Here is a 55083-nt window from a genome sequence, read left to right as displayed (position 1 = left end):
ATTTCGTTGCCGAGCGTGGCGGCCAGCCCCGAGCCGCGGCCCGCGCGGACGGTCTGGCGCAGGATGATGGCCGTACTGACCCCGGGCGCCATGGCCACCAGGACGCACGCGCCGACGAAAGCGAGAAGGTACATGCCGGGATGCTGACAGACCGGCGTCCAGAAATCGCCCGATTTACCGGCGCCCCCACCGGCCTGCGGCCGGGGGCTCAGCCGTAGAGCTTGCCCAGCTCCGTGACCGCCTCGCTCATCAGGGCCCGCAGCTCCGGCGGGTCGAGCACCTCGACGTCCGCGCCCATGCGCAGCAGCAGCCAGCGCGCGTGCGTGATCGACTCGACCGGCACGGTGAGCGTGAGCCAGCCCTCCGGGTCGGGCTCCCCGGCGGCGGCCAGCGCGGCGCCGACCACGTCCGCGCCCATGGTGTAGGCCAGCAGGTCGCCCCGCCCGGGGGCGAGCTTGATGACGGCCTCGGCGGTGTACATCCGCTCGCGGAACTCCTTGGCGTACGCCCGCCAGAACTCCCCCAGGTCGAACCCCTCCGGCGGCGTGAACCGCCCCGGCAGCGTCTCCAGCGTCAGGATGCGCGCCACCCGGTACGTACGCGGCGAGCCGTCGGGCGGCGCCGCCACCAGGTACCAGGAGCCGCCCTTGAGCACCAGCCCGTACGGGTGGACCACCCGGTCCACCTCCTTGCGGCCCCAGCGCCGGTAGGTCATGTGCAACGGCCGCTGGTCCCACACCGCCTCGGCCACCTCGGTCAGGTGCGGCACGTCGTCGGCCGAGCGGTACCAGCCGGGCACGTCCAGCAGGAAGCGCTCGCGCATCCGGGCGGCGTGGGAGCGCGGCTCGGGCGGCAGCGCGGCGAGCAGCTTCAGCTCCGCGTTGGCCGCCACCTCGGCCAGGCCCAGCTCGGCCGCCGGGCCCGGCAGCCCGGCCAGGAACAGCGAGGACGCCTCCTCGGCCGTCAGCCCGTTGAGCCGGGTGCGGTAGCCGTCGAGCAGCCGGTAGCCGCCCGCGGGGCCGCGGTCGGCGTAGACGGGGACCCCGGCCGCCGACAGCGCCTCGACGTCGCGGTAGACGGTGCGTACCGACACCTCCAGCTCGGCCGCCAACTCGGGCGCGGTCATGTGGCCGCGCGTCTGCAGGAGCAGGAGCAGCGAGAGCAGGCGGCTGGCACGCATGACTCTCATTGTATTCCGCACATATCTCGTGTTTGTATGAACACATGGATCGTGTGCGAGCCATCATGAACACCTTGCGTACGCATGACAGCGTGTCCGTGGCCGAGCTGGCCGTCGAGCACGGCGTCTCGGAGATGACGATCAGGCGCGACCTCGACGAGCTGGCCCAGCAGGGGGTGGTGCGCCGGGTCAGGGGCGGCGCGCTGTCGCTGCTGCTGCGCGGCGAGGAGCCGCCGTTCGGCGTGCGCGAGCAGGAGGCCGTCGAGGCCAAGCGGCGCATCGGCGCGGAGGTGGCCGCGTTGATCGCCGACGGCGAGGCGGTGGTGCTCGACGGCGGCACCACCGTGCTGGAGGTCGCCCGCGCCCTGGTCGACCGGCGCGTGACCGTGCTGCCGCTGGCGCTGCAGGCCGTACGGGTGCTGGCCACCGCGCCACGCGTCCGGCTGGTGCTGCCCGGCGGCGAGGTGCGCAAGGGCGAGCTGAACGTGATGGGCCCGCTCGCCGAGAGCTCGATCAGGGCGCTGCGCTTCGACACGGCGGTGATCGGCTGTTGCGGCCTGTCCGCCGAGCACGGCCTGACCGCGCACGACCTGCCCGAGGTGGCGGTCAAGCAGGCGGCCATCGGCGCGGCGCGGCGCGTGGTCGTGGCGTGCGACTCGGGCAAGTTCACCCGTACGGCGTTCGGCGCGGTGTGCCCGATCGACCGGCTCGACGTGGTGGTGACCGATCCCGGCATCCCCCCGGAGGAGCGCGACGCGCTGGTGGCGGCCGGAGCGCTGGTCAGGGAGGCCGGGTGAGACGCGAGCGCGTCGCCGTCAGCCTGCTGTTCTTCCTGTCCGGCGCGGCCGTGGGCACGTGGACGGCGCGCATCCCGGCCGTCAAGGAGCGCCTGGGGCTCGGCGACGGCGAGTTGAGCCTGGCGCTGCTGGCCATCGCGGCCGGGGCGATGGCGGGGATGACGGCGGTGGGCCGGCTGGTCGACCGCTACGGCAGCAACCGCGTCCTGGTCCCGGCGGCCCTGCTGCAGGGCGTGGTCCTGGTGCCGCCCGCCTACGCCAGGGACCTCGGGACGCTGGCGGTGGCGCTGCTGCTGTTCGGGGTCGTGCACGGCGTCCTCGACGTGGCCATGAACGCCAACGCCGTGGAGGTGGAGCGGGCCCACGGACGGCCGATCATGTCGTCCTTCCACGCCGTCTTCAGCGTCGGCGGGTTCGCCGGGGCGACGGCGGGCGGGCTGTTCGCGCACCACGAGCTGACTCCGGCGGTCACGTTCTGGTCGGCGGGCGCGGTGATCGTGGTGCTGGCGGTGTGGGCGGCGCGCTGGGCTCTGCGTTCCTCCCCCGCTCCGGCGCCCACGGCCGGTGAGCGGGCCCGGCTTCCGAAGGGGACGCTGTTCCTGGGCGTGCTGGCGTTCTCGTGCATGGTGGGCGAGGGGGCCTCGGCCGACTGGAGCTCGGTCTACCTGCGGGAGGACCTGGCGGCCTCGCCGGGCTTCGCCGCCGCCGGTTACGCGGCGTTCTCGATCATGATGACCGCGGGGCGGCTGGCGGGCGATCGTCTGGCCGCCCGGTTCGGGCCGGTGGCGCTGGTGCGCTGCTGCGGGCTGCTCGCGGCGGCCGGGCTGGGGCTGGCGCTGCTGGGCGGGCATCCGGTGGCGGGCGTGCTCGGGTTCGCCTGCTTCGGGGCGGGGCTGTCGTGCATCGTGCCGCAGGTGTTCTCGGCGGCCGGGCACCGTGATCCGGCCTTCGCCGGGCGTGCGTTAGCCCGGGTGGCCTCGATCGGCTACCTGGGCTTTCTGAGCGGGCCGGTGTTCATCGGGGGCGTCGCCGAGTTGGCGGGGCTGCCGCGGGCGCTGGCCATCCCGGCGCTGCTGGCCGCGTTCGTCGCCCTGACGGCGACGGCGCTGCGGGTGCGGGGCGGCTCGGGCTCGCCCACAGCTTCGGCGCCAGGCTCGGGTTCAGGCTCAGGCTCGGGTTCAGGCGAACTGCTGCCAGCCGAGCCTGACCACCATCGCCACCACCACGCATAGCAGCACGATCCGTACGAACGAGGCGCCCCTGCTTGAGCGCCATCCGCGCGCCGAGCTGGGCCCCGGCCACGTTGCACACCGCCATGCCGAGCCCGAGCGCCCACTGCACGTGCCCCTGCGCCCCGAACACCACCAGCGCCCCGACATTGGTCCCGACATTGATGATCTTCGCGGAGGCCGACGCCGAGACGAAGTCCAGCCCGAGGATGGTGGTGAAGGCGATGATGAGGAACGTCCCGGTGCCCGGCCCCATGATGCCGTCGTAGAAGGCGATGCCCACGCCCGCCGTCGCCACCGCCACCCCCACCCTGGGCCCGGTACGCAGGTGCGGGACGGGCACGGCGCCCATCGCCGGGCGTAATGTCACGAACGCGGCCACCGCCAGCAGCACCACCATGACGGCGGGCCGCAGCACGTCGGCCGAGATCGCCGCCGCCGCCCACGCGCCCAGCCCGGCGCTCACCACGGCCAGCGCCGCGCCCGGGATCACCACCTGGCGGTCCACCTTGGTCGAGCGCGTGTACGTCACGGCGGCCGAGGCGGTGCCGAACACCGACGACAGTTTGTTGGTGGCCATCGCCTCGACCGTCGGCATGCCGGTCATCAGGATGGCGGGGAGCTGCAACAGGCCGCCGCCGCCCACGACGGCGTCGACCCACCCCGCTCCGGCCGCCGCGGTCAGCAACACCAGGACCTGCTCCAGCGGCACGCGCCACTCCCCCGAAATCCCCCGAGAAACGTCAAGAGTGTACAAGCCGTGATTTCAGCCGCCCGGCCGCCCCTGCCCCCGTCGAGGGCCCGGCCTGTCCGCACAGGACGCCGACCTACCGGCACAGGACGGAGGTCAGCAACGTCAGAGCGGCCGGCTCGGGGTCCCCGTGGTACGGGGTGAAGGACAGGGCCAGTTGCCGCCTGCCGTCCGCCGAGCTGAACGCCACCGTCGAGTAGCCCCGGGTGCCCCCGCCGTGTCCCCAGGCCAGGCCGCACGGCAGGCTCCCCGCCTCCAGCCCGAGCCCGTACCCCTCGGCCGCCGTCAGGTCCGTCATCTCCTTCAGCAGGGACGGGCGCAGCAGCCTGCCCTGGAACAGGGCGCGGTAGAACCGGTTGAGGTCGGCGGTGGTGGAGATGATCTCGCCCGCCGCCCCGGCCATGGTGGGGTCGAAGCGCGTGACGTCCACGGGGACGCGCGTGCCGTCCCTGGTGACGGGCGCGTACGCGTGCGCGTGCCGGCGCGGCACCTCCGGCGAGGCGCCCGGCAGGGTGGTGTTCCGCAGGCCGAGCGGGCGCAGGATCCGCTCCTTGACCTCCGTCGCGTACGGTCTGCCGGTGACGCGCTCGATCAGCAGGCCGAGCACGATGTAGTTCGTGTTCGAGTAGCCGAACCTGGTCCCCGGCCGGAACTCGGCAGGCTGGCCCTTGACCCGTTCCACCAACTCGCGGGCCGACCAGGTGCGGAAGCGCTCCTTGGGGACACCCCATTCGTCGAACAGGTCCTCGGCGTAGTCGGGGATCCCGCTGGTGTGCTGGAGCAGGTTCCTGACCGTGATGCCCGCGCCCCCGTCCACCAGGCCGGGCAGCCACCGCTCCACTCTGTCGGACAGGCGAAGTTTCCCCTCGCCCACGAGGTCGAGCACGGTGGCCGCCGTGAACGACTTGGTCACGCTCCCGATCCGGAACTTCCCGTCCACCGCCGCCGGACGGGAGCCGCCCATCGTGGCCTTGCCCGCGGTGCCGCGCCAGGTGGTGTTCCCGTCCCTGATCTCGGCGATCGCGGACACCGCGCCGGCGGCGACGATCCCGTCCAGCAGCCCCTGCCAGTCTTCGCGCCCGACCGCCGCCCCGGCCCCGGCCGCGACGGCGGGACCGGCCGCCGTGGCCGCCATGGCCGCCATGGCCACGGCCAGGCAGGCCGCGACGGTCGCTCTGGTGCTGGTCGCCTTCATGTCGTTCCTCCGATCCTGCGGAGCCCGGCCCTCGGGCTCCGACCGCATCAAGATCGGACATGACAGAACGGTCAGGCATCGGAGACCGCACCCACGGCGACCCTGATTTCCGGCCCCTGATCTCCGCCCCCGGGAGGAGACCATGAATGACCGAATGACCGATTCCACCTCCTCCAGCCGGTGGAGCCGGACGTTGGAGTCGATGCTTGCCCGCCGTCTTCAGGAAAGGGAACGCAGGAAGTCTTCGAGGAGGTCGTTGAAGCGGTCCGGACGTTCCATGTTGGGGTAGTGGGCGGTGCCGTCGATCGAGACCGTGCGGCCGTCGGCGACGGTTCGGGCGAGCCGTTCGGCCATGGTGAGGTGGTCGGGTGAGTCGAGGGCGCCGTTGACGGCCAGCACCGGGACGTCGATCTTGGCGATGCGCTCCCAGGTGTCGAGCACCGGGACGAGGTGTTGGGGCTCGCCGACGGTGTGCTTGGACATGGTGTCCCTGGCCAACCGGCGCAGGCGTCCGGCGAACTCCGGGTCGAGGTCGTCCAGGGTCCGGTACGGCCCCGCGGCGAAGAGCATGAACCCCTCGACCGAGGCGTCCAGGTCACCGGCGGCCATCGCCGCGTGCCAGGTGGCCAGGGCCTGGGTGGTCCAGGGGTCGGAGAAGGAGGGCTGGCTGGTCCCCGCGCCGCTGACGACCACGGCGGCCACCAGCTCCGGGTGCTCCAGCGCGGTGTCGACCGCGACGCCCGCCCCCATGGACACCCCGGCCAGGACCGCGGGCCCGGTGTCCAGATGGCGCAGCAGCGCGGCGAGATCGTCGGTGAGCCGGTACGGCCCGGTGGGGTTGGCGGAGCGGCCGTGGCCGCGGGCGTCGGGGGCGATGACGCGGTATCGCGAGGCGAGGATCGGAATCTGGGCGTCCCACATGCGGTGGTCCACGAAGCCGCCGTGCAGGAGGACGAGGGGCCGGCCGGTGCCGGTGTCGAGCCAGAAGAGGTCCTTCATGACAACCAGGGTGTCATTTTTGCGCAAAGATGACAACCTGGGTGTCATCATGGTGAGGTGAACGAGAAGGACTCCGAGCCGGCCGACCGGCTCTCCGAGGTGTTCGACCTGGTGGGCCCGCTGTATCGGCGGGCTTATCGCCAGGTGGAGCAGGACGCGCCCATCGAAGGGCTGTCGGTGGGAGTGCGGGCGGTGCTCAACCTCCTCCTCCGGCACGGGCCCATGACGGTCCCGCAGATGGGCCGGGCGCAGGCGTTGAGCCGCCAGTTCGTCCAGCGCATGATCAACGACGCGGCCGCGCGAGGGCTGGTCGAGTTCGCGCCCAATCCGGCCCACAAGAGGTCCTCGCTCATCCGGCTGACCGAGGAGGGCCGGGCCGCCATCACCACCGTGATCGACCGCGAGCGCGCGGTGCTGCGCCAGGTCGGCGAGGGCCTCACGGACACCGAGGTCGACGCCTGCGTGCGCGTCCTCTCCCGCCTGCTCCGGCACCTCGACGCCATCGACATGGACTGAGCCGGGCTTCCCGCCGTCCGGCGGGCGGGCGGGCCGCGATGCGGTGGCCGGGCAGGAGGGCTTAATCGCCTTGTCCGCCGCGATGCCCGACGGTTAGGCTCCGCACAGCGAACGATCCTTGGAGGAGCGGAGATGCCCGGCCAACCGAGCACGCGCTGACGTCCCCAGGTAACTCCTGACCTGTCACCGCGTGCCGTATCCGACCTGCGGCACAGCGAGCCTTCCCCTGCCCGCGCTCCCCTCGGCGGGCATCGTTCTCAGCGACTTCGAGGAACCTCTGTGCCGTTCGCTCCCCCTGACGTGCCCGCGCGTCCACCCGTGCGAGGCCGTCGATGAACGACCCGCGTCCGCCGAGCCTGTGGCGCGATGACGACTTCCGCCGGCTCTGGGCCGGCCAGACCGCCTCCCAACTGGGGGCTCATGCCTGCCAGGTCATCCTGCCGCTCGTCGCCGTGGTCGCGCTCAATGCCGACCCCCACCAGACCGGCGCCCTGCGCGCCGTCCAGCAGGCGCCGATCCTGCTGCTCTCGCTCCTCGTCGGCGCCTGGGTGGACCGCCGGCGCTCCCGCACCGTGATGGTGCTGGCCGACTCCGGCCGGGCCGTGGTGCTCGCGGTCGTCCCCGCCGCGTACCTCCTCGGCCTGCTGGACATCCCGCTGCTGCTCCTGGTCGCGTTCCTCGTCGGCGTCCTCACCGTGTACTTCGACGTGGCCTACCACGCCTGCCTCGTACGTCTGGTCAGACGCGGGCAGCTCGCCCAGGGCAACAGCGCGCTCGAAGGCAGCGGCTCCGCGGCCCGGATCGCGGCGCCCGCGCTCGGCGGCGCGCTGGTGTCGCTTCTCAGCGCGCCGATCGCCCTCGCGGCGAGCGCGTTCTTCTTCACCCTGTCGTTCCTGTCGATCCAGCGGATCCGCCGTCCCGAGCCGATGCCCGAACCGCCCTCTGCGCGGGAGGCGGGTGTGTGGCGGCAGATCCACGAGGGGCTGCGCCTCGTCGCCGGCAACGCCTCGTTGCGCGCGGTGGGGATCTCCTCGGCGCTCTTCCAGTTCTCCTTCGCCGCGTTCATGACCGTCTACCTGCTGTTCCTGCCGCGTACGCTGCACCTGTCCGGCGTCGCCATCGGGCTGGTGCTGGCGGCGATGGGGCCGGGCGCGCTGGTGGGCTCCGTGCTGGCGGCCACACTGCCCGCGCGGTACGGCTACGGCGTCGTGATGGTGTCCGCCGCGGTGCTCGCCGACGGCGTGATGCTGTGCGTCCCCGCGCTGCACGGCTCGTCCGCGCTCACGGTCGCCGCGCTCATGGCCGTGAACTTCCTGTTCGGCGTCTTCAGCCAGGTGGTGGACGTCACCGTCGTGACGGTACGCCAGGCCATCACCCCCATCCCCCTCCAGGGCCGGGTCGTCGCGACGGTCAACTTCCTCGGCATGGGCCTGACCCCGCTCGGCTCCCTTCTGGGTGGCCATCTCGCCGGCGTGGCCGGGCCGCGGACGAGCCTGCTGCTGGCCGCCGTCGCGCTGGCGCTGTCTCCGCTCTTCATGGCCACGTCCCCGCTCGCCCGCCTGGGCCGGAACCTGCCCGGTACGGCGGACGGCCTCGCCCGGCCGCACTGAGCCCGCGGGTTTTCGGCAGACCGGTCACCTGACAGGTGTCATGACAGGAGAAGTGGTGCACATTGATCATATGAAGATCGGTTTATCGCGAGGCGCCTCGCGACGGCTGTGGACGGTGATCGCGATGGCGGTCACGATCGCCGTGACGACGACTGCACCGTCCCACGCCCGCATGAGCACGGCCACGACGTACCAGATCTGGCACTGGAACATCGGCGGCCACGGCACCCATCTCGGCTCCACGACCAACGGCATCATCCAGGCGATCGGCGGCTCGATCAGCGCCCGCAAGCCCGACTTCGTGTCGGTCAACGAGATGTGCCACAACCAGTACGGCGCGGTGATCGACCACCTGCAGCGGATCGGCTGGCCGCAGAACCCGCTCAACTTCGCCCGCTACGAACGAATGACCCCCGCCGACGACCCGAAATACTGCGCGGGAACGGGCTACGGTGTCGCGATCTTCAGCCGCTTCGCCCTCGGCCCCACCGACCGGTTCACACTTCCGCAGGCCGCCGAGGACAAACAGCGCAAGCTGCTGTGCGCGCCCGTCGCCGCCCTGCCGCACCTGCGGTTCTGCACCACCCACCTCACGTACGTCAAGGACTCCCAGGCGGCGCAGCTCGCCTACGTGCACGACGTCATCGAGCGCTACCGCGCCCAGGGCGACACGGTGCTGATCGCCGGGGACTTCAACCTCCAGCCGCACAGCCCGCTGCTCGACGGCTGGTACTCCCCCACGGTCGACACCGTGAACAACACCGGCAACCGCGGCCGCTATCACGAACTCGACGACCAGGACCCGATCTGCCCCGGCTGGGGAGAGCAGACCACGGAGGGCGGAACCCCGGGCTCGTGCGGCCAGCCGGGCAAGGTGGACCTCGTGTTCGCCGAGGCCGGCAAGCTCACCGGCTACCGGGAGGACTCCCAGCCGATCGGGCACATCTGCGGCGCCAACCGCGACAGGGCCTGCTCCGACCACCGCATCGTCAACGCCTTCGCCTCGGTGACGGTGACAGGCCAGTAGCCCGCGGGCTCCCGCCTCCACCAGGGGGAGCCCGTGCAACGCCACGCCACGGCCCGCACCGCCGCCGTGTGTTCGCGACCCTCCGCGCCCCGGTGCCACTGACCCCCCCGGAATCGGTTCGGATCATTTGACGCGGCCACCTATGGACACGGAGTGCGACTGACCGGATACTCAGCGTGTCAGGTTCATACTCCCTGAGCTCACGTCACCCCCAGCACACGCACCCTCCCACGTGCCGCCTGCTGCCCGGAAGCCGTGCCCAACAGGGAACAGGACAGAAGGAGAAACCATGCAGTCCAAGAAGTCCCTGATCCTGTCCATCACCGCTCTCGCGACGGCGGCGTGCGTGACGGGCGCCGTCGTCGCCGCCCAGGCGTCCACCCCGGTCGCGGCAGCCGCTCACCAAGCGGCGGCCCTGCCTCCCGGCTACCAGCTCGTCACCCTGCCCAACGCCAACGTCCCCAACTTCCAACGCCGCACGCTCCACTGCCCCGGCTCCAAGCGCGTCCTCGGCGGCGGCGCAGAGGCGCGCGGCAACGGGGCCATCCTGGTGGGGTCGTTCCCCACCGACGACGGACGCGGCTGGATCGGCATCGGCCGCCAGATCGGCTACAACGACGTCGGCATCAGCGTCTTCGCCATCTGCGCCGACTGACGACCGCCTGACCGGCCCCCGCCGCTCGACCGTGCGGGGGCCGCGTCGCCCGCCTGACCGCCCGAGCCCCGCCGCGGGACGCGATCCGATACGGTCGGCTTTGACCGCGCGGAGAAGCCTCGGGAACCACACCGAGGCGGGAGCACCCTGAGAAATTTCGTCGAGTGTCCTGGACGGTGTCGAGAATGCGGCGCCGGCTCCGTCCCAGGGACACGAGTGGCCACGACGGGCCGCGCGACGAAAGGGAGAACGACCATGAAATACCTGCTGCTGAAGCACTACCGAGGTGCCCCGGCCCCGGCTTCCGACTGGGCGCCGATGGACCGGTGGACGCCGGAGGAGGTCGACGCGCACATGCAGTACATGCGTGACTTCGCGGCCCGGCTGGAGGAGACGGGCGAGTTCGTCGACAGCCAGGCGCTGGCGCCCGGGGGCGCGTTCGTCCGCTATGACGGCGAGGGGCGGCCGCCGGTGACCGACGGTCCGTTCGCCGAGACGAAAGACCTGATCGCCGGTTGGATGATCATCGACGTGGAGTCCTGGGATCGCGCGGTCCAACTGGCCGGGGAGCTGTCCGCGGCTCCGGGGGCCGGTGGCGAGCCGATCCACGAGTGGCTCGAGGTCCGGCCGTTTCTCACCGAGTCGCACACGGTGACCGATTGAACGACTCGCTGCTGCGGGAGCTCGTACCCGCGGTGATCGGTGTCCTCGTCCGGCGCGGCGCCGATTTCGCGTCGGCCGAGGACGCCGTGCAGGAGGCGCTGATCCGGGCGGTGGACACCTGGCCCGACGACCCACCGCGCGATCCGAAGGGCTGGCTCGTCGCGGTCGCGTGGCGCAAGTTCCTCGACGCCGCCCGTGCCGAGGCGTCGCGGCGGGGCCGGGAACTCGCCGTGGAGGCCGAGCCTCCCGCCGGTCCTGCGCCCGCCACGGATGACACGCTGCGGCTGTACTTCCTGTGCGCGCACCCCACCCTGCCGCAGGCGGCGGCCGTCGCCCTGACGCTGCGCGCGGTGGGCGGCCTGACGACGCGGCAGATCGCGACGGCGTACCTCGTCCCCGAGGCGACCATGGCGCAGCGGATCAGCCGGGCCAAGCGGCGGATCGCTGGGCTGCCGCTCGACCAGCCCGGCGATCTCGGGACGGTGCTGCGCGTGCTCTACCTCGTCTTCAACGAGGGGTACGGCGGAAACGTCGACCTGGCGGCCGAGGCGATCCGCCTGACCCGCCAGCTCGTCGCCCTGACCGGCGAGCCCGAGGTCGCGGGGCTGCTCGCGCTCATGCTGCTGCACCATGCGCGCCGCGTGTCCCGTACCGGCCCGGGTGGCCGCCTGGTGCCGCTCGCCGAGCAGGACCGGTCGCTCTGGGACACCGGCCTGATCGCCGAGGGGGTGGCGATTCTGCAGGGCGCGCTGGCCCGTGACCGGCTGGGCGAATACCAGGCGCAGGCCGCGATCGCCGCCCTGCACGCGGACGCCCGTACGACCTGCGAGACGGACTGGGTGCAGATCGTGGAGTGGTACGACGAACTGCTGCGCCTCACCGGCAGCCCGGTGGTACGGCTCAACCGCGCGGTGGCGGTCGGCGAGGCCGACGGACCGCAGGCCGGTCTGGCGGCGCTGGCCGACGTGCCCCCCGACGTGCCCCGGCACACCGCGGTGACGGCGTACCTGCGCGAACGCGCCGGCGACCTCGAACGCGCCGCCGAGCTGTACGCCGCGGCCGCCCGCGCCGCCACCAGCGTTCCGGAACGCGACCACCTCACCCGAGAGGCCGCCCGCGTACGGCAACCGCCGCGCCCTTGAGCGGACCCCTGCTCATCTCCTTGTCCAGGCGAACGCCGCTTTCCAGCTCGATCACCGCAAGGCACGTGCCCACCACCGACACCTCGGGGTTGTCCGTCCAGGTCTCGGGCTCGCCGGACCAGGTGTCGTAGACGGCGGCGAACATCTCCGCATAGGGCGCCAGCGGCCCGATCTGTTCGGTCCAGGGGATGAAGGGCATCCACTCAGGTTCGGGGAATTGAAGCTGTCCGTCGTTGTCTCCGTAGCGGGCGTACAGGGTGGTGTTGCCCTCGATGTCGACGGCCAGATACCAGTGCCGGAATCCTGCACCACCGAGTCGATCCGTCAGCTCCTTGCCATCGGGGTAAGGGTTGTTCGACCACGTGACGACGCCGACGCCGACCTGCTGGAGGCCGAGATCCTCCGGCTCCCCCTCTCCCGAGGCATGCGGGACGGCGGCGTCGAGCCCAAGCCGGCGCACCGCGTCTCCGACCGTCAGTACGCCATGGTCAGGGAGTGTCACCGTGCACGCCATGTGCTCCCACGGCATCCGGCGAACCAACTCGGCGTAACGCTTCGCGACCTCACTGAACACGGGACGACCAGCTTTCTCGAATGGATCGACTTTGAACTGAGTGATCTCCGCAGCATCAGCGGCGAACACACGTGAAGCCTTCGGGCCGTCTCGGCAAACGAAGCGCTGGCGGTGCGGCTCGTGTCAGGATGCTCGGCATGTCCAGTCGCGCGCTGAGCTTCGGAGAGATCGCGGAAGCCTACGAACGGTTCCGGCCAGGCTATCCCGACGAGCTGTTCGACGTGGTGATGGCCTACGCGGCCCAGCCCGTACGGACCGCTCTGGAAATCGGCGCCGGGACGGGAAAGGCGACCCGGCTGTTCGCTCGACGAGGGGTCGTGGTCACCGCGACCGAGCCCGATGGGGCCATGCTCGCCAAGCTGCGCAAGCACGTCCCGGCGGACGTCAGGACCGTGCGGGCCGCGTTCGAGGACCTGCGACCCGGCGAGCGGTACGGGCTGGTCTACGCGGCCGCGGCGTTGCACTGGACGAGCCCGGAGGATCGGTGGTCCCGCATGGCCACGCTGCTGGAGCCGGGCGGGGTGTTCGCCTCGTTCGGCGGGCCGTTCCATCTGGCCGACCCGGCCGTGGCGGAGGCTGTTCGGGCGGCGCGGTCGCCGTTCTTGGCCGGCGACGAGATCCCGTCCCCGGACGGGACGCCCCCGGAGCAGGCCATGCAGTGGCCGGGTACGGAGCTCCAGCGAGCGGAGTGGTTCGCCGACGTTCGGCAGTGCGTGGTCGAGCGGCGCCTGACGATGAGCGCCCACGACTACCTCGGCTATCTCTCGACCGTCTCGGCCTATCTCATGTTGCCGCCCGTGGCGCGGGAGCAGGTGTTCGGCCGGATCAGGCGGGTGCTGCCCGCGACGGTCGAGATCTCCGCCGACGTCATCGTCCATGTCGCGCGTCGGCGCCGGGAACGGTAACGCCCGGCCGGACCTGGCCCGACTGCTCTCCCCGGCTCGGGGCGTGTGACGTCGGCGGCGATCAGTGTGGGATGGCGTCGATGAGGTCCCGCGCGCCCTGGCGCAGCAGGGCGACGGCCACCGACGTGCCCAGAGTCGCCGGGTCGAGCGGGCCCGCCCATTCGTGGGCGTCCAGGACCGTCTTGCCGTCCGGCGTGAAGACGCGGGCCCGCAGCGACAGACGGCCGTCGCGCTCCGCGCGGGCGTATCCGGCGATCGGGCTGTTGCAGTGCCCCTGGAGGACGTGCAGCAGCATCCTCTCGGACGTGACCTCGCGCCAGGTGTCGGCGTGCCCCAGCCCGGCGACGGCGTCGATGGTCGCCGCGTCGTCCTGCCTGCACTGCAGGGCGAGCACGCCGGCGCCGATGGGCGGGCACATCGTCTCCAGCGACAGCGCCTCGCTGATCCGGCTCCGCATGCCGATCCGCTCCAGCCCGGACACGGCCAGCAGGAGCGCGTCGGCCTGGCCGTCGTCGAGCTTGTCCAGGCGGCGATTGGCGTTGCCGCGCATCGGCACGCACCGCAGGTGCGGGTGGGAGGAGGCGAGCTGGGCGATGCGCCGGACCGACGAGGTGCCGACCCGGGTCCCTTCCGGCAGCTCGTCCAGCGTGAGCCCGCCGGGGTGGACCAGGGCGTCGCGCAGGTCGTCCCGCTTGAGGTAGGCGGCGAACACCGTCCCGGCGGGCAGCGGCCGGTCGGCCGGCACGTCCTTCATGCAGTGCACGGCCACGTCGGCCTGCCCCGCGAGCAGCGCCTCGTCGACCTCCTTGGTGAAGGCGCCCTTCCCGCCGAGCGCCGACAGGGCGCCCTGCCACCTGTCGCCCGAGGTGGTGACCGGGACGACTTCCGTCCGGATGCCGGGGTGCAGCTCGGCTAGCTCGTGGCGGACTCGCTCGACCTGGGCGAGCGCCATGGGGGAGGAACGGGTGACGATGCGGATCAGCTCGGGGACGGCCATGCCTGGCATCGTAGACCGTCACCGCTCCGCCTCGATGAGTAATCCCGATGCCTGCCTCGGAGATGCCGTCGGGCTGTGCGCGTCGGTGCGCTTCGGTGCGCTTCGGTCAGGAAGTGGACAGCGAATGGCCTGGGAACCGGTCAGCCGGAGAGCCGACACTCGGCAGGCTCATCCTGCGACGGCGAACGCCGTGCCGCTGCCGGTGCCGTCGCCGTGCCACCGAGGAAGGCTCATTGATCGTGACTGAACGCGTACGCGTGGCTGTGCTGGCGGGTGGGCCGTCCGCCGAGCACGAGGTCTCGCTGCAGTCGGCGCAGGCCGTGCTCGATGCCCTGCCGAGGGACCTGTACGAGCCCGTCGCCGTCATCATCGACCGGCAGGGCAGGTGGCCGGTGGAGCTGCGACGCGGTCTGGCGGACGTGGTCTTCCCCGTGCTGCACGGCCCGTTCGGCGAGGACGGCGTCGTCCAGGGTCACCTGGAGACGCTGGGCATCCCGTACGTGGGCTGCGGCGTCATGGCCTCCGCCGTGGCCATGAACAAGGTCGCGATGCGCCGCGCCTTCCTGGCGGAGGACATTCCGGTCACCCCACATGTGTGGTTCACCGAGCACGAATGGCGCACCACCACCGACCACTGGGGTCTGGTGAAGTCGCTCGACTGGCCGATGTACGTCAAACCGGCGAGCATGGGCTCCTCCATCGGCATCTCACGGGTCACCTCCATGGAGGAGCTGCGCGCAGGCGTGGATCTGGCGCTGGCCCACGACCGGGTGGTCATCGTCGAGCAGGGCGTGACCGCGCGCGAGATCATCTGCGGCGTGCTCGGCGGCTATGACGCTCCGGACGCCTCGGTGCCGGGCGAGCTCATCGTGCCCGGCGACTGGCTCGACTATGAGGCCAAGTACCTCAGCCGGGCCGAGATCGCCGCCATCCCCGCCGTGCTGCCGGAACGGGTCGCCGAGGACGTGCGCGAGCTGGCCCTGCGCGCCTTCCGGGCGATCGGCGGCTACGGCCTGTCCCGTGCCGACTTCCTCTATGAGGAGGACACCGGACGCCTGTTCGTGCTGGAGATCAACACCATGCCCGGCTTCACCTCCCGTTCCGTCTACGCCAGGGCCTGGGCCGCGAGCGGTGTCCCGTACCCGGACCTGCTGCGCCGCCTCATCGACCTCGCGTTCGCCAGGAGCGGCTCGTGATCCCCATGACGCTGGACAGGATCGCGCGGGTCGTCGGCGCGCGCCTGTGTGACGTGCGCGACCCGCAGGCGCTGGTGACGGCGCCCTCGGCGGTCGACTCGCGCGAGGTGGCGCCTGGCGGCCTGTTCGCCGCGACGGTCGGCGCCCGCGTCGACGGTCACGACTGACCGGCCCGAGCCGTCGCGGGCGGCGCCGTCGCCGTGCTGGCCGCGAGGCCCGTCGGCGTGCCCGCCCTCGTGGTCGAGGACGTCCAGCTCGCGATCGGCCTGCTGGCCAGGCACCTGCTCGAGCACATCAGCCCGACCGTGATCGGCCTGACCGGCTCCGTGGGCAAGACGACGACCAAGGACCTGCTGGCCCAGGTGCTCGAACGGCATGCCGCGACGGTCGCCACCGACAGGTCGTTCAACAACGAGCTGGGGCTGCCGCTCACCGTGCTGCGCGCCGATGCCACCACCCGATACCTGGTGCTGGAAATGGGCGCGGGCCGGAAGGGCGATCTGACGTACCTGACCGGGCTCGCGCCGCCCCAGGTCGGGCTGGTGCTCAATGTCGGCACCGCGCATGTGGAGCGCATGGGAACCGGGCCGGCCGACGTGGCCGAGGCCAAGGGCGAGCTGGTCGAGGCGCTCGCGGCGGACGGGTTCGCGCTGCTGAACGCCGACGACCCCTACGTCAGGGGCATGGCCGGCCGCACCAGGGCCCCGATCCTGTGGTACGGCAGGTCGGCGCGGGCGCAGGTGCGAGCGGAAGAGGTGCGGATGGCCGACCGCGCGCGAACCGCGTTCGAGTTGGTGACGCCCGCCGGCCGCGCCCCGGTCGGACTCGACCTCATAGGCGAGCACCAGGTGGGCAACGCCCTGGCCGCCGCCGCCGTCGCCACCGTACTCGGCCTGGGCGTCGCCGAGATCGCCGACGGCCTGAACGCCGCCCGGCGGCGCTCCGCGGGCCGGCTGGAGATCGTCGAACGACCTGACGGCATCACCATCGTCAACGACGCCTACAACGCCAACCCCGAATCCATGCGGGCCGGGCTGCGGGCGGCGAGGGCTCTGGCCGGCGCCCGTCGTACCGTGGCCGTGCTCGGCGCGATGGGGCAGCAGGCGGACGCCTCCCGCGCCCGGCACGCGGAGATGGGCCGGCTCGTCGCCGACCTCCGCTTCGACGTGCTGATCGCGGTCGGAGCAGGGGATCCGCTCGCGATGGCGCAGGCGGCGGAGTCCTCGGACCAGGGCGTGGCCGTCCACGCCGCCGAGGACGTGGCCGGGGCGCTCAGGCTGGCCACCGCGCTTGTCGAACCGGGAGACGTGGTGTTCGTCAAGGCGTCCAGCGAGATCGGGCTCGGCGCCTTCGCCCGTGCGCTGGCCGACGCCTGACCTCGGCTCGCACACACTCGGCATACACAGGAAACGGAGTCCCATGCGTACTATCGGTCTCATCGGCGGGTTGAGCTGGGAGTCGACGGTGATCTACTACCAGATCATCAACCAGCGCGTACGCGAGCGGCTCGGCGGCAGCCATTCCGCCAACAGCCTCATCTGGTCGGTCGACTACACGACCGTCGAGGACCTCATCTTCGCCGACCGCTGGGACGAGGTGAGTACGCTGCTGACCGGTGCGGGCGGGAAGCTGGCGGATCTCGGCGCCGACCTCCTGCTCATCTGCAGCAACACCTTCAACCGGGTGAGCGACGACGTCGAGCGGGCCGTGAGCGTGCCCGTGCTGCACATCACCGACGCCCTGGGCGCCGAGATCCGCGCCAGGGGCATGCGCAAGGTCGGTCTGCTGGGCACTCACTTCACCATGGAGGGGCCCTTCTACCGGGATCGGCTGGCCGCCCACGGCTTCGACGTGGTCGTCCCGCGGCGCGAGCAGCGGGAACTGGTCCATCGCGTGATCTTCGACGAGCTGGTGCGCGGGGTGCTCCGGGAGTCGTCCAGGGACGCGTACGCCCGGATCATCAATGACTTCGCGGACGACGGCGCCGAAGGCGTCATCCTCGGCTGCACGGAGATCGAGCTGCTGATCGGCGAGAAGGACAGCGCCCTCCCGGTGCTGCCGAGCGCTCGACTGCACGCCGAGGCGGCGGTCGGCTTCGCGCTCGCCGACTGACGGACCCTCGGTCGCGTTCGCTCACAGGTCGGGCCGGTACGCCGGTGCGCCCGTGCCGTACAGCTCCCGGTGCCACAGGTCGGCGCAGACGCGTTCGAGGCCGGCCGTCAGATGGCGGCGGTAGGTGGTGAAGGGGAGGCCGAGCCGTTCCGCGGCCAGCTCCTGGGTGGGCGCGCCGTGAAGGAACGTGACGGACAGCGCCCGGTGGAACTTGACCGCCCGCGGATCCTCACGCAGGTCGTCGATCGCCTGGCGGAGCAGGTCACCCAGTGCCGTGGCCGGGTTCTGCCCGGCCCGCTCGGCGATCAGCCTGGTACGCGTCAGCGGGGAGGCGGCCAGCGCGTCCGGCCGCGACACCTGGCGCAACGCCTTGCGCACCGCCTCGGCGAACTCCGCCCGCGACAGCACCGCCAGCTCCGCCGTCGCGGCGCTCGGGCCGCCGGCGGGCCCCGCGACGAGCAGTCGGCTCATCCGCTCCAGCCACGCCCGCACCGGCACCGCCCGCCAGTCATGAGCGAACAGGGCGTACGCGTCATCCCCCGGCCACGGCCGCTCGGAGATGTCACGCATCCCGTAACGCCGCCGCAGACGCTCCACCCACGCCGGGTCCGGATGCCGCATCTCGATGTACGACCAGGCCATCCGCTCGGACCGCAGACAATTGCCGATCACTCGCCACTGGATCAGATCCGTCACCGGCGAGTTCCCGCGATAGGGCGGCAGCACCCACTGCCGGCCGACCGCCACATGTTCACCGGCCCGCAACGGCGTGGTGGCACGCGCGTGCGCCCATGCCCTGGCCACGAGGGGGTCGGCCGTCAGCTCCTCCTCATCGGGTTCCGCCAGCCGCAACCACGCGGAGAAGGCCACGGGCTCGCCGGTCTCGGCCCGCCGGTACAGCCGGAACGCCGCCGACCGACGTTCCGCCCAGAAGGCGGCGCGGGCCGCCGACGCCGCGCCCTCCGCCGCCGTCGCCACCCGGAGCAACGTGCCCACGTCCTCCTCCCGCAGCGCCTCCTCCCGGAACTCGCCCTCGTCGTGGCGACCGTGGAAACCGGCCGGCGCCGCGTTGTCGCGATGCAGGTGGAGCAGCGCCGCCACCGCGCCGGGCACGTCCGCATCGCTCGCCGTACGCACCCTGTCCGCCAGATGCGCATGAATGCGGTCGTGCATCACCGCGTACCCCTCGGGATCCCGCCATCGCAGGTCCGCCTCCAGCACCTCCCGCACCACGCCATGCGGGAACAGCCCGAGGCTGTTCGACTCCACGAACGGCAGCCGCCGCAACCACCGGAACAACGTCCCGGCGTCCTGTGGCAAGACCGCCCGCAGCAGGTCCTCCGTCGTCGTGTACGCATGCGCGCAGATCTCCAGAGCACGCCGATGCGCCGCCGAAGGCAGCTCGCCCACCAGGTGATCCAGCAGCGTGGCCACCACGCCCTGATCCGGCGTCCACCGCCGGCCGACCCCGCCGTCCTTCACCGCCACGGCCGCCCCCAGCAGCAGCGCCAGCGGATGACCACCGGCGAAGGCCAGCAGCGGCTCGCGCGACTCGGCCGGCGTCCCTGAGGAGTCCATCAGGGCCCGTGCGTCTCCGGCTCGCAGGCCGCGCAGCGGCAGCACCTCCAGCGCCCCCGCCCATCCGGGATCCGCCCGCCACCGCAGGTCCGGCGGGTACCGCCCCGCGATCACCACCAGCGCCCCCATAGGCAGCCGTGGCAGGAACCGCTCGCGCAGCCATCCCTCCAGGCCCTGGATTCGTTCGAAGTCGTCGACCAGCAGCACCGCGTCCGCGTCGCGAAGCACCGGCCCGGCCTCAGCCTCGAACGCCGCCGCCGACGGCTCCGCCGTGCGCCCGTCCACGATGCTCCCCACCATGCTCCCGTCCACCATGGACACCGGCCGCCCCGCCAGCGCGGCCTCGTGAGCGAACCGCCGCAACAAGGCCGACTTCCCGATGCCGCCGGGACCGTGCACGTACAGAACGCTGCAGCCGCCGCCGTACAACGCCGCGTTGAAAGCCGCCAGCTCTTCCTCCCGCCCCACGAACGCCGTCTCGCGCGCCGCTCGCAGGCGCCGTCCCAGCGATCCGGACGCGTTGTCACTCCCCGACGACAAACCCCTGCCCTCTCTTCGGACGTCTGATCGATACCGCCGTTGATGGGCTACGGCTGGCCGCCGTTCTCGATGACGTGGCCCAGGCCGGGGTGGGGGCGCCGGGGTGGCGGGGTGCCGCCGGTGTCCGGGCGGTACTCGAAGTGCCACCACTCGTTGTCGTACAGGCGGTAGAGGTCGTAGCGGGCGCCGTGTTCCTCGAGCCAGCGGGCGCCTTCGTGGGGGCGTACGTCCAGCGCGATGCCCTTGACGTGATTGGACTCCGCCGGCGGCAGGACGAGCATCCGTGCCGAGGCCGGGGAGCCGGAGCGGCGCACCTCCTCGTCGAACATCCGTTGCTGGACAAGGGGATCGCGGTAGCCCGAGGTGAGGCCGATGAGCTGGCCGTGACGCCAGAGCGCCGTGGTGCGCGCCGCGGTGAACGCCGCCGTGGTGCCGTCGGTGAGCCCGGTCAGGTCCTCGGCGGGGAATCGCATCCGTAATGCCCATTGGCAGGCCAGTTCGCGGGCGCGGCCGGGACGGCGGACGTACGCCGCGGGCAGCAGGAGAACCGCGAGCACCAGTGTGACCGCGGCGAACAGCCGATCTCGGGGCCGAGGTGGGATGGTCCGTGGTTCGTTCATGACGAACTACGATTGGTGCCGAATGTGCGCGCGTTGTCCGCCGCATGTCACCGTTTGTCGACGGCGCGACCGTCCGCGCGATCGTCGGCTCGACCGTGACACAACCATGACATGGCGCGGACGGGGCGGGGACACGGCCGGCCGACAGTGGATGGTGTTGACTGGCGGGCGAGTTACGGAGCGTGCTGAGATGCTCGGCAGCGTGTCGCGAGTGTTGTTGATCGAGGATGACCCGGCCGTGCGGGAGGGCCTTGAGCTGGCCCTGACCCGGCACGGGCACCGGGTGCGCGCGGCGGAGTCCGGCGAGCAGGGGCTCGACCGGCTGCGTGCGGACCTGCCCGACGTCGTCGTGCTCGACCTGATGTTGCCCGGCATGGACGGGTTCGAGGTCTGCCGCCGCATCCGGGCCGTCGGGGAGGTGCCGATCATCATGCTGACCGCGCGCGGCGACGACATGGACGTGGTCGCCGGGTTGGAGGCGGGCGCCGACGACTACGTGGTCAAACCGGTGCAACCCAGGGTGCTGGAGGCACGCATCCGCGCGGTCCTCCGGCGGGTCGGCCGGGACCAGGCGGAGCTGGAGCGCTACGGGGACCTGACCATCGACCGGGCCGGGCTGGTGGTCGCCCACCGCGGCGTGCCGGTCAGCCTCGCCCCCACCGAGCTGCGCCTGCTGCTCGAACTCTCCGGCACGCCGGGCCGCGTGCACACCCGCCAGCAGTTGCTGGAGTCGGTGTGGGAGCACGGATACTTCGGCGATTCGCGTCTGGTGGACGCGTGCGTGCAGCGGTTGCGCGCCAAGATCGAGGACGACTCGGCGGCGCCCGTCTACGTGCAGACGGTGCGTGGGTTCGGGTACCGGTTCGGGCCGGTGTGAGCCGCCGATGGCACCTCGGCCGAGCCTGGGGCTGCGTGCCCGGCTGTTGTTCGCGTTCGCGCTGCTGTGTGTGGTCACCGCGGCGGCGGTGGCCGGCGGGATGTACGTCCAGGCCCGCAACGACATCCTGCAGCGGGCCCAGGATCCCGCGCTGCAGGTGATGAGAAGCCGCCTGGAGGCGCTCTTCCCGTTGCGGACTCCGACGCCGGACGCGGCCGAGCTGGGCGAGATCGCCCGCACCGTCGCCGACGGGAACGGCCCAGCGATCGCCGTCTACCGCGAGGCGCACTCGCCGTCCGACCTGGATCCCGGGGTGATTCCGCGGCCGCTGCGGCAGGCGGTTGCCGACGGCGTCATCGCGTGGCAGCGCGTGATGTGGCGGGGCAGGCCCTTCCTGATCATCGGCGCGCCGGTGCTGATCGCCGAAGGGGACCGGCCGACGCGGGCGTCCGGCATCGAGGTCTACGTCGCGCACAGCCTGCATCCCGAACAGCACAGCATCGACCGGCTCGCCACCCGCGCCTGGCTCATCGGCGGGGCGGTCCTGGTGTTCGCGGTCGTCCTCGCGTTGCTGGCCACCCGTGGCGTGCTGCGCCCGGTGCGCGAGCTGGGCCGGGCGGCACACCTGCTGGGCGAGGGCGAGCTGCGGACCAGGATCGCGGTCCGCGGCTCCGACGAGCTGGCCGACCTGGCACGCACGTTCAACAACACCGCCGCGGAGCTGGAACGGCACGTCAAGCAGCTCCGCGAGATGGAGGCCGACGCCCGCCGGTTCGTGGCCGACGTGTCCCACGAGCTGCGCACCCCGCTGGCCGCGCTCGCCGCGGTCGCCGACGTCCTCGACGAGGAGGCGGCCGGGCTGCCCGAGCCCGCCGGCCGGGCCGCCAAGCTGGTCAGCCAGGAGACGCTCAACCTCACCGGGCTGGTGAACGACCTCATCGAGATCAGCAGGTTCGACTCCGGCGTCGCGGCCCTCGCGCTGAACGAGGTCGACGTGGCCGAGCTGGTGCGCGCGACCCTGCGTACCCGGGGCTGGTCGGAGCCGGTGCACACCGAGCTGCCCCCCGCCGTGACGGCCCGGCTGGACCCGCGCCGGGTGGACGTCATCCTCGCGAACCTGGTCGGCAACGCCCTGCGGCACGGCGAGCCACCGGTGTCGGTGAAGCTCTCCGCCGACCCGCACTGGATCGCTCTTGAAGTCCGCGACCACGGACAGGGGCTGGACGAAGCGGTGCTGCCGCACGTGTTCGACCGGTTCTACAAGGCCAACGCGGCCAGGGCCAGGTCCGAGGGCAGCGGCCTCGGCCTCGCCATCGCGCGGGAGAACGCGCGCCTGCACCGAGGCGATCTCACCGTCGCCAACGCCCCGGACGGCGGCGCCGTCTTCACGCTGCGCCTGCCACGCCGGGAACACGATCCGGACGCACAGACCAACACGGGAGGCCCCGAGTGAGGACCGGGCTCGCCCGCCGCGTGCTCGCCGCGGGCCTCATCACACTCGTCGCCGTGACCGGCTGCGGCGTGCGACCCAGCGACGTCATCCGCGTCGGCCCCCCGCCGAGCGGACCCGTCGCGCTGACCACGACGATCACCCTCTACCTCGTGAAGGACGGCCGGCTCAGCGCGGTGACGCGGCCCGGGCCCCGTGGTCGTCCCCTGTTCATGGTGGACACGCTCGCGCTGCTGGCGGCCGGGCCCACCGCGGTGGAACAGGCACGCGGACTGACCACCGACGTCCCGCCCGAAGCCGCCCCGCTCTCGGTGAACGCCGACCCGGCCGGCCACTTGGTGGTGGCCCTGTCCATTCCGGCCGCCGAACTGTCCGCACTCGCCGTCGAGCAGATCGTGTGCACGGCCACCACCACGGCGCCGGGAGGCCCTGTCCAGGTCACGGTCATCGGCGCAGGGCAGAGCGTCGGCCCCCGCAACTGCCCGGAGAGCTGATCAGCGGCCCACAAGGGGTTCGTCGGGCATGATCGAACCATGTGGACCGCGTTGATCTCCGCGTTGCCGGACGAGACGACCTTGCACCCGCCTGCGCCCGAGTCGGCGATCCGTGAGTGCGCGCAACTCCTCGGCCATCGGCTGCCCGACCAGCTCGCCGCGCTGCTGCGCGAGAGCAACGGTGTCGAAGGCGCGTACGGCCTCGGGCTGATCTGGCCGATCGAACGCATCGCCGCCGACAACCTGGCCATCCGCCGGAACGGCGGGTTCGCACCGCTCTTCTACATGCCGTTCGACCCGCTGCTCTTCTTCGCCGACGCCGGCAACGGCGACCAGTTCGCGCTCGTCCCCCACACCGACCGTTCCGACGTGTTCGCCTGGAACCACGAGAACGACAGCCGCACCTGGGTCGCCCCCGGCCTGGCCGAGTATCTCGAGTGGTGGCTGACCGGCCGGATCAAGCTCTAGCGCCTGCCCCGGAAGGGGATCTCCAGCTAGATCCACCCGCTTCCCGGCCGCACAGCGGCCTGGAGCCCGTCCGCCCTGCCGGAAATCGCCGGCGCTGGACACTTGAACGGCGGTTGAGTACTCTTCTGAGAGTCAAATAGATGAGCAGGAGGAAACATGGCAGAACAGGGCGACTTCTCGGCGGAGGCCGCGCTGCACGAGGTGGAGCGCGCGCGGAGCACCGTACGCAGGTCCGGCCGGCGGGGCGCGATCTTCTTTCTGACGCTGTGGCTGATCAGCACCGTCTACTGGCTGGCCGCGCTGCTCGGCCCCGAAGCGGTCCGGGAATACAACGGCCTGTGGGGGCTCCTCATCGTCGGTCTGGTGCTCGGCGCCCGCCTCGCCTTCCGCGCGCGCGTCCACAGCCGGCTGATGTCCCGGATCATCTATCCCGTCACCGGGGCATACGTGGGGACGACCGTGCTCGCGTCGCTCTACAACATGTTCCTGCGTCCGCTGGAGCCCGGGCCGGAGTGGGTGGTGCCCGACGTCCTGGTCGCGCTGGTCGCGGCCGCCCCCCTGCTGTACGGCGCGGTGCGCGTGCACCGCTCCGAGGGTGATCAGTGAGCCACCCCCGGCACGCGCTCGACGAGATCATCCATGCGCCGGTACGACTGTCGATCATGGCCATGCTCGCGGCGGCGGAGACGATCGAGTTCAGCTACCTCAGAGACACGATCGAGGTCAGCGACTCGCTGCTGTCCAAGCACATCACGACGCTGGAGAAGGCGGGCTACGTGCAGGCGAAGAAGGGCTTCGTCGGCAAGCGCCCCCGGACCTGGCTGGCGCTGACCGACGAAGGGCGCGAAGCCTTCCAGCGCTACACCGCCACACTCAGGCAGATCACCGAGGGCACCTGATCCCCCGCCCAGGCATTGGAATCTCTTCCGGCACCTGATTTTTCTCGCGGCCGGGTGTCCATTATTGGGCTGCGCTTCCTGGATACGTTCGGACGGCGGGGATGCGCCTTACGGGAAGGCGTAATTGTCCCCTCGAAGGTCTGCGCGGAGGTCTCCGAGGCAAAGCGGTCAAGCCGGTTCGTTAGGTAAAGAATTGAGTAAAGAATCGCGCGAAGAAGGGTGCGGCGCACGCTCTGTGCCGATCAGGTGTAAGTTGTGCGGAAGAGCCTGCGAGGGCGCGGTGCCGTGACCTACTGCCAGCCAGGGCAACTCATCCCATTTGACGGGAAAATGAAGGTTTGCCGCCCCGGGCTTGACGCAGCGTTAACCCCGGAGACACGACCACTTCATATACTTCCCCCCAATGTCTAAAAAGCTGACATGGATCGCGGGTCCGGCGCTGCTTGCTGTTCTGCTCCTTATCGCCAGCATCGCCGGGCTGAGCGGAGCAGTGGTGCTCAGCCGCGAAGACATGCCCCAGACCCCGCCGGTCGTCGAGTCGATCTCCGGCTCTGGGTCGAGCGCGCAGCAGGGCGCGATGGACGCCTGGCGCGCCGACTTCCAGCGCATCCATCCCGACCTCGAGGTGCAGTACGAGCCCAGCGGCTCGGATGCCGGGATCCGCGACTTCATCACCGGCAAGACCTCGTTCGCCGGGTCCGACGTCGCCATGCGTCCCGACGAGCAGGTACGGGCCGACCGCCGCTGCGGCAGCCGCGCCGTCCACCTGCCCATGGTCGTGGGCCCGATCGCGCTGGCCCACAACCTGCAGTCGGTGCCGAACCTCCGGCTCTCGCCGGCCACCATGAGCGGCATCTTCAGCGGGCGCATCACCAGGTGGGACGCCCCGGAGATCGCCGCCGAGAACCACGGCGCCAGCCTGCCGCACACCGGCATCCGCGTCTTCCACCGCTCGGACGAGTCCGGCACCACCCACAACTTCACCACCTACCTCAAAGCGGCGGGCCGCTGGCCGTACCAGCCGTCCAGGAGGTGGACCGGCACCGGGGAGGGCGTCACGGGCTCCACCGGCGTCACCGAGGCCGTCCAGGACACCACGGACTCCATCGGATACGTCGAGTACGACTTCGCCAGCAACGCCGGCCTGCGTACCGCCCACGTGCGCAACGCCGCCGGCGAGTTCATCCCGCTGTCGCCGCAGAGCGCCACCAGCGCCCTGGAGAGCGCCAGGGTCGTCGGCGGGCACGGCGACCTGGTGCTCCAGTTCGACTACCTGACCAGGACCAAGGGCGCCTACCCGATCGTCCTGGTCACGTACGAGATCACCTGCTCGCGCAACTCCGACCCGCTGGTGCAGGCGTTCCTGCGCTACATGGCCGGGGACGCGGGCCAGTCCAGCCTCGCCCTGTACGGCTACGCGCCGCTCCCGCGCGATCTGCTCGCCCAGGTCCGCACCCAGCTCGGCGTCACGGACTGAACGCCCACACCGCCCGTCCGCCAGGGCTGCGGCGAGCGGGGCGGGGTGGTCAGGTGGGCCGGACGGTCGGCTCCACGAGCCCCTTGACCGGCTTCTCCGTGCCCGGCTTGTTCGGGGGCTCCTGCCGTACCTCGGAGGCGGGCGGGGCCTCGGCCGACACGGGGGCGCCGAAGTCCCCGACGGTCATGACGACCTTGTGGCCGGTCTTGCCGTAGAGGACCTCCAGGTGGCGGACCCGTCCCTGGTCGTCCACGTCCACCGTGCCGGTGATCCCGACCGCCTTGTGATCCGGCGCGTCCTGGAGGGCGAACGTGAACCGGTCGCCGCTCCAGCCGTCCCCGGAGGCCGGGCCCTGCTCGCGTACGTCGGTGGCCGACCGCAGCCGCTGCAGCGCCGCCTGCGGGTCCAGCGGCGTCAGCTTGACCAGGGACACGGCCGGCGGCGCGCTCTCCAGTTCCGCCAGGTTGCGCGGCGCGGCCGTCCACGTCGCGCGCCCGCTCTCCTTCACATAGATCGTGTCGCCGACGAAGCGCGTCTCGGCCCCGTCCTGCCGGATGATGACGCCCACCCGCCGCACCGGGTCGAACGCGCCCTCGAACGTCTTGTCCCCTGACTCGGTGTGGATGCGGTAGCTCTCCTGACCGGTGTTCTCGACCGCGGCGACCACCCTGGCCTGCGCCTGCGCCTGCGCCGAGGACCCGCTCCCGGGCACGACCACCGTGATCGCCGCGACCACCGCCGCTACCGCCACCGCCGCGGCGGCCACAGTGCCGGTCACAGTGCCGGTCACAGTGCCGGTCACAGTGCCGAACGGGACCAGGATCCGGCCCCGGCGGCGGACGGGCGGCGCGGCCACGAGCTGGATGCCCGGCGGCCGGTCCTCGGTCCCCCTGATGAGCAGGGCGCGCATTTCTCGCTCGTCCATGTAAGGCTCCTCCTGCCTGTACGGCTCGTCCTGTCGCTGTCTCACCGGATCCCGCTCCCTTCCTCCTCGGCACGGCCGGCCACCGACTCTCTCGGGAGCAGCCGCCGCATGGCCTCCAGGCCGCGACGCGTGTGGGTCTTGACCGTGCCCACCGAGCAGCCCATCAGGTCGGCGACCTCTGTCTCGGACAGGTCGGCGAAGAACCGCAGCACCAAGGCCGTACGCTGCCTGACCGGCAGCCTGGCCAGGGCCTTGCGGACGTCCTCGGCCACGGCCCCGCCCTCCCCCAGGTCACCGGGGCCGGGCAGGTCGGGCAGCTCGGCCCGCGGGATCTCGCGGCGCCATCGGGCGCGCCACCACGAGCGGTGGGTGTTGACCAGGATCCGGCGCAGGTAGGCGTCGGGCTCGCTGGTGGTGTCCAGCCGGTGCCAGACGTGATAGAGCTTGCCCAGGCAGGACTGTACGAGGTCCTCGGCCGCGTGCCAGTCACCGGTCAGCAGGACCGCCGTCTTCAGGTGGTGGTCACCTCGGTGCCGGACGAAGTCCGCGAAGTCCGCGTCCACCCCGCTCTCCTCTCGTCGGTGGAACTCACCCCTGACACGCTTCGGGCGCCGCCGCACGATGACCGGAAATCCGGAAAAATGCGGCCACGCCGGTAGTGCACCCTGAGAGCGGGGTCGTCAAGCGGGCCTGCCGCCGCGACGCGGCGGCAGGCCCGCGTGACCGTCAGTGGTGGTAGGCGTGGATCACCGCGTGCCCCTTGCCGCGACCGATGATCCACTTGTTGATCGGGGTGGTGACGAGGAACGCGACCAGCAGCGAGAACGCCAGCGCACCCCAGAACAGCAGGGAGGCCAGACCGGCGTCCATCGCGCCGGGGACGGCGAGCATGACGCCGTTGTCGACGATCTCCATGACCAGGATGGACACGGTGTCGGCGGCCAGCGCGAGCCGCAGCCCGGCACGCCAGCCGACGCCCGCCCGGCGGAGGCCGAGCAGCGTGAGCGCGTAGCCGAAGACGAAGGCCAGCGCGACGGCCAGGAGGATGCTGGGCAGGTCGTGCCAGCCCAGCGCGGTGGCGATCGCCAGGCCGAGCACCTCTCCGATGGCGCAGCCGGTCAGGCAGTGCAGCGTCGCCGACACGGCCACACCCCAGGTCGCCTTGGGCGCGTGCCCGTGGCCCTGCTCTTGAGAGGGCCCTTGAGAGTGCTCCTGAGACTGGTGGGAGTGGTCCGGGGAGTGTCCGGCGTGGTGCGTCGGGTCAGACATGGTGCCCTCGAGGTCGTTCCGTCGTAGTTCAACGCCGGTTAACCTATACCCCGCCCCCGTATATCGCCAAATGTCCAGATCAGCGGCGTCGAATCAGCCCGCCGGTCGCAGGGTCACGGGCAGGGACGCCAGCCGCAGCGTCCCCGGGTCCGGCAGGTACGCCGCCTCCCCGGCCGCCTCCATCCCCGGGTAGCGGCGCAGCAGCACGCCCAGCGCGACGCCGGTCTGCACGCGGGCCAGCGACGCGCCCACGCAGAAGTGCGCCCCGTGGCCGAAGCCGAGGTGCGGCGCGGGCTCGCGGGTGAGGTCGAACCGCTCGGGCTCGTCGAACACGCGCGGGTCACGGTTGGCCGAGGCGACCGAGACCGTGACGGGCTCCCCCTTCGGCACGGTCACGCCGCCGATCTCGACGTCCTCCCTGGGGAAGCGGGGGACGGTCATGATCTGCGGGGTGCACCAGCGGGCCAGCTCCTCCACGGCGCGCGGCATGAGGCCGGGGTCGTCGCGCAGCGCGGCGAGCTGGGCGGGGTGGGCCAGCAGGGTGGCCACGGCGTTGGCGATGAGGTTCGCCGGGGTCTGACCGGCCAGGACCAGCAGCCAGACCATGGTGACCAGCTCGTCGTCGGAGAGGCGGTCGCCGTCCTCCTCCGCGACGCGGGCGAGGTCGGAGACCAGGTTGCCGGCGGGCTCGGCCCTGGCCGCGGCGATGGCCGCCCTGGCGCCCTCGATGATCGCCGGGATGGCCGCACCGAACGCCTCGCCGTGGCCCGCCGCGACGGCGACGCCGTACTCGTGCCAGCTCGGGCGGTCGGCGGCGGGGATGCCGACCAGCTCGCAGATCACCTCCATCGGCAGCGGCCGGGAGAAGCCCGCGAGCAGGTCGGCGGGGGTTCGCTCGGGCAGCGCGTCGAGCAGGCGCTCGACGACGGCCTCGATGCGCGGCCCGAACTCGGCCGCCTTGCGCGGCGTGAACGCGGGCGCGACCAGCCTGCGCAGGCGGGTGTGCTCGGAGCCGTTCATCTCGGACATGGTCCGCATGTACGGCCGACAGTGCTCGGGCACGTCGGGGCGCATGAAGCTGCCGGAGTTGATCTCCAGGCGCGGATCGGACAGCACCGCCCGCGCCTCCGCGTGCCGCGTCACGGCCCAGAACGGGCCGAAGCCTGGCGCCAGCAGGCGTACCACCGGGGACTTCTCCCTGGCCGGGGCGTACGCGGCGGGCAGGTCCAGCAGCACCGCGGGGTCGGTCAGGTCGATCTCAGGCACGTCGATCATCAGGCCGGTCTCCGATTTGAATGTTTTTATCATCTGAATGATGAGAGTATCCCGATCAAAGAGCGCACGGCAACGCGCGCGGACGGCCCGGCCCGGCGCGACACCGGCTTCGCATCCCGATGGAACCGAAGAGCGTGGCCGCGCTGTCCAAGCAAGGGGCGACGTTCACGCCGGCGCCCCACCGCTCGCCGCCCACCGGGCGGCCGCGGTGCCGCTGGACAGCCGGCTGACGCCGCGGACGGCCCTTCCCGTCCGAAGGCTCGGACTGGACGTCGCCCCCACCAAGCTCCCGGACGACCCGCCATGGAGCGACCGGAAACCCGCACACACCGGGCCACAGACACCCTCAAAACGCCACCGCACATCCGACCGACGGCCCCGAACAGGCATGGTCATCGCCCCGGTAGGCCAGTGGCGGCGCGGGCACATCGATCTTCCTCGGCCGCCAGGATTCCTGTCCGCCCAGGGACTCTACGCTCAGTATCCGTTTCACTACCTTTAGTAGCAACTGCCTGCCGATCTCCGGAGGAAAAATGCCCACGGAGCCGACGGAAACGCGGCTGAGCCTCGACACCAGCGCCGCCAGGAATCTGGCCACCACCACCAAGACCCGCCCGCAGATGCAGGCCATCAGCTCCCGCTGGCTGCTGCGCATGCTGCCCTGGGTCGACGTGCGCGGCGGCACCTACCGGGTCAACCGGCGGCTGACGCATCGGGCGGGCCGGGGGCGCGTCGGGGTGACGCAGAGCGGGGCCGACGACGTACGCGTGGTCCCGGAGACGCTGCCCGAGATCCCCGCGCTGCGCGGCTTCGGCGACGCCGACGTGCTGGCGGAGATCGCCTCGACGTTCACCGCGCGGGAGTTCGGCCCCGGCGAGATCGTCGCCGAGGCGGGCCGCCCGGTGACGCAGACCTTCGTCATCGCGCACGGCCGCCTCGAACGCCTGGCCACCGGCCCCTACGGCGGTCCCCAGTTCCTGGGGATCATCGCCGACGGCGACCAGTTCGGCGACGAGGTGCTGACGGCGGACGACCCGCGCTGGCCCTGCACGTTCAGGGCCGCGACCGCCTGCACGCTGCTGGTCGCGCCGGGCTGGGAGCTGCGCCGCGTCGCCGACCGCTCCCCCGCGCTGCGCGAGCACCTCGCCCGCCACCTCGAAAGCCTCCGCCGGCCGGTCAACCGGCGCGGCGAGGCGGCGGTGCGGGTCGCGGCCGGTCACACCGGCGAGCCGGTGATCGACGGCACGTTCGTCGACTACGACCTGCACCCCCGCGAGTACGAGCTGGGGGTCGCCCAGACCGTCCTGCGCGTGCACACCCGCGTGGCCGACCTCTACAACGACCCGATGAACCAGATCGAGCAGCAGCTCCGCCTGACCATCCACGAGCTGCGCGAGCGCGAGGAGTGGGAGCTGCTCAACAACCGCGAGTTCGGGCTGCTCCACAACACCGACTACGACCAGCGCATCTACCCCTGGTCGGGCCCGCCGACGCCCGACGACCTCGACGACCTGATCAGCATGCGCCGCAAGACCCGCCTGCTGCTGGCCCATCCCAAGGCCATCGCCGCGTTCTTCCGCGAATGCAACAAACGCGGGCTGGTCGTGGGCAGCGCCGACGTCGACGGGCACGAGGTGCCCGCCTGGCGCGGCATCCCGATCTTCCCGTGCGGCAAGATCCCGATCTCGGGCGCGCGCACCACCTCGATCCTGGCCCTGCGTACGGGCGAGGACGACCAGGGCGTGGTCGGCCTGCACCAGACCGGCATCCCCGAGGAGTACGAACCGGGGCTCAACGTGCGCTTCATGGGCATCGACCCGCAGGCGGTGATGTCGTACCTGGTCAGTGCCTACTTCTCGGTGGCGGTGCTGGTGCCCGACGCGATCGGGATCCTGGAGGACGTCGACGTCGCCGCCCCCCGCTCCTGACCGGCCGACCCAACGAAGAGGTGCCTCATGCCGAACTTCTCCCCCTTTGACACCTCCGCCGCGCCGGTGCCGGCCGGGCCGACCGGGCTGGGGGCGTACACGCTGAGCCTGCGGGCGGCGCTGCAGCCATACCGGCCGCGCTTCGAGGGGTTCGAGGACGGGGACGGGCACGAGGGCAGCGGGCCGCCCGCCTGGAGCGTCACGCTGCCGTCGGTCTCCGGGGGCGAGCGGCGTCACAGCCTGGCGCCGCTGGCCTACCGGGAGCGGGAGTGGGGTGACGGCACGTACCCGCCGCTCTACTGCCCCGAGACCGTCCGGGTGGACGACGACCTCGGCGAGGAGGTCAACCGGCGGCTGGTGGCGTGGGCGGAGCGGACCGGCATCCACGAGGGGCGGATGGAGGAGTTCGCGGCCACCGGGTTCGGGCGGCTGGCGATGCTCGCCCACCCCGACTCCGACGACCCCGACATGGTGCTGATCGCGGCCCAGATGAACGCGGCGTGGTGGGCGGCCGACGACTACTACGCCGACGAGACCGAGCTGGGCGCGGCCCCGACCGAGCTGCCGCCACGCCTGGCCCTGGTCACCTCGGCCATGGACCCGCCGCCGGACGCCGGCGAGTACACCGTCCAGTTGGAGGAGGCCGTCCGCGGCGATCCCGTCCTGGTCGCGCTGCGCTCGGCCACCAGCCACGTGGCCCGCCACTCCAGCCCGGGCCAGGTCATGCGGATCCGCAACATCACCAGCCAGATGTACGTGAGCTGGGCCGCCTACGCCGCCTGGCGCTACCTGGAGACGCCCCCGCCGGTGTGGCGCTACCTCGCCGCCCGCCAGCACGACAGCTTCTACACCTCCATGACGCTCATCGACATCGTCGGCGGCTACGAGCTGCCCGCCGACCTGTTCGGCGAACAGCGCTTCCACACCGCCCTCATGCAGGCGGGCACCGCCAGCGTCCTGGTCAACGACCTGCACTCGGTGGCCAAGGAGGCGGCCGACGAGCTGCCCGACTCCAACGTGATCCTGCTGATCGCGGCCGAGGAGGGCTGCTCCATCCGCGAGGCGACCGAGCGCGCGGTCCACCTGCACAACCACTTCGTACGCGGCTTCGAGCGGAGCCGCCGCGAGCTGTCGGCCCTGCCCTTCCCCGAGCTGAAGCGCTTCCTGCGCGGCGCGCAGGGGTGGATGGCCGGATGCCTCGAATGGCACGGCAGCACCAGCCGCTACCAGTCCTGACCCCGTTCCCACCATCGACAACCGACGCCTAAGGAGTACGCGGTGACCATGACCCCCGTGACCCCCAATGCCGCTCCCGTGCTGAGCAGCCTCTACCAGCAATCCGTGGCCGACTACTGGAACACCGAGGAGAACCCGGTCAACCTGCGCCTGGGCGAGGTGGACGGCCTCTACCACCACCACTACGGCATCGGCGAGGTGGACTGGTCGGTCCTCGACGGCCCCGCCGAGACCAGGGAGAGACGGGTGGTCGACGAGTTGCACCGGCTGGAGACCGCGCAGGCCGAGCTGCTGCTCGCGCACCTCGGCCCGCTGCGTCCCGAGCACCGCGTCATGGACGCCGGGTCGGGCCGGGGCGGCTCCAGCCTGCTGGCCAACGTGCGCTTCGGCTGCCAGGTCGACGGCGTGTCCATCTCCGAGTCGCAGGTGGCCTTCGCCAACCAGCAGGCCAGGGAACGCGGCGTGGAGGACAAGGTGCGCTTCCACTTCCGCAACATGCTCGACACCGGCTTCCCCACGGGCGCCTTCCAGGCCATCTGGAACAACGAGAGCACGATGTACGTCGAGCTGTCGCTGCTGTTCGCCGAGCACTCCAGGCTGCTGCGCCGCGGTGGCCGCTACGTGTGCATCACCGGCTGCTACAACGACGCCTACGGCCTGCCCTCCCGGGCCATCAGCCAGATCAACGCCCACTACATCTGCGACATCCACGCCCGCAGCACGTACTTCAGGGAGATGGCGGCCAACCGGCTCGTCCCGGTCAGCGTGGTGGACCTCACCGCGGCCACCATCCCCTACTGGGAGCTGCGGGCCAGGACGCATCTGGTGACCGGTATCGAGGACGCCTTCCTCGAGGCGTACCGGAGCGGCAGCTTCCAGTACCTGCTGATCGCCGCCGACCGCGTCTGACGCGCTCGCGGCCTGCCCCGTCCCCGCCCGGCCGTCCCCTCCTCAAGGGGACGGCCCCCGCGCCGTCGCCTGCCCCCTACCCGAGCGGTCTCCAGGCGAAGGCGTCGCCGTGCCGCTCGATCAGGCCCAGCCCCGGGAACGGCAGATGGTAGGCGTGCACGGACAGGATCTCGGCGTCGTACTCGACGGGGCGCAGCCGTTCGCCGAAGAGCCTGATCGCCTCCAGCGCGGGCCGGCGCTCGTCCTCGGTGAGCGCGGAGGTGCGGTCGGACCAGAACGCGACCTCGGCGGCGTGCGCGAAGGCGACCGCCTCGGGGAAGGCCGGTTCGCCCGCCCACACGGCGCCCCTGCTGTGGTCCTCGTGCAGGTGGGTGAAGGGATCATCCTCATGCGGCTGCGCGGCTCCATGGACGTGGGATCGTAGGCGTCACTTCAGGAACGCGGCGGTCGTCGTCACGAAGCGGTCGGCGTCGTCGAACCACGGGAAGTGGCCCGCGCCCGGCTGGACGGCGAACTCGGCGTCGGGGAACAGCGCGGCGATCTCGGCCGCGGCGGCCGGGACCGTGTTGAGGTCGACCTCCCCCGCGAGCACCAGCACCGGCACCCGCAGCGCGGCCAGCGCCGCCCGCGTGGCCTCGGGGTCGAACGCGCCCTCGGCCGCGAACACTGCGGCGGCCTCGTCGTTCCTGTCGGCCTCCATGGCGGCGTGGTAACGCTGCGCCTCGGTGTCCCAGCGGCCGTGGACGAAGGGGGCGACGGCCTGCCAGCGCTCCTCGGTGGCGTTGCCCGCGGTGATGGCCTCCAGGGCCGCGTACGCCGCGGGGAACCAGGGCTCGCCCGTGCGCAGCCGGGCGGTCTCCAGCCGGGCCTGCCCGGTGACCTCGATGCCGACGGCCCTGGTGCTGGGGGTGACCAGGACGAGCCGGCCGACGTGGCTCGGGTGGCGGGCGGCGTACAGCAGGGCGAGGTTCGTCCCGGCGGAGTGACCGAGCAGGTCGATCCGGTCGAGCCCGAGATGCTCGCGCAGGGACTCGACGTCGGCGACGAGCCGGTCGCAGCGGTACGTGGCGGGGTCGCGCGGCGTCTGCGACAGGCCGGTGCCGCGGGGATCGAGCTTGATCAGCCGCCGGTGCGCGGACAGCCCACCGAGGTCGCCGAGGTAGTCGGCGCTCTGCATGGGGCCGCCGGGCAGGCAGACCAGGGGGCCGCCCGAGCCGGACACGTGGTAGTGGAGGACGGTTCCGTCGGAGGCGGGGAAGGCAGGCATGACGGAGATCCTGTCAACGCGTCCCCTGGCGGGGCAAACGAGTTATCCGGGGCGGGGATCCCGTCCTCGGCGGCCGGAGGTTGATGTCGCCGGCCTGTGTGAACCCGGGAGGACTGTTTTGGGCGGGTTATGCAACTTTTGCCATGCCCTGGCCGTATCTGGGGCTCCGTTGGCGGACGTACGGGAAGGTTCGAGGTCGGATCCGCTCAAACTCACCCCACCAGGAGATGATCGTGCGCGCCAAAGGCAGCACCAAAGCGTCGAAGAAGTCGAGCAGCCAGCCGTGGCTGCACGTGGACGGCACCGAGATCCAGGAGTTCGGCACGGTCCGTACGTGGCCGCTGGCCCTGTCGGAGGAGGCCCGCAGCTACTCCTGCGAACGGCTGAACCAGATCCTCGCCGACACACAGATCCTCTACGCCCTCTACAAGAAGCACCACTGGCTGATGCGCGGCCCCACCTTCTACCAGCTCCACCTGCTGCTCGACAAGCACGCGGAGGAGCAGGAGAAGCTCGTCGACCTGATCGCCGAACGGGTACAGACGCTCGGCGGCATCGCGGTGGGCGACCCCAGGCACGTCGCGGAGATCACCGTGGTGCCGCGTCCGCCGAACGGCGCCGAGGAGGTGCCGGCGATGCTCTCGCGCCTGATCGAGGCGCACGAGACGATCCTGCTCGCGGCCCACGACGCGGCCTCCCGCGCCGCCGAGATGGGTGACGACGGAACGAACGACCTGCTGGTCTCCGACGTCATCCGGACCGGGGAGCTGCAGATATGGTTCCTGGTCGAGCACCTCGTCGACACCCCGCTCGTCGAGACGCCGCACAACGGGCACCGCCCGTCGCGCCGGGGCGCACGCTCGTCGAAGTGACGCCGCACCGCCGACTCATCGTCAGTGGGCGGGGAACCGGCGGATCCGGGGCCGCGTGAGCCCCGGCCGGGGACTTCAGGAGCTCGCGGGGTCGTCCTTGCCGAAGCCGTCGAGCGACTCGCGTTCCGTCAGCGTGCGAAGCTCCTGGAAGACCGTGATGTGCAGGCCCGCGGGGGCGTCGAGGCGAGCGTTGAGCGACTCCCAGGGCGTGCGCGTGGGCGGCGCGACCTCGGTCGCGCCCGCCGACACCAGCCGGTCGGCGGTGGCCCGCGCGTCGTCGACCTCGAACGCGACCCGGATCCTCGGCGCCACCTGCCGGCCCACCTCGACCTCGTCGATCATCACCTTCTGGGCCGGGTTGGCGATCTCCAGTGTGGCCCGGCCGGCGTCCAGGATGGCCACCCGCGCGCCGTCGCCGCTGGAGAACGCGGCCTGTTCCGGCAGGCCGAGGACGTCCCGGTAGAAGGCCAGGGCGGCCTCGTAGTCGTCCGCCTCGACCACCAGCCTGAGCTGGCGCACGGGGGCGGCGGACTCGGGGGAGTCGGGGTGCGTGGTCATGTGATTGGCTCTCCTTCGCCGTGACGGCATCCGCGAACGGACGAGGCCGGGATGCCTCACCTCGTGCAACTCCCCGGCGACGGCGCTTCATCCCCGGTTGCTCGTCCCCGTGCGGGCCGCGGCTCAGCCCCGCCCGTAGCGGTCCTCGGCCCGCCAGAAGTACCAGAACCCGCCGGCCAGCGCGAGGACCGCCCAGACCAGGCACGAGACCCACACCATCCCCGGCGGCGTGTGGTCGCCGATGAGGATGTCGCGCATCCACTCGATGTACGAGGCCGCCGGGTTCAGGTACATCGTCGTGGCCACCCACTCCGGCAGCCCGGCGCTGTTGACCACCTTGTCGTGGATGGCGAAGAACACCCCGGAGGCGTACAACCACGTCCGCATGATGAACGGCAGCAACTGGTTGAGATCGCGCAGCGAGGAGCCCAGCCGGGCCATGATCAGCCCGGCCCCGATGTTGAACATCGTCTGCAGCACCAGCACGATCGGGATCATCAGCCAGAACCAGTTCGGCAGCTCACCGGTGATCACCACGATCACCAGCAGCACGCCCATCGAGATGACCAGTTGCTGCAGCTCCTGGATCGTGTACGCCAGCGGCAGCGAGGCGCGCGGGAAGTGCAGGGCGCGGATCAGCGACAGGTTGCCGGAGATCGACTTCGCGCCCGCGGTGACCGTGCGCTGCGTGTAGGTGAAGACGAACATCCCGGTCAGCAGGAACGCCGGATAGTTGTCGATGCCGTGGCTGCCGCCCAGGATGAGGCCGAACATCACGTAGTAGATGGCGGCGTTCAGCAGCGGGGTGATGACCTGCCAGAGCTGCCCGAGCGCCGAGCCGGAGTATCGCGAGACGTTGCGCGAGGTCGCGTACGTCAGCACGAAGTGCCGACGCTCCCAGAGCTGGTGGACGTAGGCGGCGAACCGCGGCCGCGCGATGGCGGGACGCAGCCCGTGCCTGCGGGCCAGCTCCGCCAGCGAGGCCGGCGCGGGGTCTTGCACGTGGCTCATGAGCACCTCGAAGCGTCGCGGTCACCGAGCGGCCGTCCGGTGGCCGAAGGGCGCGTCCCATGGACGATCATCCCCCGCCACCGGGGGCATCGGTCCAGTGTCGGGGCCGGAGCGTCGCCGAGTCGAGGATTTCAGCGCACGAGGCGGGTTCACGAGGCGGGCGCATGGAGCGGGCGCCCCGGTTCGCCGGGCGCCCGCTGCCGCGCCTGGCTAGGAGGGCACGCGCACGCCCGTCACCGCGAAGCGTTCGACCTCCGCGACGTGCCCGCCGGTGGAGGCGACGACGGTCAGCGTCCGGCCCGGACGGGCGGTGAACGTGACGCGCGCCGACCAGGCCGCGTTCTCCCCTCCGGCGCTCAGGCAGCAGCGCTCCCCCAGCGGGCCGGACGAGCCGGGGCGCAGCACCTGGATCCTGATGCTCTCGTCCACGCCGGTGATGCGTCCGCCGACGGTCAGCGGGGAGCCGGCGGCGGCCCCGTACGCGGGTCTGGTGAGGGAGAGCGTGGTGTCGTCGGTGCCGACCACCTCCCAGGGGGCGCGTACGCCCGTGCCGTACCGCATGAGGTGCACGACGGCCGCCACCGACCGTTCGGAGCCCTCCGGGCTGCGGTAGCCGACGTGGACCCGGGCGTGGTCGCCCGCGCGGACGGTCTTGACGGCGCGGTCGATCCCCTCGAAGCCGAGGTAGTCGCGGGTGAAGGCGATCGCGGTACGGGCGGGGTCGAGGTGCCAGGCGTCGCGGCCGTCCTTCTGGTGGGCGCGCTGCCAGGCGGCGACGTCGTCGGGGCCGGAGAACGGCCACAGCGGCTGGTAGTGACCGGCGATCAGCGTCTCGGTGGGATAGGGGGAATCAGGGGCTGGGGTGCCAGGTCCGGGGGTGTCGGCAGTGTCAGGGGTTTCGGCGGTGTCGGGGGCGGGGGTGCCGGCGGGGGGTGGCTGCGAGGTGCCCGGTGCGGTGGACAGGTCGGCCGTGGACGTCGCGGCGGGCGTCCCGGCGCCCGGTGGCCCGGCCGACCCCCCGCAGCCCGCCACACCGGCGACGGCGAGCGCGGCCAGCAGCGGCAAGGCTCGTACGACGATCATGCGGAACCTCCTGCCAGGGGCGGCCTGATGAGGAAAGACGTACCCACTCGGCCGCTCGCGTGCGCCCCTCCCGCCGCTCTTCTCCCAGTCCCTTCCAGGGCTCTTCGCTCAGCTCCGCGCGCTCGCCGCCCCTTCGCTCCGCCCGTACGCCGCCCGTGCGCCGCCGCTTCGGCAGCCGCACCGGCGTTCGCGCAGGCCAGGGGTGGGAGGGCGCGGCAGGACGCGGGCCGAGGTCGCAGGGCTGGGGGCGGCCTGCGCGGGTAGGCGTCCAGGCATGGCCACCTTCGACCTGACCAGCGTGCGCGCCGTCGTCTTCGACACCGACGGCGTGGTCACCGACACGGCCCGGGTGCACGCCGCCGCGTGGAAGCACGTGTTCGACGCGTTCCTGCGGGGCCGTTCCGAGCCGTTCGACGTCCGTGCCGACTACCTGGCCCACGTCGACGGCCGGCCGCGGCTGGACGGCGTGCGCACGTTCCTGGCCTCGCGCGGCGTCTCGCTGCCCGAGGGCGGCCCGGACGACGAGCCGGGCGCGCCGACCGTGCACGGTCTGGGGCTGGCCAAGGACGCGCTGTTCGCGGAGCAGATCGCGCGGCACGGCGTGGCCGCCTTCCCCTCCACGGTCGTCCTGCTGCACGAGCTGCGCCGGCGCGGCTGCCGTACCGGGGTGGTCTCGGCCAGCCGGCACTGCCGCGCGGTGGTGTCGTCGGCAGGGCTGCTGCACCTGTTCGACGTGCTGGTGGACGGTGACGACGCGGCCCGGCTGGGGTTGCCGGGCAAGCCGGACCCGGCGCTGTTCCAGGAGGCCGCGCGGCGGCTGGAGCTGCCGCCCGAGCAGGTGGCGATCGTGGACGACGCGCCTGCGGGCGTACGGGCGGGCCGCCGGGGCGGGTTCGGGCTGGTGGTCGCGGTGGACCGGAGCGGTGGACGGGCCGCCGCGATGCGGGCCTCGGGGGCCGACGTGGTCGTGTCCGACCTGGCCGAGACCGACGTCGCGGGACGGGTGCCCGTGGGGCGGCGATGAGCGCTTGGACGCTGGTGTACGACGGCTTCGACCCGGAAGGTGAGGGGACGCGCGAGGCGCTGTGCACGCTGGGCAACGGCCGGTTCGCCACCCGTGGCGCCACCCCCGACGGGGAGCCGCGTACGCCGGGCACGTACCTGGCGGGCTGCTACGACCGGCTCGACTCGGTGGTGGCCGGGCACACGGTGACGAACGAGGACATCGTCAACCTGCCCGACTGGTTGCCGCTGACGTTCGCCACGCCGGGCTCCGGCTGGTTCCGTCCGCAGCGGGCCGACCTGCCGCTCTACCGGCACGAGCTGGACCTGCGGCGCGGCGTGCTGGTGCGCGACCTGCGCTGGCGCGACGGCGCGGGCCGCGTCACCCGGGTACGCCAGCGCCGCCTGGTGTCGATGGCCGACCCGTACGTGGCGGCGCTGGAGACCACGTTCACCGCCGAGAACTGGGCCGGCCCGCTGCGGGTACGCGCCAGGATGGAGGGCCGGGTGGCCAACCGGGGCGTGGCCCGCTACCGCGACCTGCGCGGCGACCACCTGACCGGGCACGCCACCGGCACCGAGGACGACCTGGGCTGGCTGACGGCCGCCACGCGCTCGTCCCACGTGGTGGTGGCGCTGGCCATCCGGATCGACGCCGACGCCCCCGCCGTGCACCCGTCGCTGGGCCCCGGCCGCCTCACCTCCGAGCACGTGCTCGACCTGCGGGAGGGCGAGCCGCGCACGTTCACGAAGGTCGTCGCGCTGACCTCCTCGCGCGATCCTGCCTCCCACGACCCGCGCTCGTCGGCGCTGCGGCACGTGCGCCGGGCGCCGGGCTTCGGCGAGCTGCTGGCCCGCCACGAGGCCGCCTGGGAGCGGCTGTGGCGGCGGGCCCGGCTCGACGTGGACGGCGCGGAGCTGTCGCGGATCGTCCACCTGCACATCTTCCACCTGCTCCAGACGCTCTCCCCGCACACCGCAGGCCTCGACGTCGGGGTCCCGGCGCGCGGGCTGCACGGGGAGGCGTACCGGGGGCACGTGTTCTGGGACGAGCTGTTCGTGCAGCCGTGGCTCGACCTGCGCTTCCCGGAGATCTCGCGCGGGCTGCTGCGCTACCGCTGGCGGCGGCTGCCCGAGGCCAGGGACGCCGCCAGGGAGGCCGGTCACGACGGCGCGATGTTCCCCTGGCAGAGCGGCAGCGACGGCCGCGAGGAGACCCAGACCCTGCACCTCAACCCGGCCTCGGGCCGCTGGCTGCCCGACCACTCGCGGTTGCAGCGGCACGTCGGCCTGGCCGTCGCCCACAACGTGTGGCACCACTACCTGGCCACCGGCTCCATGCCGTCGTGGTGCGCCGAACTGCTGCTGGACATCGCCAGGTTCTTCGCCTCGCTGGCCGTCCCCGCGGGCGACAGGTACGAGATCCGCGGGGTCATGGGCCCCGACGAGTACCACGACGCCTACCCGGGCGCCGCCACCCCGGGCGTGGACAACAACGCCTACACCAACGTCATGACCGCCTGGCTGATGGCGCGCGCCCGCGACACCGCCGCCCTCGTGCCCGAGGTGGCACCCGGCGCGCACGAGCTGGCCCACTGGGACGACGTCGGCCGCCGCCTGCGGGTCGACTTCCACGAGGGCGTGATCAGCCAGTTCACCGGGTACGGCGACCTGCTGGAGCTCGACTGGGACCGCTACCGCGGGGTGCGCCGGCTGGACCGGGCGCTGGAGGCCGACGGCGACGACGTCAACCGGTACAAGGCGTCCAAGCAGGCCGACACGCTCATGCTCTGCTACCTGCTGACCGGCGAGGAGCTGGCCGCCCTCCTGGAGCGGCTCGGCTACCGGGCCGACCGGGACCTCGTCCCGCGTACGGTCGCCTACTACCTGCGGCGCACCAGCCACGGCTCGACCCTCAGCGCGGTCGTGCACGCCTGGGTGCTGGCCCGCTCCAACCGGACCCGCTCCAGCCAGACGCAGTCGTGGCGGTTCTTCACCGAGGCCCTCCACAGCGACCTCAAGGACGTGCAGGGCGGCACCACCGCGGAGGGCGTCCACCTGGGCGCCATGGGCGGCACGCTCGACCTGATCCAGCGCTGCTACCTGGGGCTGGAGCTGCGGCGCGACGGGCTGCGGCTGGATCCGCTGCTGCCCGGCCGGCTCGGGCTGGTGTCGATGCCGATCTGCTACCGGGGACGCCGGCTGTTCGTCGACGCCGACCATCAGGAGGCGCGCGTGAACGGCATCGCGCGCCGTACCTGCGACCTGCCCCTCGTCCTGCCCTTCGACCCGCTGTCCGACTTTCGAGGAGACGTGACCATGACAGGCACCGGCGATCTCGGCCGCCGTATCATCCACCACCGCGAGCGTCTCGGCCTCACCCGCGAGCAGGTCGCCGAGCGCGCGGACATGTCACCTGGCTACCTGGAGTATCTGGAGGAGCACGCCGACACCCCCGACACCGGGGCGCTCTACCGGCTCGCCCACGCGCTGGGCACGACGGCGGAGGACCTGCTCGGCGGCGACCTGGACCGGCCGCCGGGGCACGGCCCGGCCATGGCCCATCCCAGCCTGGAGACGCTGGACGAGGCGGTGTGCCGGCGGCTGATCGAGCCCGGCGGGATCGGGCGGGTGGCGTTCAGCGGCTCGCACGGGCCGACCGTGCTGCCCGTCAACTACCGGCTGCACCACGGCGCCATCGTCTTCCGCACCGCCGCCGGCGGGGCCATGGACCAGGACCTGCGCACGGGGCTGGAAGGCGTCGACATCATGATCGCCTTCCAGATCGACAAGATCGACGAGGTGAACCGGGAGGGGTGGAGCGTGCTGGTGCAGGGGCCCGCGCACCACGTGCCGCCGGAGGAGATCGCGGACGCGGCCGGTTCAGGGGTCACCCCGTGGGCGGGCGGCGAGCGGCAGCTCTACATCCGCATCGTCCCCCAGCACATCACCGGCCGCCGCATCCACGGCATCTGACCGACCCGCCCGTGGGGGACGCCTGGGGACGCCTGGGGAGTCAGCCTCGCCTGCAGCCCGTGGCGGCGAACGCCATGAACAGCGTGGCCTCGCTCCCGTCGAAGTTGTCGTCGGAGCCGATCACCAGCGTGCACTCGCCGCTCGCCAGCCGCGGCCCCCACGACATGCTCTCCAGGTTCTGCACCGGGGGACGGAAGTCGCCGAGGTTGTGGACCAGGCGCTTGGACACCGGCCAGTACGGGTCGCCGGTCAGGGAGTCGCGGCCCAGGACGTTCGTGGCGCCGCGCACGTCGATCTCGTACAGCTTGACCCGGTAGCCGACGCCCTGGATCCAGGACCGTTCCAGGGCCAGGTAGCGGTGTTCGTCGATGGGCAGGATCTCCGACACGCCGCTGTCGGCGTCGCCGGTGGCGGGCTTCGGGGGCGTCGGCAGCCGGTCGAGCGGGTAGGCGTACTGGCCGCGGACCTGGCCCCGGCGGTTCCACACGGTCAGCCGGGCCGGTGAGCCGCGCTCGGCCGTCGGCACCGGCCCGTCCTCGAAGCGCGGTCCCTCGGTGACGGCCGTGACGGTCCGCTCGGTGACGGCCAGGCCCTCGAATCCGAAGTTGCGCCGCGGCCCGCGCTCGGCGTCCGTCAGCCGCAGATTGGCCGGTACGGGCAGCTCCCCGGTGCTCCGCCCTTCGAGGTCGGCCGTGTGCACCGCGGACTGCGAGACCGGGATGTTCGGATTGCGGGGGTCGGGCCGGTCACCCTCGTCGCCCCACAGCAGCCGCCCGCTCCACGGGTCGAGCCTGATCGACTCGGGGTCGGCCGACCCCGCCTTGCCGTACGCCGGGTAGGGGGTGCCGTCGGCCCTGGTCAGCGTGGTGACCCCGGTCAGTCGTACGCCGGTGAACTCGCCCGTCTCCCGGTTGATGTCGAGGCGGCCGGTGTAGAAGCGGGCGGGGTTGTAGCGCCAGCGGTCGTCGGAGATGAGATACCAGGTGCCGGTGCCCGGGTCGCGGTCGAGCCCGGACAGTCCGCCCACCGTGGTGCCCTCGTACGTGGCCAGGTGGGCGATGCGCTGCTCCCCGAGGAAGCGCGTGATGCGGACCGGCTCCTGCCGCTGCGCCGCCGCCGAGGGGGGAGCGGCGACCACCACCAGCGCGAATGACAGGGCGATTCCGGTTATTTTTCGCGAATGTGCCATGTGTTCCTCCGTTGCTGAAAATCGACGGAGGAAATGAAAGCGCGGATGACCGGTAAAGTCCACGACCAAACAACGGTATGCCGCACTACAAAAAGGGGCAAAGTCAGGCCGAATGTGCGGCGGCCACGCCGTCCAGAATGAGCCGCAGGCCGTGGGCGAACGCCTCGTCGCTCGTCGGCGCCCCGCCCTCCCTGACGCCCGCGACGGTCAGCGGGAACTCGGCGGCGTACGCGGCGAGGTCGAGGCCCGCTCCGGCAGCCTGCCGCTCGCGCGCCGCCTGCTCGTTCAGCACGAAGCCGAGGGTGTAGTGGCTGATGGCGGCGATCGCGTGCAGGCCCTGCGCGGGGGTGAAGCCGAGCCCGGTCAGGATCGCCAGCTCCAGCTCGAAGCCCCGGGCGACGTCGGGCCCTGGATTGCCGATCGCGATCAGGCGGGCGCCGTCGCGGTGGCTCAGCAGCGTACGCCGGTAGCGGTGGGCGCGGCGGGTCAGCCACTCGCGCCACGACTCGCCCTCGCCGGGCCCGCCCAGGTCGGGGGCGAGCAGCTCGCGGGCCATCTCGTCGAGCAGCTCCTGCTTGTCGCGGAAGTGCCAGTAGAGCGCGGGGTTCTGGACGCCCAGGCGGGCGGCCAGGCGGCGCATGGACAGGCCCTCCAGGCCGACCTCGTCGAGCAGCTCAAGCGCGGCGCGGACGACGGTGTCGCGTGCCAGTCCCTTCTGTGCCATCGCCGAACACCTTAACACCGCTAAGCAGCGCCCTGGCCTGCGCGGTTTCCGCGCGGACGACGTCCCGACCCCGCGTGCGCGCGTCCCGGGCGAATCCGGATACACCGTGAATCGCACGCATGTCAATGACATATGACGATAGTCAATCCCCTGAGTCTGGGGGATTGAGCCTGTCCGCGCGGGTGGGTGAGAGTGAGACAGAGATCTTCATGCACGGACGGCCGGCGCGAATGTCCGTAGGCCGGCCGGGAAACGGTTCATGCTTTCAGAGAGGAACTCGATCCATGAAAGTGCGCAATGTCCTGCTCGTGAACGCCGGCAGTGATGCGGATATCGTCTCGGTCGCCAACGACGGCACCTTCCCTGCCCTGGGGGTCGTCTCGCTCGCGACCGTGCTCCGGCGGGATCATCCGGACGTGGACGTGATCGCCGTCGACGGGCAGATCACGCCGATGGCGGAGATCGAACGGCTGATCGCGGACTTCGACCCCGACGTCCTCGGCGTGGGCGTCCTGGCCACGTCGTACGGCAACGCGCTCCGCCTGGCCGAACTGGGCAAGGAGACCGGCGCGGTCACGGTCTTCGGCAACGACCAGGCGACGGCCATGGGCGAGCAGATCCTGCGGCACCGCGAGGCCGTCGACTACGTGTGCGCCGCCGACGTCGGCGAGTTCTCCCTGTCGGCCCTGGTGAGCGCCCTGGACGGGGAGCGCCCGATCGACACCGTGCCGGAGCTCCTGCACCGCACGCCCGACGGGATCACCCACAACCGCCTGCCGGAGATTCCCGCCGAGGAGATCAAGGGCGGCGGGGGCGCGTTCCGCACCATGGTCCTGGACGCGATCCCCGTACCCGACCGGACGTTGATGCCCGACCTCAACTGGAGCCGCTACCTGGACAACTACCTCAACCGCTACGGCGAGCTGCACGAGGGCGACACCATCACGGGCGTCACCACGATGAACCGCGCACGCGGCTGCGCGCGGGTGAAGTCGCCCTGCCATTTCTGCGGCATCATGGACCTGAGCCTGCGCTTCTCCTCCCCCGAGATGTTCTGGCACGACGTGCGCGCCGCGCAGGAGCAGATCTCGGCCTCGATCTTCTACGAGGCGTTCGACAGCATGAGCAGCTCGCCGCGCTGGGTGAAGGCGGTGGTCGAGGCGAAGCCCGACGACATCGGCGACCCGAAGTTCTTCGTCTACACGCAGGCCGCGGAGACCACGCCCCGCCTGGTCGAGCTGTACGAACGGCTCGGCGTCTACCGGGTGAACATGGGTCTGGAGGCCGGGGACACGCGGATGCTCCAGGTTCTCAAGGGGCCTCGTGACAGTCTGGAGAACAACCGGCGGGCGTGCAGCCTGTTCAAGGAGGCCGGCATCCTGATCCATGGCTCGCTCGTCCTGGGCGGCCCCGGGGAGACCGCGGAGAGCCTGGACAACACGGTCCAGTTCGGCCGGTGGCTGATCGACAACGAGATGATGGCTTCCCTGGAGGCCCAGCCGCTCTACCCCGACTTCGGCGCGCTGACCGGCAAGTGGCTGATGAACCCCGACCTCGCCAGGCGGGAGGCCAAGGAGCGGGGCTTCGAGATCCTCGACGAGGCACTGCTCGACCTCATGCCGACCAAGTACGGCTCGACCGACCTGGTCGACTTCGACGAGGTCTCCAAGGACTGGTGCAAGATCTTCAGTCGCGTCCCCTGGGACGAGCTCATCGACGCCACCCACATGATCCGCTCCTATGCCGACAGGTCCGGCACCGTCACCGGGTCGGGCCGCATGACGCAGACCACGCTCGGATCGTCGTAGTGCTCCCGCTCCTGGCGGCCACCGTACTGTCCTGCGCCCTGGTGGTCCTGACACCCGGGCCGGGAGTGTTGATGGTGCTGCACCTGGGAGCCAGTGGCGGCCGCCGCTCCAGCTTCGGCTTCGTCCTCGGGCACCTGGCCGGCGACCTCGTGTGGGCCGCGCTGGCGCTGGTGGCGTTGCGGTGGGTACGGCTCGTCTCGCCGGTGTTCTTCGCCGTGCTGACGGTGGCCGGCGCGCTGTATCTGATCTACCTGGGCGGGCGGGCGCTCGCGTCCGCCCGCGCCCCGCAGGCGGTCGCGCCGCTCGGTGGCCGGCGCGCGGTCCTGCGGGGCGCCGCCTTCGGCGTGACCAATCCCAAGAGCTACCCGGTCACCCTCGCGATCTTCACGGCGGTGCTGGGTGACCGGGTCGAGGTGCTGACGCCCGCCACGATCCCCCTCTTCCTCGCCGCGGCCCTCCTCGGCAGCCTCGTCTCGGGGACGCTGCTGGCGTGGCTGTCGGGTCTGGAGCTCGTCCGCGACGCGTACCGGAGGGCGGCCCCGGTGGTCGGCCGGGTCGTCGCCGTGGCCTTCTTCGGGTTCGCCGCCTGGTCCTTGACCCGGTTCCTGCCGCACTGACCCCTTCACGGACCTCGGTCCTGAGGGGCAGGGCGCCGGCTACTCCTCCGTAGGCGCGCTGCTCGTCGTGGTGTGGTCGTCCATGGCGTCGAGCTGGACGCGGACCCTGGTGAGCAGGTCACGCGGGAGCGGCGCGTAGCCGTACAGGGCGAGGCTGGACTGGCCCGCGTCGCCGGCGGCGTAGAGCAGGAACGCCCGCACCAGCGGGTCACGGTTGGGCTGGCACGTGATCGCGTACGTGACCAGGACGATCGGGTACGCGCCCTTGGCCCTGGTCAGGTAGTCGAGCTGGACCACCAGGTCGCCGTCCTCGCCGACGACCCTGGCGTTCTCCAGGGCCGTGGCGGCGCTCTCCGGCGTGAGCTGGACGAACTCGCCGCCCGCGTTGCGCACCTGGGCGGTGGACAGCCCGGCGTTGGTGGCGAGGCCGTACTCGACGTATCCGATGGAGTTCTTGGTGTCCCGGACGGCGTCGATCACCCCGGCGGACATCGCGACGCCCTTCCCTTTGCCGGTCCACTTCCTGGACGGCTCGTGCGGCCAGCGGCCCGCCGCCTTGAGGTAGGCGGTGAAGTTGTGGGTGGTGCCCGAGTCGTCCGAGCGGTGGAAGAGACGGATGCGCGTGCGCGGGAGGGGGGCGCCGGGGTTCTCCGCGGCGACCCGCGGGTCGTCCCACCTGGTGATCCGGCCGCCGAAGATGCCCGCGGCGGTGGCCGGGGAGAGCCGGAGGTCGGGCACGGACGGCAGGTTGTAGGCGAGCGCGATGCGGCCCACGACCATGGGCAGGTGGACGGCGCGGCGACCGCAGCGGCGGTTCGCCCGCACCTGCTCGTCGGGACGCATCGCGACGTCGGACCCGGCGAGCGCGGTTCTGCCGCTGATGAAGTCGTCGATCCCGGCGCCCGACCCGCTGGACTTGTACTGCACCTCCAGGTCGGGATGGATGCGGTGGAACTCGGCGCGCCAGGCGTCCATCGCGCCTTCCTGCGCGCTCGAACCGGATCCGGAGATCGACTCGGCGATCGGCGGCTTCGGCGGGTCGTCGTCGCGGCTCAGCACCGCCGCCCCGCTCACCCCGGCGGCACAGGCACCGAGAACCAGGGCGGCCACCAGGGCCTGCCCGGCTAGTCTCTTGAGCATTTTTGCCATTGACCGCAATGCTACGAAGTGGTCCCGGCCTGGGGGTTAATCGGACGTCAAGCCTGCGTTGGCGGAGCTTCATTTTCCGTCAAAGCGGGAGAAACTTTGACTCCTGCGGCGTACGGGCACCATGTGGCCGATGGTTCCCCAGCCCACGGAGGGCTCAGGGCAGCGCGTCACCACCCGGCAGCCAGATGCGACTTGCTAGCAATTGCGACATATATGCAAAATGAGGTGTTTCTCGCTACACGATCATCTGGCCTTTCACCTCCGGAGACTCACCGCATGAGCCGCCCGCCCCGTCCTGCCCCAGCCATCCCGACCGTTCGCGACAGCGCGCTGCTCAAGGCGGTAGCCGGATCATGAGAAAGTTGCTCGTCCTGGTGGCGGCCCTGTCGCTGGCCGCCTGCGCACCGGCGCCCGCCGCCCAGGAGCCCGCCCGGCCCGGCGGACAGGCGGCGGCCCCGCAGACCGGCTTCCCCGTCACGATCGAGAACTGCGGGCGCAAGCTCACCTTCGACCGGCCGCCCGCCAAGGTCGTCACCGGTTATCACCCGGCCCTGGAGACCCTGCTCGCCCTCGGCCTGGCCGACCGGATCGCCGGCCGGACGAACTTCTCCGAGAGCCCGTTCCTGCCGGGTCAGCGGGAGCAGTACGACCGGATCCCGGAGATCTCCGACACGATCATGCTGCCGCAGAAGGAGGTCATGCTCGCCCAGGGCGCGGACTTCGTCCTGGACAACGCCATGGCCAGCTTCGACGCCGCCGGCGGCTACGCCACCGTGGACGAGCTGAACACCGCCGGGACCCCGGTGTACATCCTGGGCGGCTGGTGCGGCCCCGAGGAGGTGCTCCAGTTCACCATCGATGACACCTACACCGACCTGCGCAACCTCGGCAAGATCTTCGGTGTCTCCGACCGGGCCGAGGCGCTGGTCGCCGAGTTGCGGGGCGGGCTCGACGACGTCAAGAAGCGCGTGGAGGGCCGTACCCCCGTCAAGGTGCTGGCCACCGACGGCGGCAAGGGCCCGGTCAACGCGTACGGCGGCAGCGGCATCACCAACCAGATGATCACCCTGGCGGGCGGCGTGAACGTGCTGGCCGCCGTCAAGGGCGACTACACCGAGGTCAGCGCCGAGGAGATCAGCGCCGCCCAGCCCGAGGCCCTCCTGGTCAGCGACTACGCCACGCTGCGCGGCGAGGACATGCCCAGCTCCCCCGCCAAGGCCGCCGAGGCGTTCGCCATCGCCAGGAACAGCCCGGCCGCCAAGGAGCAGCGCTACCTCGCGCTTCCGGTGGCCGCCCAGCACCCCGGCTACCGCAACCTCCTGGCCGTCGCCGACATCGCCCGCTTCCTGCACCCCGACGCGTTCGCCGGATGACCAGCGAGACCCGGGAGGGCCTGACCTCGGCTCCGCCGGTCAGCGCCGCGACCCCGCCACGCCGGCGCGGCGGGCGGTTCGTGGTGCTCGTCGTCTCGCTGGCCGTGGCCGTGGTCGCCTCGACCTGGCTGGCGGTGAGCATCGGCGCGGTGCACGTCGCCCTGCCCGAGGCGTGGGGCATCGTCGCCGACCGCGTCGTCCCCGACGCGGTGCCGCGTACGTGGACGTCCGTGCAGGAGCAGATCGTGTGGGAGTTCCGGCTGCCGCGCGCGCTGCTCGCGCTCCTGGTCGGGGCCGGGCTGGCGGTGGTCGGAGCGGTGCTGCAGGCGCTGGTGCGCAACCCGCTGGCCGACCCGTTCCTGCTCGGCGTCTCCTCGGGGGCCTCGTTCGGGGCGGTGCTCGTGCTGATCCTGGGCGCCTCGGCGCTGGGCGGGGTGTCGCTGTCGGCCGCCGCCTTCGCCGGGTCGCTGCTGGCCCTGGGCCTGGTGTACGCGCTGGCCCAGCGGTCGGGGCGGATCACCCCGTCGCGGCTGGTGCTGGCGGGGGTGGCGCTGGCGTACCTGTTCCAGGCCGCCTACAGCTTCGTCCTGCAACTGGCGCAGAGCGGGCGGGCCGCCCAGCAGGTGCTGTTCTGGCTGATGGGCAGCCTGGGCGGGGCCCGCTGGCACCTGCTGCCGCTGCCGGCCGTCGTCCTGGTCGCCGGGGTGACGTACCTGCTGCTGCAGCACCGTCCGCTGAACGCGCTGGCCGCCGGGGAGGAGACGGCCGTCTCGCTCGGCGTGAACGTCAACCGCTTCCGTCTGGGCCTGTTCGTGCTGACCTCGCTGCTGGTGGGCGTGCTGGTGGCCACCAGCGGGGCGATCGCGTTCGTCGGGCTGATCGTGCCGCACGCCGCCCGGCTGCTCGTCGGCGCCGACCACCGCCGGGTGCTCCCGGTGACGGCGCTGCTCGGCGCGGTGTTCCTGCAGCTCGTGGACATCGCCGCGCGTACCGTCAACGCGCCGCAGGAGCTGGCGCTCAGCATCGTCACCGCGCTGTTCGGGGTGCCGTTCTTCCTGTGGCTGCTGCGCCGCCGCTCCGCGGACCGGGCGGTGAGCGTCCAGTGAGGCTCGACCTGCGCGGCGTGTCCGTCGGCGTCGACGGCGCCGCCATCGTGCACGAGGCCGACCTGCTGGTGGACGACGGCGAGTTCGTCGCCCTGGTGGGGCCGAACGGCTGCGGCAAGTCCACGCTGCTGCGCTCGATCTACCGGGCGCTGCGGCCCTCGGCCGGGCTCATCACCGTGGACGGCGACGACGTGCACCGGTTGCCCGCCCGCCAGGCCGCCAGGCGCATCGCCGTGGTCGCCCAGGAGACACCGGCCGACCTGGACTTCACAGTGGCCGAGATCGTCTCCATGGGGCGTACCCCGTACCGGGCGGACGCCCGTACGGACGAGGAGCTGTGCGCACGGGCGCTGGAGCGCGTCGGCCTGGCCGGCGCCGCCGGCCGCGTCTTCGCCACCCTGTCCGGCGGTGAGAAGCAGCGGGTCCTGCTCGCCCGCGCCCTGGCCCAGCGGACCCGCCTGCTCCTGCTCGACGAGCCCACCTCCCACCTCGACATCCGGCACCAGTTGGAGCTCCTCCACCTGGTGCGCGAACTGGGCATCGCCACCCTGGCCGTGCTGCACGACCTCAACCAGGCCGCCGCGTTCTGCGACCGCCTCTACGTCATGAGCGCCGGCCGCATCGTGGCCGGCGGGCCGCCCGGCCGGATCCTCACCCCCGACCTGATCTCCGAGGTGTACGGCGTGCGCGCCGTACACCGCACCCAGCTCGTCTTCGAACGCCTCAAGGAGGAGCGGTGATCTCGCGACTGCTGGCACTGTCGCCCCGGATCCGGTGGCGGCTGGCCGGGCTCGTCCTGCTGCTGTTGTCCATCACGGCCACCTACGTCGGCCAGGGCGTGCTCGTCGCCCAGGCACTGTCGCGCATCTTCGCGGGCCGGGGCGCGGGCTCGATCGTCTGGCTCGTCGCCGGGGTCGTGGTCCTGCAACTCGTCCGCAGCGCCGCGCTGACCGTGCGCGAGTCGGCCGCGTTGCGGGCCTCGGGCGCGGTCAAGGCCGAGCTGCGCCGCCGCCTGACCGCCAAGCTGCTGCGGCTCGGCCCCGCCCACGCCCAGCGCGGGCGTACCGGCTCCGCGCAGACCACGATCGTGGACGGCGTCGAGACCGCCGACGCCTACCTCGGCAGGTTCCTGCCCCAGGTGATCGCCGCGGTCATCGGCGCGATCGCGGTCACCGCGTACCTGTTCACCCTGGACCCCCTGGTCGGCGCCGTCGTGCTGGCCTGCGCCCTGCTCCTGCCCGTGCTGCCCCTGCTGTCCGACCGCGTGCTGCGCGAGCGCAACGCCGCCTGGTTCCGCGGCTACAAGGGCCTGTACGCCGAGAACCTCGACGCGCTGCAGGGCATGGCCACGCTCAAGGCGTTCAACGCCAGCGGCCGGCGCGGCGCCGAGCTGGGCCGGCTGGCCGAGCGGTTCTCCCGCGACTCGATCCGGCTCATGGCCATCGTCATCGGCTACGTCGGCGGCGTGGCGCTCATCATCGGCCTGGGCACCGCCGTCGCCCTCGGCGCCGGCGCGCTGCGGCTGGCCGCCGGGGAGCTGACCGCCACCGAGCTGCTGATCATCCTGCTGCTCACCGCCGAGAGCTTCCGGCCGCTGAAGGAGCTGGAGGCCGCCTACCACGCCAGCTACAACGCCGTCCCGTCGCTCAAGGCCGTCTTCGAGATCCTCGACGCCCCCGAGCCCGAGCAGGGCGCCACCCCGCTCGGCCTGACCGGGCCGCCCTCGCTGACCTTCGACGACGTCACGTTCGGCTACCCGGGGCGTGAGCGCCCGGCCCTCGACCGCTTCTCCCTCGACATCGCGCCAGGCGAACGGGTCGCGCTCGTCGGCCGCTCGGGCGCGGGCAAGACCACCGTCGCCTCACTGCTGCTGCGCTTCTTCGACGCCTCCGGCGGGCGCATCACCGTGAACGGCGTCGACGTCCGCGACCTGCCCCTCGACCGGCTGCGCGCCCTGGTCGCCGTGGTCTCCCAGGACACCTACCTCTTCCACGGCACCGTCCGCCGCAACCTCGCGCTCGCCCGTCCTGACGCGAGCGGCGACCGGCTCGAAGCCGCCGCCCGCGCCGCCCGCGCCCACGACTTCATCACCGCCCTGCCCGACGGGTACGACACCGTGGTCGGCGAGCGCGGACTCAAGCTCTCCGGCGGCGAACGCCAGCGCATCGCCATCGCCCGCGCCCTGCTCAAGGACGCTCCCATCCTCGTGCTCGACGAGGCCACCTCGGCCGTGGACGCCGCCAACGAGTCGGCGATCCAGCACGCGCTCGACACCCTGTCCGGCGGCCGGACCACGTTGATGATCGCGCACCGGCTCTCCACCGTCCAGGCCGCCGACCGGGTCATCGTCATGGCCGACGGCCGTATCCAGGAGGCCGGACCGCCCGGCGAGCTCCTGGCCGGCCAGGGCGCCTACGCCCGCCTGGTCGCCGCCCAGAACGGAGCCGCCCGATGACCGCCGTCCCCCGACGCCTCGGAGCCACCCGATGACCGCCATCCCCCGACGCTTTGGAGGCGCCCGATGACCGCCGCCGCCGTCGCGCTCGCCGGTCCCGGCGGGTCGCGCTTCCGTCCGATCCTGGCGCTGCTCGGCCCGCATCGGCCGCTGCTGCTGACCGCCATCGCCAGCGGCATCGCCCACCACCTGGTCGTGCTCGCCTCCGCGGCCGTCGGCGCCTGGGTCGTCAGCCGGGCCATCACCGGAGCCGGCCAGGAAGACCTGCGTGGCGGCCTGATCGTCCTGGGTCTCCTGCTTCCGTTCCTGGCCCTCACTCCGTGGCTGGAGTCGTACCTCGCCCACGTGGCCGCCTTCCGGGTGCTGGCCGACGTACGCGGGCGCGTGTACGCCGCCTTCGAACGCCTCGCCCCCGGCTACCTGCTCCAGCGCCGCTCCGGCGACCTCGGCTCCACCGCCATCTCCGACGTCGAACAACTGGAGCTGTGGTTCGCCCACACCCTGAGCCCGCTCATCAGCGCCGTCACCGTCCCCGTCGCCGCGCTGACCGCGCTGGCCGTCTTCCACCCCGCCCTCGCCGCGGCCCTCGCGCCCGCCCTGATCCTGCTCGCCCTCCTGCCCGCCTGGCTGCGCAAGCGCGCCGCCGCCCAGGGCGTGCGGCTGCGCGCCCAGCTCGGCGAGCTGAACGCCGAAGCCGTCGACACCCTCCAGGGCCTGCGCGAACTCCTCACCTCCGGCGCCGGGCCCCGTCAGCTCGACCAACTGGCCGAACACGACCGGCGCCTCCTGGACGCCAAACTCGCCCACGGCCGCCGCTCCGGACTCGAACACGCCGTCACCAACGCCGCCACCACGCTCGGGCTGCTCGCCGTCCTCGTCACCGCGGCCCTGCTGACCTCGGCGGGCAGCCTGCAACCCGCCCTGTTCCCGGTGTCGGTCGTCCTGGCCGCCACCACGTTCGCGCCCGTCATCGCCGTCACCGACGTGGCCCGCGACCTCAACCTCGTCGTCGCCGCCGGCGACCGCATCATGACCATCCTCACCACGCCCGCCCCGGTCACCGACCGCGTCAGCGCCCCGCCGCCCGGCCCCGTCGAGCCGCGCGTCCGCTTCGAGCGGGTCCGCTTCCGCTACGGCCCCGACCTGCCGGAGGCGCTCACCGGCCTCACCCTCGACCTCGCCCCCGGCGAGACGGTGGCGCTGGTCGGTCACTCCGGCGCGGGCAAGTCCACCTGCGCCAGCCTCCTCATGCGCATGTGGGACGTCACCTCCGGCGCCATCACCATCGGCGGCCACGACCTGCGCGACTTCCCCCAGGAGGACCTGCGCCGCCTGATCACGCTCGTCCCCCAGGACGTCTACCTGTTCAACGTCTCGCTGCGCGACAACATCCGGCTCGGCCGCCCCGACGCCACCGGCGACGAGGTGGAGGCCGCCGCCCGCGCCGCGCACGCCCACGAGTTCGTCACCGGGCTGCCCGACGGCTACGACACCCTGCCCGGCGAGCTCGGCGCCCGCCTGTCCGGCGGCCAGCGCCAGCGCATCGCCATCGCCCGCGCCCTGCTCAAGGACTCCCCCATCCTCATCATGGACGAGGCCGTCTCCAACCTCGACGCCGAGAGCGAGCGGGAGGTCGCCGCCGCCATGACCGCGGCCAGGCGCGACCGTACCACGCTGGTCATCGCCCACCGCCTGTCCACCATCCGCACCGCCGACCGCGTCATCGTCCTGGACGAGGGCCGGATCGCCGAGGCCGGCACCCACGCCGAGCTGCTCGGCACCGACGGCGTCTACACCCGCCTCCTCTCCTCCCAGCTCAACGGCTGACGGAGCCCCCGCCGCGAACGGTGGTCTTGATCGACACCGTTCGGACGGGGGCTCCGGTTCTTCTTTCGACTAACCTTGGCTACGCCGTGTCACGCTTGACTCCCGTCGCTCTAGTTGGGAGGGCCAGGCGGCGCTCTGAAGATCTGCCAGATGCGCCAGGCGATCGTCATTCCCTTCTTCTTGCTGGCCGGGAAGTCCGAGGCGTATGCCTTGGAGGCCGGGCCGTGCCCGGTGCCCTGGTCAGCAATCCACTCGGTTGCGCTCCGGCTGCTCCCTTGGTGCGAACTGGTGGGATGGACCCTCCCCAACTGCTCATCGATCGAGCGTCTCTGCGCGTCGGTCAGCCCGCGCGACTGAGTCTGGCCGGTGTTCGGCGGATTGCGCTGAGCCTTGGGCGGCGACTGCCGCTGGACCGCCCTGCGACTGGTCGGACGGACGGCGGGCCGATGCCTGACCGTGGTCTTGGGCCTGCTCGCGCGCCTGGTCACCGCCCTGCGCGCGGCTGCGGCCCGGTTTCTGGCCGCCGCCGCGCGCCGCGCTGCCGCCGCCGCTCGTCGCTTGGCCGCCGCGGCG

At 72.0% G+C, this 55083-nt stretch carries 54 protein-coding genes and 1 pseudogene (1 of these 55 only partly in view); 33 read left to right on the top strand and 22 right to left on the bottom strand.

The features are described from left to right. Window positions 1-134, bottom strand: partial view of a LysE family translocator gene (locus tag ABD844_RS30450; protein ID WP_344885757.1) — the 5' end (the start) only. 496 nt of this gene lie to the left of the window's left edge; the window shows 134 of its 630 coding nt (coding positions 1-134); the start codon lies at window positions 132-134; its stop codon lies beyond the left edge, outside the window. Between the two features lie 74 nt (window positions 135-208). Beyond that, window positions 209-1180 carry a helix-turn-helix transcriptional regulator gene (locus tag ABD844_RS30445; RefSeq protein WP_344885754.1) on the bottom strand — a complete coding sequence of 324 codons (972 nt, stop codon included), beginning with the start codon at window positions 1178-1180 and terminating at the stop codon, window positions 209-211. 44 nt (window positions 1181-1224) lie between these two features. On the opposite strand from ABD844_RS30445, the gene ABD844_RS30440 reads away from it, so the two are divergent. Together ABD844_RS30440 and ABD844_RS30435 are read left to right on the top strand one after the other, a co-directional pair. Further along, entirely contained in the window at window positions 1225-1977 is a 753-nt protein-coding gene (locus ABD844_RS30440; protein ID WP_344885751.1) for a DeoR/GlpR family DNA-binding transcription regulator, read from the top strand. Continuing rightward, on the top strand, window positions 1974-3209 hold the full coding sequence (locus tag ABD844_RS30435; RefSeq protein WP_344885748.1) for an MFS transporter: 1236 nt from the start codon (window positions 1974-1976) through the stop codon (window positions 3207-3209). Before ABD844_RS30440 ends, ABD844_RS30435 begins: the two co-directional genes overlap by 4 nt. Here the strand turns inward: ABD844_RS30435 and ABD844_RS30430 are convergent. The 3 genes and pseudogenes from ABD844_RS30430 to ABD844_RS30420 all read right to left on the bottom strand — a co-directional run bounded on the left by ABD844_RS30430 (window position 3156) and on the right by ABD844_RS30420 (window position 6151). Continuing rightward, window positions 3156-3918 (bottom strand): annotated as a pseudogene (locus tag ABD844_RS30430) (TSUP family transporter). The gene ABD844_RS30435 and the pseudogene ABD844_RS30430 overlap by 54 nt on opposite strands. Before the next feature lie 115 nt (window positions 3919-4033). Beyond that, window positions 4034-5152, bottom strand: a complete 1119-nt coding sequence (locus ABD844_RS30425) for a serine hydrolase domain-containing protein (protein ID WP_344885745.1) — start codon at window positions 5150-5152, stop codon at window positions 4034-4036. Window positions 5153-5371: 219 nt separating this feature from the next. Continuing rightward, a complete protein-coding gene (locus ABD844_RS30420; protein WP_344885742.1) occupies window positions 5372-6151 on the bottom strand; it encodes an alpha/beta fold hydrolase in 780 nt (259 codons plus the stop codon). A 57-nt stretch (window positions 6152-6208) separates the two neighbouring features. Between ABD844_RS30420 and ABD844_RS30415 the strand changes: the two genes are divergently transcribed. From ABD844_RS30415 to ABD844_RS30390, 6 genes are all read left to right on the top strand, one after another. Then, window positions 6209-6667 (top strand): MarR family winged helix-turn-helix transcriptional regulator, encoded by a 459-nt coding sequence (locus tag ABD844_RS30415; protein WP_344885739.1) that lies wholly within the window; start codon window positions 6209-6211, stop codon window positions 6665-6667. A gap of 332 nt (window positions 6668-6999) precedes the next feature. Next, a complete protein-coding gene (locus tag ABD844_RS30410) occupies window positions 7000-8277 on the top strand; it encodes an MFS transporter (protein ID WP_344885736.1) in 1278 nt (425 codons plus the stop codon). A gap of 70 nt (window positions 8278-8347) precedes the next feature. After that, a complete protein-coding gene (locus ABD844_RS30405) occupies window positions 8348-9304 on the top strand; it encodes an endonuclease/exonuclease/phosphatase family protein (RefSeq protein WP_344885733.1) in 957 nt (318 codons plus the stop codon). A gap of 289 nt (window positions 9305-9593) precedes the next feature. Beyond that, window positions 9594-9959 (top strand): hypothetical protein, encoded by a 366-nt coding sequence (locus ABD844_RS30400; protein WP_344885730.1) that lies wholly within the window; start codon window positions 9594-9596, stop codon window positions 9957-9959. Window positions 9960-10214: 255 nt separating this feature from the next. Beyond that, complete coding sequence (locus tag ABD844_RS30395) at window positions 10215-10622, top strand: YciI family protein (RefSeq protein WP_344885727.1); 408 nt, start codon at window positions 10215-10217, stop codon at window positions 10620-10622. Beyond that, window positions 10619-11764 carry an RNA polymerase sigma factor gene (locus ABD844_RS30390; protein ID WP_344885724.1) on the top strand — a complete coding sequence of 382 codons (1146 nt, stop codon included), beginning with the start codon at window positions 10619-10621 and terminating at the stop codon, window positions 11762-11764. The genes ABD844_RS30395 and ABD844_RS30390 overlap by 4 nt, the downstream gene beginning before the upstream one ends. Here the strand turns inward: ABD844_RS30390 and ABD844_RS30385 are convergent. After that, on the bottom strand, window positions 11721-12407 hold the full coding sequence (locus ABD844_RS30385) for a hypothetical protein (RefSeq protein ID WP_344885722.1): 687 nt from the start codon (window positions 12405-12407) through the stop codon (window positions 11721-11723). The genes ABD844_RS30390 and ABD844_RS30385 overlap by 44 nt on opposite strands. A 68-nt stretch (window positions 12408-12475) precedes the next feature. On the opposite strand from ABD844_RS30385, the gene ABD844_RS30380 reads away from it, so the two are divergent. Beyond that, window positions 12476-13243, top strand: a complete 768-nt coding sequence (locus ABD844_RS30380) for a class I SAM-dependent methyltransferase (RefSeq protein ID WP_344885719.1) — start codon at window positions 12476-12478, stop codon at window positions 13241-13243. A gap of 61 nt (window positions 13244-13304) precedes the next feature. Here ABD844_RS30380 and hemC read toward each other — a convergent pair whose 3' ends face one another. Continuing rightward, window positions 13305-14240 carry a hydroxymethylbilane synthase gene (gene hemC / locus ABD844_RS30375; RefSeq protein ID WP_344885716.1) on the bottom strand — a complete coding sequence of 312 codons (936 nt, stop codon included), beginning with the start codon at window positions 14238-14240 and terminating at the stop codon, window positions 13305-13307. Window positions 14241-14479: 239 nt separating this feature from the next. On the opposite strand from hemC, the gene ABD844_RS30370 reads away from it, so the two are divergent. From ABD844_RS30370 to ABD844_RS30355, 4 genes are read left to right on the top strand one after another with little or no spacing between them, the layout of a single operon-like run. Continuing rightward, the gene (locus ABD844_RS30370) at window positions 14480-15436 is read left to right on the top strand and encodes a D-alanine--D-alanine ligase family protein (protein ID WP_344885785.1); all 957 of its coding nucleotides are present in this window, start codon (window positions 14480-14482) and stop codon (window positions 15434-15436) included. Next, complete coding sequence (locus ABD844_RS30365; protein WP_344885713.1) at window positions 15433-15603, top strand: hypothetical protein; 171 nt, start codon at window positions 15433-15435, stop codon at window positions 15601-15603. Before ABD844_RS30370 ends, ABD844_RS30365 begins: the two co-directional genes overlap by 4 nt. Window positions 15604-15636: 33 nt before the next feature. After that, complete coding sequence (locus tag ABD844_RS30360; RefSeq protein WP_425568690.1) at window positions 15637-16812, top strand: UDP-N-acetylmuramoyl-tripeptide--D-alanyl-D-alanine ligase; 1176 nt, start codon at window positions 15637-15639, stop codon at window positions 16810-16812. Window positions 16813-16855: 43 nt separating this feature from the next. Next, a complete protein-coding gene (locus ABD844_RS30355) occupies window positions 16856-17548 on the top strand; it encodes an aspartate/glutamate racemase family protein (protein ID WP_344885710.1) in 693 nt (230 codons plus the stop codon). Window positions 17549-17569: 21 nt separating this feature from the next. Here the strand turns inward: ABD844_RS30355 and ABD844_RS30350 are convergent, their stop codons facing one another. Together ABD844_RS30350 and vanY-N are read right to left on the bottom strand one after the other, a co-directional pair. Then, window positions 17570-19666: an AAA family ATPase gene (locus tag ABD844_RS30350; RefSeq protein WP_344885707.1), complete on the bottom strand. Its 2097-nt coding sequence runs from the start codon at window positions 19664-19666 to the stop codon at window positions 17570-17572. A 47-nt stretch (window positions 19667-19713) separates the two neighbouring features. After that, window positions 19714-20286, bottom strand: coding sequence for a D,D-peptidase/D,D-carboxypeptidase VanY-N (vanY-N, locus tag ABD844_RS30345; RefSeq protein ID WP_344885704.1), 573 nt, complete (start codon window positions 20284-20286; stop codon window positions 19714-19716). 202 nt (window positions 20287-20488) lie between these two features. Here vanY-N and ABD844_RS30340 point away from each other — a divergent pair, with 202 nt between their 5' ends. The 7 genes from ABD844_RS30340 to pstS (ABD844_RS30310) all read left to right on the top strand — a co-directional run bounded on the left by ABD844_RS30340 (window position 20489) and on the right by pstS (ABD844_RS30310) (window position 25951). Beyond that, window positions 20489-21163, top strand: a complete 675-nt coding sequence (locus ABD844_RS30340; RefSeq protein ID WP_344885702.1) for a response regulator — start codon at window positions 20489-20491, stop codon at window positions 21161-21163. 7 nt (window positions 21164-21170) lie between these two features. Next, on the top strand, window positions 21171-22616 hold the full coding sequence (locus ABD844_RS30335; protein WP_344885699.1) for an ATP-binding protein: 1446 nt from the start codon (window positions 21171-21173) through the stop codon (window positions 22614-22616). Then, window positions 22613-23107 (top strand): GerMN domain-containing protein, encoded by a 495-nt coding sequence (locus ABD844_RS30330; RefSeq protein WP_344885696.1) that lies wholly within the window; start codon window positions 22613-22615, stop codon window positions 23105-23107. Before ABD844_RS30335 ends, ABD844_RS30330 begins: the two co-directional genes overlap by 4 nt. Window positions 23108-23146: 39 nt before the next feature. Next, window positions 23147-23575, top strand: coding sequence for an SMI1/KNR4 family protein (locus ABD844_RS30325; RefSeq protein WP_344885693.1), 429 nt, complete (start codon window positions 23147-23149; stop codon window positions 23573-23575). 156 nt (window positions 23576-23731) lie between these two features. Beyond that, window positions 23732-24181, top strand: a complete 450-nt coding sequence (locus ABD844_RS30320) for a hypothetical protein (RefSeq protein WP_344885690.1) — start codon at window positions 23732-23734, stop codon at window positions 24179-24181. Then, complete coding sequence (locus ABD844_RS30315; RefSeq protein ID WP_344885687.1) at window positions 24178-24474, top strand: winged helix-turn-helix domain-containing protein; 297 nt, start codon at window positions 24178-24180, stop codon at window positions 24472-24474. The genes ABD844_RS30320 and ABD844_RS30315 overlap by 4 nt, the downstream gene beginning before the upstream one ends. Window positions 24475-24877: 403 nt before the next feature. Continuing rightward, window positions 24878-25951, top strand: coding sequence for a phosphate ABC transporter substrate-binding protein PstS (pstS, locus tag ABD844_RS30310; protein WP_344885684.1), 1074 nt, complete (start codon window positions 24878-24880; stop codon window positions 25949-25951). A 49-nt stretch (window positions 25952-26000) separates the two neighbouring features. Here the strand turns inward: pstS (ABD844_RS30310) and ABD844_RS30305 are convergent, their stop codons facing one another. The 4 genes from ABD844_RS30305 to ABD844_RS30290 form a co-directional block, all read right to left on the bottom strand. Further along, on the bottom strand, window positions 26001-26876 hold the full coding sequence (locus ABD844_RS30305) for a hypothetical protein (RefSeq protein ID WP_344885681.1): 876 nt from the start codon (window positions 26874-26876) through the stop codon (window positions 26001-26003). Between the two features lie 41 nt (window positions 26877-26917). Continuing rightward, complete coding sequence (locus tag ABD844_RS30300) at window positions 26918-27439, bottom strand: SigE family RNA polymerase sigma factor (RefSeq protein WP_344885678.1); 522 nt, start codon at window positions 27437-27439, stop codon at window positions 26918-26920. Between the two features lie 163 nt (window positions 27440-27602). Beyond that, on the bottom strand, window positions 27603-28145 hold the full coding sequence (locus ABD844_RS30295; protein WP_344885675.1) for a DUF4396 domain-containing protein: 543 nt from the start codon (window positions 28143-28145) through the stop codon (window positions 27603-27605). A gap of 93 nt (window positions 28146-28238) precedes the next feature. Beyond that, a complete protein-coding gene (locus ABD844_RS30290) occupies window positions 28239-29453 on the bottom strand; it encodes a cytochrome P450 family protein (RefSeq protein WP_344885672.1) in 1215 nt (404 codons plus the stop codon). Between the two features lie 485 nt (window positions 29454-29938). On the opposite strand from ABD844_RS30290, the gene ABD844_RS30285 reads away from it, so the two are divergent. Genes ABD844_RS30285 through ABD844_RS30275 form a run of 3 tightly spaced genes read left to right on the top strand, consistent with a single transcriptional unit; the run spans window position 29939 to window position 33493 of the window. Next, entirely contained in the window at window positions 29939-31348 is a 1410-nt protein-coding gene (locus ABD844_RS30285; protein ID WP_425568692.1) for a family 2B encapsulin nanocompartment shell protein, read from the top strand. Between the two features lie 27 nt (window positions 31349-31375). Further along, window positions 31376-32584, top strand: coding sequence for a family 2 encapsulin nanocompartment cargo protein terpene cyclase (locus ABD844_RS30280; protein ID WP_344885666.1), 1209 nt, complete (start codon window positions 31376-31378; stop codon window positions 32582-32584). A 48-nt stretch (window positions 32585-32632) separates the two neighbouring features. Next, complete coding sequence (locus ABD844_RS30275) at window positions 32633-33493, top strand: geranyl diphosphate 2-C-methyltransferase (protein ID WP_344885781.1); 861 nt, start codon at window positions 32633-32635, stop codon at window positions 33491-33493. A 76-nt stretch (window positions 33494-33569) separates the two neighbouring features. On the opposite strand, the gene ABD844_RS30270 is transcribed toward ABD844_RS30275, so the two are convergent. Further along, on the bottom strand, window positions 33570-33833 hold the full coding sequence (locus tag ABD844_RS30270; protein WP_344885663.1) for an MBL fold metallo-hydrolase: 264 nt from the start codon (window positions 33831-33833) through the stop codon (window positions 33570-33572). Between the two features lie 87 nt (window positions 33834-33920). Further along, a complete protein-coding gene (locus tag ABD844_RS30265; protein ID WP_344885660.1) occupies window positions 33921-34760 on the bottom strand; it encodes an alpha/beta fold hydrolase in 840 nt (279 codons plus the stop codon). Window positions 34761-34993: 233 nt separating this feature from the next. Between ABD844_RS30265 and ABD844_RS30260 the strand changes: the two genes are divergently transcribed. Continuing rightward, on the top strand, window positions 34994-35632 hold the full coding sequence (locus ABD844_RS30260; protein WP_344885657.1) for a Dps family protein: 639 nt from the start codon (window positions 34994-34996) through the stop codon (window positions 35630-35632). Between the two features lie 75 nt (window positions 35633-35707). Here the strand turns inward: ABD844_RS30260 and ABD844_RS30255 are convergent, their stop codons facing one another. The 3 genes from ABD844_RS30255 to ABD844_RS30245 all read right to left on the bottom strand — a co-directional run bounded on the left by ABD844_RS30255 (window position 35708) and on the right by ABD844_RS30245 (window position 38284). Further along, a complete protein-coding gene (locus tag ABD844_RS30255; protein WP_344885655.1) occupies window positions 35708-36190 on the bottom strand; it encodes a VOC family protein in 483 nt (160 codons plus the stop codon). A gap of 123 nt (window positions 36191-36313) precedes the next feature. Then, on the bottom strand, window positions 36314-37201 hold the full coding sequence (locus ABD844_RS30250) for an ABC transporter permease (RefSeq protein ID WP_344885653.1): 888 nt from the start codon (window positions 37199-37201) through the stop codon (window positions 36314-36316). 210 nt (window positions 37202-37411) lie between these two features. After that, entirely contained in the window at window positions 37412-38284 is an 873-nt protein-coding gene (locus tag ABD844_RS30245; protein ID WP_344885650.1) for a hypothetical protein, read from the bottom strand. Window positions 38285-38558: 274 nt separating this feature from the next. Between ABD844_RS30245 and ABD844_RS30240 the strand changes: the two genes are divergently transcribed. Beyond that, window positions 38559-39308, top strand: a complete 750-nt coding sequence (locus ABD844_RS30240; RefSeq protein ID WP_344885647.1) for an HAD family hydrolase — start codon at window positions 38559-38561, stop codon at window positions 39306-39308. Next, window positions 39305-42262 (top strand): pyridoxamine 5'-phosphate oxidase family protein, encoded by a 2958-nt coding sequence (locus ABD844_RS30235; RefSeq protein ID WP_344885644.1) that lies wholly within the window; start codon window positions 39305-39307, stop codon window positions 42260-42262. The genes ABD844_RS30240 and ABD844_RS30235 overlap by 4 nt, the downstream gene beginning before the upstream one ends. Before the next feature lie 40 nt (window positions 42263-42302). Here the strand turns inward: ABD844_RS30235 and ABD844_RS30230 are convergent, their stop codons facing one another. Further along, entirely contained in the window at window positions 42303-43451 is a 1149-nt protein-coding gene (locus ABD844_RS30230) for an esterase-like activity of phytase family protein (protein WP_344885641.1), read from the bottom strand. Window positions 43452-43554: 103 nt separating this feature from the next. Then, window positions 43555-44175, bottom strand: a complete 621-nt coding sequence (locus ABD844_RS30225) for a TetR/AcrR family transcriptional regulator C-terminal domain-containing protein (RefSeq protein WP_344885638.1) — start codon at window positions 44173-44175, stop codon at window positions 43555-43557. Between the two features lie 284 nt (window positions 44176-44459). On the opposite strand from ABD844_RS30225, the gene ABD844_RS30220 reads away from it, so the two are divergent. Next, window positions 44460-45983: a B12-binding domain-containing radical SAM protein gene (locus ABD844_RS30220; RefSeq protein WP_344885635.1), complete on the top strand. Its 1524-nt coding sequence runs from the start codon at window positions 44460-44462 to the stop codon at window positions 45981-45983. Further along, window positions 45983-46600, top strand: a complete 618-nt coding sequence (locus ABD844_RS30215) for a LysE family translocator (protein ID WP_344885632.1) — start codon at window positions 45983-45985, stop codon at window positions 46598-46600. Before ABD844_RS30220 ends, ABD844_RS30215 begins: the two co-directional genes overlap by 1 nt. Window positions 46601-46639: 39 nt before the next feature. On the opposite strand, the gene pstS (ABD844_RS30210) is transcribed toward ABD844_RS30215, so the two are convergent. Then, entirely contained in the window at window positions 46640-47749 is a 1110-nt protein-coding gene (gene pstS, locus ABD844_RS30210; protein WP_344885629.1) for a phosphate ABC transporter substrate-binding protein PstS, read from the bottom strand. A gap of 353 nt (window positions 47750-48102) precedes the next feature. On the opposite strand from pstS (ABD844_RS30210), the gene ABD844_RS30205 reads away from it, so the two are divergent. From ABD844_RS30205 to cydC, 5 genes are all read left to right on the top strand, one after another. Continuing rightward, window positions 48103-49122 (top strand): ABC transporter substrate-binding protein, encoded by a 1020-nt coding sequence (locus ABD844_RS30205; protein WP_344885626.1) that lies wholly within the window; start codon window positions 48103-48105, stop codon window positions 49120-49122. Continuing rightward, complete coding sequence (locus tag ABD844_RS30200; RefSeq protein ID WP_344885623.1) at window positions 49119-50228, top strand: FecCD family ABC transporter permease; 1110 nt, start codon at window positions 49119-49121, stop codon at window positions 50226-50228. The genes ABD844_RS30205 and ABD844_RS30200 overlap by 4 nt, the downstream gene beginning before the upstream one ends. After that, window positions 50225-50968: an ABC transporter ATP-binding protein gene (locus tag ABD844_RS30195; RefSeq protein WP_344885620.1), complete on the top strand. Its 744-nt coding sequence runs from the start codon at window positions 50225-50227 to the stop codon at window positions 50966-50968. Before ABD844_RS30200 ends, ABD844_RS30195 begins: the two co-directional genes overlap by 4 nt. After that, on the top strand, window positions 50965-52683 hold the full coding sequence (locus ABD844_RS30190; RefSeq protein WP_344885618.1) for an ABC transporter ATP-binding protein: 1719 nt from the start codon (window positions 50965-50967) through the stop codon (window positions 52681-52683). The genes ABD844_RS30195 and ABD844_RS30190 overlap by 4 nt, the downstream gene beginning before the upstream one ends. Window positions 52684-52749: 66 nt before the next feature. After that, window positions 52750-54510 carry a thiol reductant ABC exporter subunit CydC gene (cydC, locus tag ABD844_RS30185; protein ID WP_344885615.1) on the top strand — a complete coding sequence of 587 codons (1761 nt, stop codon included), beginning with the start codon at window positions 52750-52752 and terminating at the stop codon, window positions 54508-54510. A 110-nt stretch (window positions 54511-54620) separates the two neighbouring features. Here cydC and ABD844_RS30180 read toward each other — a convergent pair. Then, on the bottom strand, window positions 54621-55083 hold a 463-nt coding region (locus ABD844_RS30180; protein ID WP_344885612.1), incomplete at its 5' end, for a hypothetical protein.

It is taken from the genome of Nonomuraea antimicrobica (assembly GCF_039536965.1).
Taxonomy (GTDB): domain Bacteria; phylum Actinomycetota; class Actinomycetes; order Streptosporangiales; family Streptosporangiaceae; genus Nonomuraea; species Nonomuraea antimicrobica.
The sequence above is the reverse complement of the archived record's forward strand: the minus strand, read 5'-3'. Positions and strand labels throughout refer to the sequence as shown.

What these genes read in the sequence shown, in the direction of transcription:
- ABD844_RS30445 (WP_344885754.1), bottom strand. Translation starts at nt 1,180, where the DNA reads ATGCGTGCCAGCCGCCTGCTCTCGCTGCTCCTGCTCCTGCAGACGCGC.
- ABD844_RS30440 (WP_344885751.1), top strand. Translation starts at nt 1,225, where the DNA reads ATGGATCGTGTGCGAGCCATCATGAACACCTTGCGTACGCATGACAGC.
- ABD844_RS30425 (WP_344885745.1), bottom strand. Translation starts at nt 5,152, where the DNA reads ATGAAGGCGACCAGCACCAGAGCGACCGTCGCGGCCTGCCTGGCCGTG.
- ABD844_RS30420 (WP_344885742.1), bottom strand. Translation starts at nt 6,151, where the DNA reads ATGAAGGACCTCTTCTGGCTCGACACCGGCACCGGCCGGCCCCTCGTC.
- ABD844_RS30410 (WP_344885736.1), top strand. Translation starts at nt 7,000, where the DNA reads ATGAACGACCCGCGTCCGCCGAGCCTGTGGCGCGATGACGACTTCCGC.
- ABD844_RS30405 (WP_344885733.1), top strand. Translation starts at nt 8,348, where the DNA reads ATGAAGATCGGTTTATCGCGAGGCGCCTCGCGACGGCTGTGGACGGTG.
- ABD844_RS30400 (WP_344885730.1), top strand. Translation starts at nt 9,594, where the DNA reads ATGCAGTCCAAGAAGTCCCTGATCCTGTCCATCACCGCTCTCGCGACG.
- ABD844_RS30395 (WP_344885727.1), top strand. Translation starts at nt 10,215, where the DNA reads ATGAAATACCTGCTGCTGAAGCACTACCGAGGTGCCCCGGCCCCGGCT.
- ABD844_RS30380 (WP_344885719.1), top strand. Translation starts at nt 12,476, where the DNA reads ATGTCCAGTCGCGCGCTGAGCTTCGGAGAGATCGCGGAAGCCTACGAA.
- hemC (WP_344885716.1), bottom strand. Translation starts at nt 14,240, where the DNA reads ATGGCCGTCCCCGAGCTGATCCGCATCGTCACCCGTTCCTCCCCCATG.
- ABD844_RS30355 (WP_344885710.1), top strand. Translation starts at nt 16,856, where the DNA reads ATGCGTACTATCGGTCTCATCGGCGGGTTGAGCTGGGAGTCGACGGTG.
- vanY-N (WP_344885704.1), bottom strand. Translation starts at nt 20,286, where the DNA reads ATGAACGAACCACGGACCATCCCACCTCGGCCCCGAGATCGGCTGTTC.
- ABD844_RS30335 (WP_344885699.1), top strand. Translation starts at nt 21,171, where the DNA reads ATGGCACCTCGGCCGAGCCTGGGGCTGCGTGCCCGGCTGTTGTTCGCG.
- ABD844_RS30325 (WP_344885693.1), top strand. Translation starts at nt 23,147, where the DNA reads ATGTGGACCGCGTTGATCTCCGCGTTGCCGGACGAGACGACCTTGCAC.
- ABD844_RS30320 (WP_344885690.1), top strand. Translation starts at nt 23,732, where the DNA reads ATGGCAGAACAGGGCGACTTCTCGGCGGAGGCCGCGCTGCACGAGGTG.
- pstS (WP_344885684.1), top strand. Translation starts at nt 24,878, where the DNA reads ATGTCTAAAAAGCTGACATGGATCGCGGGTCCGGCGCTGCTTGCTGTT.
- ABD844_RS30305 (WP_344885681.1), bottom strand. Translation starts at nt 26,876, where the DNA reads ATGGACGAGCGAGAAATGCGCGCCCTGCTCATCAGGGGGACCGAGGAC.
- ABD844_RS30295 (WP_344885675.1), bottom strand. Translation starts at nt 28,145, where the DNA reads ATGTCTGACCCGACGCACCACGCCGGACACTCCCCGGACCACTCCCAC.
- ABD844_RS30290 (WP_344885672.1), bottom strand. Translation starts at nt 29,453, where the DNA reads ATGATAAAAACATTCAAATCGGAGACCGGCCTGATGATCGACGTGCCT.
- ABD844_RS30280 (WP_344885666.1), top strand. Translation starts at nt 31,376, where the DNA reads ATGCCGAACTTCTCCCCCTTTGACACCTCCGCCGCGCCGGTGCCGGCC.
- ABD844_RS30275 (WP_344885781.1), top strand. Translation starts at nt 32,633, where the DNA reads ATGACCCCCGTGACCCCCAATGCCGCTCCCGTGCTGAGCAGCCTCTAC.
- ABD844_RS30265 (WP_344885660.1), bottom strand. Translation starts at nt 34,760, where the DNA reads ATGCCTGCCTTCCCCGCCTCCGACGGAACCGTCCTCCACTACCACGTG.
- ABD844_RS30255 (WP_344885655.1), bottom strand. Translation starts at nt 36,190, where the DNA reads ATGACCACGCACCCCGACTCCCCCGAGTCCGCCGCCCCCGTGCGCCAG.
- ABD844_RS30250 (WP_344885653.1), bottom strand. Translation starts at nt 37,201, where the DNA reads ATGAGCCACGTGCAAGACCCCGCGCCGGCCTCGCTGGCGGAGCTGGCC.
- ABD844_RS30245 (WP_344885650.1), bottom strand. Translation starts at nt 38,284, where the DNA reads ATGATCGTCGTACGAGCCTTGCCGCTGCTGGCCGCGCTCGCCGTCGCC.
- ABD844_RS30240 (WP_344885647.1), top strand. Translation starts at nt 38,559, where the DNA reads ATGGCCACCTTCGACCTGACCAGCGTGCGCGCCGTCGTCTTCGACACC.
- ABD844_RS30235 (WP_344885644.1), top strand. Translation starts at nt 39,305, where the DNA reads ATGAGCGCTTGGACGCTGGTGTACGACGGCTTCGACCCGGAAGGTGAG.
- ABD844_RS30230 (WP_344885641.1), bottom strand. Translation starts at nt 43,451, where the DNA reads ATGGCACATTCGCGAAAAATAACCGGAATCGCCCTGTCATTCGCGCTG.
- ABD844_RS30225 (WP_344885638.1), bottom strand. Translation starts at nt 44,175, where the DNA reads ATGGCACAGAAGGGACTGGCACGCGACACCGTCGTCCGCGCCGCGCTT.
- ABD844_RS30220 (WP_344885635.1), top strand. Translation starts at nt 44,460, where the DNA reads ATGAAAGTGCGCAATGTCCTGCTCGTGAACGCCGGCAGTGATGCGGAT.
- pstS (WP_344885629.1), bottom strand. Translation starts at nt 47,749, where the DNA reads ATGGCAAAAATGCTCAAGAGACTAGCCGGGCAGGCCCTGGTGGCCGCC.
- ABD844_RS30205 (WP_344885626.1), top strand. Translation starts at nt 48,103, where the DNA reads ATGAGAAAGTTGCTCGTCCTGGTGGCGGCCCTGTCGCTGGCCGCCTGC.
- ABD844_RS30200 (WP_344885623.1), top strand. Translation starts at nt 49,119, where the DNA reads ATGACCAGCGAGACCCGGGAGGGCCTGACCTCGGCTCCGCCGGTCAGC.
- cydC (WP_344885615.1), top strand. Translation starts at nt 52,750, where the DNA reads ATGACCGCCGCCGCCGTCGCGCTCGCCGGTCCCGGCGGGTCGCGCTTC.